Origin of the sequence: Photobacterium phosphoreum (assembly GCF_002954725.1) — a bacterium.
Classification (GTDB): domain Bacteria; phylum Pseudomonadota; class Gammaproteobacteria; order Enterobacterales; family Vibrionaceae; genus Photobacterium; species Photobacterium phosphoreum.
In genome coordinates, this window is record NZ_MSCQ01000002.1 from 320835 (window position 1) to 378505 (window position 57671).

Here is a 57671-nt window from a genome sequence, read left to right on the forward strand (position 1 = left end):
CAGTGTGTTGGTTAATAACAGCGGCCATGATGTACAGGCAACTGTTACAACTACAGATGTTGCGGGTAATACTGCAACTGCAGATGCTGATCATCCATACACAGTTGATACTGCAATTGCAGCCACGATTGCTATCGACAATATTACCTCTGATGATGTGATTAATGCTGCCGAAGCAAAAACAGATATTCCTGTCCACGGTACCGTTGGTGCAGACGTTCAAGTTGGCGATACAGTAACAGTGACTGTTGGCTCACAAACTTACACCACCACAGTACAAACAGGCAATACGTGGACCGTTGATGTTCCGGGTAAAGTTCTGGTTGATAACGGTGGTCATGAGGTTCAAGCAACCGTCACAACTACCGATGATGCGGGCAATACAGTAACTGCAGATGCTGAGCATCCATACACCGTTGATACTACGATTGCAGCAACAATCACAATCGATAATATCACTGCTGATGATGTGATTAATGCTGCCGAAGCCAAAACGGATATTCCTGTCCACGGTACAGTGGGGGCAGATGTTCAAGTTGGCGATATCGTCACGGTTAAAGTTGGCGATAATATATTTCATACAATAGTAAAAGAAGGCAATGTTTGGAGTGTATCCATATCTGGTTCAATTTTAGTTAATGCAGATTTAGATACTGTTTTTGCAAGTGTTACCGCTCATGATAATGCAGGCAATATTGTTGTTGCTGATACTTCTCATGATTATAATGTGAGTCACATTAATGCTGTTATTACTATAGATCCAATTACTGGTGATAATATTATTGATGCTAAAGAATCAAGTCAGACAGAACCATTTCTTATTACGGGCTCTGTTAGCGGTGATGCTAAAGTTGGTGATATTGTAGAAATAAAAGTTGGTGATCAAACTATATCTACGCATGTTATTTCAACTGCAGATGGTCTGGGCTATTCAACATCTATTGATGTTACAACGCTTGATGATTTAATTAATCAAAGTAATAATCAACATTTAGATATTTCAGCAACAGTACATGTTTCTAACCAGTATGGTGACACTGCTAGTGCGGAGATTAGCGAAGTTGTTACCGGTAGTGGCCTTGTTGAAGAATATGGAAGTGAATCAAATACTATCACTGGTTCTGCTTTTAATGATGTTTTGTTTGCTGATGATTCATTACCCGTGGCAGTTAATCAAAATGTCGCTATTGTTTTAGATTCTTCGGGCTCAATGAGAGATTATATAATCTCAAGAACTGATTTAGGATTAAGCTCTGATATAAAAGAGATTCAAATTACAGTAAATGGATACAATGATCATTTACCACCAACTATCTATAATGTTACAGCTTCAGAGTTAGAGGCGGGGTATCATTTTTCCTATAATGATTTTTTATTCGCTAAAAATATTACTTACTCTGTGGATGGTGGTGATGTAAAACCTCTTGATTTTACTAATATGCCAGATCGTGCTTTTTATGCAAAAGAAGCGATTGAAACATTAGTTAATGAAATGATCACTGATCAAATTCTGCATCCAGAAAGACACTTAGGCGACGATGGGATTAATTTAATTGCATTTGCTACTGAAATTAAAATAAATGCTAATTTTTTATGGGACGATAAAGAAAAAACATTTCTAAATAGCGAACATCAAACAGTCAAAGATGTATTAGATAAGATTGATTTTTCAGGTGAGAATAATTTTGAACAACCATTAATTGATGCGCTTAGCGGTTTCAAAGAAGGTAGCAAAAATGCCATGTTTTTTATTAGTGATGCTGATCGCTATGACCCATTAAATTTGAATAAAATTATTGCTGAAGTTGGAGAGCAGCATTTAAAAAATACACATCCACAAATTGTGACTGTTGGTGTTTCTACTGATTATACTGGTGATATTTTACAAAATATTGCTTCCTTAGGTGAAGATTATAAAGCAAATAATACTGGAGATAGCCACTTCATTAAAGTGGTTAACCTTAGTGATTTAAATGATATTTTCTTAGCTGAGGCAGATAAAATCACTGCAGGTAATGATACGGTTAATAGTGGTGACGGTAATGATATTATAATTTCAGATATTATTGATTATGATTGGTTAGACACTCAAATAGATCATCCTGTTGATAATCATAATAATATTATTGGATTAATTATTGATGCAGCGTCACAAAAGCTTGGACATGAAATAACAAAAACGAGCACTGAATTTTATGATTATGTAAAGGATAATATTGATCAGCTTACCGGAGGAGATCAAGATTTTTATGGTAATGATATTATTAATGCTGGAACTGGTGATGATTTAATTTACAGTGGTGGTGGCGATGATATTGTCAATGGACAAGAAGGTAATGATATAATTAATTCAGGAATAGGTAATGATATTATTTATACTGGACAAGGTAATGATACAATAAATACTGGTTTAGGTGATGATATAATTATAATTTCCAAAGCAGGTCAAGATGAAAGCTTTTCTACAACAATAGAAGATTTTTCTAAAGATGATCGAATTGATTTATCAGAATTCCTTAATAATGATACTAGTATGGATAATATATTAAATAATATAACATCAGCATCAATAGAAAATGACTCATTAACTATTGATTTTAAAGGTAATGATAAGTCAATGACTATTGAAAACATTAGTCAAAGTTATAATGATTTAGGTCATTCTACAACAGATATCGTAACAAGCTTATTTAATCATAATGTATTTACGCCTGACATACATTAATAAATAACAGTAACAATAACAATAACAATAACAATAACAATAACAATAATAACAACGTTCCTTTTTATTAAAGGAACGTGTTTTATCAACTATAAGAATAATTAAATATGATATTAAAAAAGACATTATTGTCGTCGCTAATCTTGCTCACTCTTTCTGGCTGTCATGATGGTGATAGTGATAACGAATTTACATCTCAAATACCGGATCCTGAAACACCGAGTACTAAACCGAAAGATCCTATTATTGATTTAAAACCAGAAAAACCTATTTTTAATACATCTGGTATTATTAACGGTATGACTGGCCAACCTATTAATGGCCAGATTACAGCATCTGATAAACAAGGGACTGTAATTACATATACGTTGTCAAATAATCCTAATTGGTTAACGATTAATGCTCAAACGGGTAAATTATCAGGTGTACCATCAAGAAATGATAATGGCCGTTATTCTGTTACAGTAACGGCTTCTAATGGTAATGTTTCTAGTCATGTTCAAATTAATGTAATTATTAGTGATAGTAATCACGTACCTATTATTAAATCACCTGTGACTCAGACAATTATTGTAAATACTCCTTTTTCTGTCGGAATAGTGGCAAAGGACAATGATGGCGATCGATTAACTTATCGTCTTACTAATGCACCTTCTTGGGCTAAAATTGATGCTAATAACGGTTTGATTTCAGGTCAACCAACAGTGTTAGGTAAACACCCACTAAATATTCAAGTTTCTGATGGTAAAGCAAAAGCTTTTGCATCAGTTATTATTGATGTTGTGGTAAATCCAACACCAATGATCTTGATGCCATCATCAGTGACAGCTCAAACTCGGCATCTTTTTAGTAAAAAAATAGCCGCTAAAGATCCTAATGGTAAACAACTTCGTTATTCAATGTCAGGTCAACCGAGTTGGTTACACTTAAATCCTAATACCGGTGTTATTTCTGGTACGCCAGGTCGTGATGATGATGGTGAGTCGATAATTACAGTGACGGTGTCAAATGGAGAGCAACAAGCAACATCTGTCATTAAATTTGTCATTGAAGATGCGAATAAAGCACCAGTATTAACGCCAATTGCTGATCAAACAATGACTGCTGGCAAGGCGATAGACCTTCAAGTTATAGCAACTGATGAAGATCAAGACCCACTAATTTATACTGTTGTTAATGCTCCTACATGGTTAAATATTAACAGTAAAACAGGTGTTATTACAGTCGCACCAGAACTTGATGTAACCGGTGATTTTATTATTACTGTTACAGCAACAGACAGTAAATTATCAAGTAGTACAACGCTGAATCTTCATATCAAGCAAGGTCAATTTGATATCACGACGGTTGTTTTAGGTGGCGGAAAAATCACACCGACTCAGATGACAGTAGTTGCAGGTGATAGTGCGACATTTACCATTAGTCTTGATGGTAAAAATAAAGTCAAAAGCATTACAGGGTGTAATGGTGTCCTTACCGATAATAAATATGTCATTACTGATGTACAGGCAAACTGTCAGATTAATGCTGATTTTGATGATGTAGGCTATATTCCACCAGAAGCGTTTAATACTAATAATTTCCCAAGTGATTTAAGTGGAAGTTTAGAGGCGTCACTATTATTTGCTCAGAATCATGTTATTCCAGCAAAATCGCATATTGATGGTGATGTTCATCAGCACCTCATTGGTGAGCGTAAAACCTTAGTAATGCTAAAACCCAAAGATCCTAATTTTGATGAAGCCATTCCATTAACAATGACAGGTTATGATATTGATGGTAATAAGTTAGGTACATTAACACTAGAGCGCCCTTATAAATTGCCGCCAATTTCAGGTGTTATAGACCCTAAAATTAGAGCCCAAGTTAAATTTGATCCAACGATAACATTTGATTCATTACCTCAAGTTAATACTAATCAGTTAAGATCTAATGGTGATTATCTTGCTGAACAAATAGCGAAATCTACTCAAGGAGTATCAATAAAATTATCTGATGGTTATTGGACTGGCACAATTACCTTAAAGGCAGATAAAGCGTTAAATGGTAAGGTTGTGATTATATCTTCTAGCGCTGGTTATAATTCAACGGTTAATGCACGAAGCGCAGTAACAATCAGTAATGGGCAAACATTATATTTTATAAATGTAAACGGTGTTTGGTACACGAAATCAGATGTTGAAGGTAGCATTAATAAGGTAGCTTACGGCCATGGTTATTGGACTACAACCATGCCTGCAGAATGGTTATATTATGGCTTACGTCTGACTTTTAATCATGATAATAATGAAGGTCAATTTAGCGATACTAATGTCGGAGCACCGACCGTTATTTATATGAATACGATTGATATTGGTATGCTAACCCAACGTCATGATAGCTTTGAATTTGCTAAAGACTCTGAGTTACCACGTGAATTCTATCAAACATTACCAACAAGTCGTTTAGTGGTTAGTCGATACCAAGGCATGAATTTTGATGAAATTATGATGCCAAATGGTGATCTTTATACTGATCATGCACCTGATGACGGTGGGTGGCAAGCGGGGAGTATGCGTAGTAATATTGCTAAGTCATTGATCTCTATTGGTATCGACTCTGCTAACTATGGTTTTAATTCTTCAGCTGGACCAGAACAAAATGGTCATGATAGCTACTTAGCTCGAATGATGACAGCACATACCTCTATCGGTAAATATAATAATGGTGATATAGACCATGGTGGTTCTGGCGGTGGTGGTATTGTTACCTTAACTGGTACGGTTGGTAATGAAATGAGCCATGAAGCAGGGCATGCGCTTGGACTTGGGCATTCTGAAGGTGGAGTTTTGAGTATTCAACATCCAGCAGATCAGGTTGATTCAACGTGGGGCTGGGACAGTAAAAAGAATCTGTTTGTTCCGAACTTTGAACAAGGGCAATCGAATCAACCTGTCTGTTTTGGAAGTGATGAAAATAAACAATGTATCGAACCTTGGCATAAGCATAGATTTGGCCAGGATGCTATGTACGGTGGTTGGGGAAGTATGTACCCTGATAACCGCTATACAATGTATACCCCATATTCAAGTGCAAAAATTCAACGAAATTTAGAAGCAAATATGGTGTTTTCAGAGTCATCACCAACAGGTGCTTTAAAATGGAATTCAATCACGCATAAAATGGAGCCATTTAGCTATAAGATCACTATAGCAGATATGTTGACAATTGGTGGTAGTACATTAGAAGCAGAAAGTGATGATGCTGCTTTTATTGCTAAAAAGTTTGCAACGATTAATGCTATTTACGTGGTGTCTGGAAACCAGAATTGGACGGGTGATATTATACTTCCTGCTGCGGAAAATGTTCCCGTTGGTAGCATACTACGTATAAATCATGATGCGCTTTGGGCTTCGAATTTCCATATAAATGGTAAAACAATTACAAATCCGCATAATCTAACGTATCGTTCAAATGGTACTATATGGGTTGAAGATAATAGTTTCAGCACAGAAATCTCAAAGAAAGCAACACACTTTGGTGTTCCCGTGTCAACACTTCTTGGATATTACGATCCAGAACAAAAGTTGCAGAGCTATATTTATCCAACATTCCATGGCTCTCGAGGCTATACCTATGCTGATGATAAAGAGTATATAACGCCTAGAAGTTGTCACCTTGATGTCGATTTAGCAAATGGTGAGACATTAAAATATTGGTTACCAGCGACAAGGTTAAATAGCAGTGTGATGAATAAATTTCATATTAATATTGCAGAGTCCGATAACCCTATTAATGCGACCGTTATTTGTGATGGGACAACATTAGCAACGAAAGCGGTCTCTAAGCCAGAAGTCGGGTTGATTCAAACCGTCGATGGTGCACCATTAACAAAGAAAATTAGTTAATAGCAATAAAATAACAAGTAAATCTATTTTAAGGGGAATAGCATCATTGATGCTATTCCCCTTTCATTATTTTAGGCTTTATATATTACATTTCACTGTAACATTCACTACCGCAGTACGATTAACGCAATTGGTACACTTGGCCTTCTTTATCCGCTTTAACTGCAGCAAAGCTTAATACAAATGGACCTTGGGCTTGAACCGTTGCTGGTAATGTTTGAATTGCTTGCTTTGCTTCTTCACGGGTTGCGAAATTACCGTAAGTAACCGCATACCAGTTACGGCCTAATGCATGTTTCCAGTTAACCCAAATTGGTTGATTGCCAGTGATAGGTTGAAGATAACCACGTAGGTTACGTTCTTCACTGAGAGCCAAAATCTGAACGGTAAAGTGTGAAGGATTGATATCACCAAATGCTTGGTCGTTCGTCATTGATTCTTCATCAGCAAGATGAGCATCGTTATTATCGATGTAGTCACTATCAATAACAGGTTCGCTGGTTACTGTTGTGTCTGGTGTAACAGTTGCTACAGGCTCTTGCTGACATTGAAGGTTTTCATTATCAAGTTTTGATGGTAATAGGTAACCTGTATCACAAGGACTGCTAGATGATGCACAACCAGATAATGCAAATAAACCTAAGACAACTGCTGCCTTTAGCGTACGAGATGTCATTGTTTTCTCCGAAGAATATTTAATGATTTGTTAATCAATGTGGTATCAGTATCAATAAGTTTTATGGCCTGAATATCACTATTAACAAATGTCTTTATACTTGGAGTGTATTGTAGCTAAAAACGGCAGAATATTGACATGATAATTACGCTTTAATGATCAGATGTATGTTTTTTGCTCAGGTCAACTATGTTAAATGAGAATCAAGTTATATTGCCTTGAACAATTAACGAGATAATGCCGTTATATGCATTTTTACTCTTTCATAGAGGTAAATGGTATTTTTAAAATACAGATGATTGGTTAACATATTACTAACAACTGTATTTAAAAAGGAATGCTTATGAAAGCGTGGTTACTGAAAGTGAATGATCGTCAACGACAGATAGTAGCTGCAGTTATTGCAATATTATTAGTTGCAGTGTCATTGGTCACAACAGGGCTGACTAGTGCATTATGTGACTTAAGTGCATTTGTTATTTTAGTGGGCGTTTTATGGCTAAAAATGAAGGGACAGCAACTAAAGAATATCTCTCATGAAGAATTAAAACCTTCGGTAAAAATGGAAATTGAACCTTAAGAATATATTTATTCTTATAATGGATAAGATTATCTGTTAAGGAATAAATATTCAAAGTAAAAACAAAGTCATCACAATAAACAAAACTAAACGTAACATAATCATGGGTAATTGTTTATATTAATATTTTTATTGATATAAATTTTAATAAAGTGTGATTAAGTGCTAATTATTGCTTCTACATAAACTTTATTATCAGCACGAATTTTTACTGGATATGATTCAGTAATGTAAGCGCTGTTATTAGGGAGTATTGATGTGTTTATTGTAGAATTTTTGATTGTACTTGTGTGTATCTTGGTGGGTGCTCGAATCGGCGGTATTGGTTTGGGTGTTATGGGTGGTATTGGTCTTGCTATTCTAAGTTTTGTTTTTGGTTTGCAACCGACTAGCCCACCGATTGATGTAATGTTAATGATCATGGCAGTTGTTGCAGCAGCAGCAGCAATGCAAGCGGCAGGTGGTCTTGAATATCTAATTAAAATTGCGTCAAATATTCTGCGTAAAAATCCTCGTCATATTACCTTTATTGCGCCGTTAGTTACTTATATGTTTACCTTCTTAGCGGGTACAGGCCATGTTGCTTATTCAGTGCTACCTGTTATTGCAGAAGTAAGTCGTCGTAGCGGTATTCGTCCTGAGCGTCCATTAGGTATGGCCGTTATTGCTTCACAGTTCGCGATAGTTGCAAGTCCTATTGCTGCTGCGGTTGTGGCATTAGTTGCTTTCTTAGAACCACAAGGTATTACATTAGCTGACGTGTTAATGGTTACTATTCCAGGTACTTTCTGTGGTTTAGCCTTAGCGTGTGTTGTCGTTAATAAAATGGGTAAAGATCTAAAAGACGATCCTGAATATCAACGTCGTATGCAAGATCCTGCTTTCCGTAAAGAAATGGAACAAGAAGTAAAAGTAGAAGAAATCGTTATTAAGCCGGGAGCAAAGAAAGCAGTTGGCTTATTTTTATTTGGTGCATTAGCTGTTGTTATCATGGGTGCGTTCCCCGCGTTACGCCCTAACTTCAATGGTTCTGCTATGGGAATGGCACATACGATTGAGATCGTTATGTTAGCTGTTGCTGCTTTGATTATTTTGATCTGTAAGCCAGATGGCAATGCGATCACTCAAGGTTCAGTATTCCATGCAGGTATGCGTGCAATTGTGGCTATCTTTGGTATTGCATGGTTAGGTGATACCTTTATTGCTGGTCACAGTGAAATGGTTAAAGATGCGGTGTCTGGCTTAGTTGAAGTTGCGCCATGGACATTTGCTTTTGCTCTGTTTGCGTTATCAGTAATGGTTAATAGCCAAGGTGCAACAACAGCAGTGCTTGTGCCGGTTGGTATTACATTAGGTCTACCACCTGAAGTGATTATTGCAACGTTCGTTGCGGTTAACGGTTACTTCTTTATTCCTAACTATGGTCCAATCATTGCTTCAATTGATTTCGACCGTACAGGAACCACAAAAATTGGTAGTTACATCTTTAACCACAGCTTTATGATCCCTGGTTTATTAAGCATGGTATTTAGTATTATCTTTGGTTTTATTTTTGCTAGCTTTGTTTTATAAGCCTGGTTTAAATAACACGTAACACGATTATTTTATTATATAAAAGCCTCTATACCTTTTGAATGTACATCGAAGGTTGGGGGCTTTTTTTTGTTTGCGTTTTCTACACTATAACCAATTATAACCAACTATAAAGACACCAACCATAAAGACTATCGTCATGCGTCATGGTGAGCGATAGTCTTTATGATAAAAAAATCAGCATTAGCGTTGATAGTTGAACGCTAATGCTGTGATAGACAATATAAATTATTTCGCAGAGTAAATGGTATTACCTTCTTTTATTGTTTCGACAATCTTTATATCTTTAATTTTTGTGGGTTCAACGGTTAAAGGATTGTTGTCGAGGATAACCAGATCTGCCAGTTTTCCTACTTCAAGCGAGCCTTTGTTCATTTCTTCGTTATATTGCTCTGCTGCCCAAAGTGTCATGGTCTTTAGGCCTTCAAGTGGCGTAATTTGTTGCGCTTCACCAATGACTTCATTATTGCGTGATAATCGATTAACTGCCGATGAAAGCATCATCATTTGGTCTAATGGCGCTACCACAAAGTCAGTATGATTGGTTGGACGAATACCCATATCTATCGCATCACGCATTGGGCTAATATAATCAGTTTGCTTTTTACCGCGGTTTTTAAGGTGTGCGTCTGCAAAATAATAGGTATGTAAGGTATAGAAAGAAGGACGGATCTTATATTCTATAAATTTACTCAACTGATCTTTACGTGCAAATTGCGCATGGATCATTGTAATGTCACGATCTTTGTTTAGATCGCCTTCAGCTGCCGACTTATGAGCATCAAAAAATGCATCAATCGCACCATCGCCATTTGCATGTAAATTTAAAGGAACATTTAAGTCATAAACTTTTTTTACCATTTTATTAATTGTGTCTTGGGGGAACGTTAATTCACCTATCCACTGTTTTTCTCCTGCTGGGCCGCCCGTTAAATATGGGGTTGTAAATCGGGCTGTACGACCTTGAGGTGAACCATCAATAGTGACTTTAATCCCACCGACTTTAAAACGATTATTGTATTTTCCCCATTGATCTATTGGGTACTTCGCTAAAATAGCATCAACATCGGTAATAAAAGGATAAACGATAACATCAATAATATTTGCATTGGCATCAGATGCCCGCTGAATAGTTTCAAACTGATTTAAATGGGTTGCGCCTTCATGGGCAGTTGTAATCCCATTTTGAGCATATAATAGTTGTCCAGCTTTCGTTGCTGCAATTTCTTGTTCAGGTGACATCACTTCTGCTTGGGCAAGAACGGGCAGATAAGCAGTTTCCATGATCAAACCAAAAGGTTCGTTGGTACCTTCTTTTCGAACGATAACGCCACCAGCTGGGGTAACAGTTTTATCATTGTAACCGTATTTTTTTAAAGCAAGGCTGTTCAGTACCGTACCGTGCATAGAGACATGATCGATACGAACCGGGTTATCAGGGAAAATCTTATCAATATCATCACGGTTAAGTAAGCGACCATTTGGCATGACGGTATCATCGTAACCGTAAGCAATAATCAATTCACCTTTAGGGATCTTATTTGTGTCAGCATATTGCTTAATAGCCGCAAGAATGCTGTCAACATCTTTACCCGTACCTGATGGTGGCGCATAAACTTGAGCTTGGTTAGCAACTTGCAATGAGTTGAAATAATGGCTGTGTGCATCAATAAAACCGGGTAATAAGCTTTTTCCGTTCAAGTTGATAAGTTCGGTATTTTTTGATTTAAATGTTTCGTTAATTTTAGCAGTATTACCGACACCAATGATTTTGCCATCTTTAATTGCAATGGCTTGAACTGACGGCTGAGCATCATTCATGGTAATAATATTACCGCCACTATAAATAGTGTCTGCACTCACTGCTGGTTCTTTTGCATGACAATTCATCGCTAGTAATGACGAGATTAAAGCTGACATCAGTTTCAATTGTGAAGTTTTCATTGATTACATCCGTGTTAAAAAAACAAAAATACTGCTAACTACTATACATATTGATAGCACTAAATGATGAAAATACTTAAATTTATCAAGGAAACCATACCAAAGAGGATTAATAACTGTAGCAATGAAAGATTTGTGACAGTAGGGATACAAAAAAGCCAGACACTATATCTGGCTTAAAAGCATGTTATGAGTTCAATCTTAGTTTATTAAAGAAATAACTCGATATAGGTTAATGAAGCAGCACCAATCGCTAACCAAAGTACCACCCCTAATAATAATGGCTTGTGTCCTGCATTACGTAATTTACTTACGGTGATACCAGAGCCAATTAAAAATAAGCACACCACTAATAAACGTTTTGAGGCATCAAAGATAAGAATATAGGTTGAATGAAATTGTGGCACGAAGTGAGCAACTAAAATAGCGAGGCAATAAAAAACGATAAAGTACGGTATGCCAATTTTCTTACTATCGCCTTTAAACATTAATGCGCTACCGAAAGCGACAGGAATAATCCACAGCGCACGGGCGAGCTTTAAGGTGGTGGCGGTTTTTAATGCTTCATCGCCATATGATCCCGCAGCACCAACAACGGATGATGTATCATGAATCGCAATCGCCGCCCAAGTACCAAAGGCATGTTGGCTCATTTCTAATAAATGACCGATTGCAGGGAAAAGAAATAAAGCCACCGCATTAAGTACAAACACAGTAGCTAAAGCCAAGGATGTTTGATCATCGCGTGCATTTATAGCGGGTGATACTGCGGCAATGGCACTACCACCACAAATCGCTGTACCTGCTGCAATTAAATGACCGGTTTTCTTATCCAATTTTAAAACGTGGGTTGCGACCCAACCTAAAAATAAGGTAAAGAAAATCGAAGATATAATCAGTCCAAGCCCTTGGCGACTGGCTTCAATCGCTTCATTTAAATTAATTCCAAACCCTAAACCAATAATGGAGTATGACAAAAGTTTTTTGGTTAAAGCGGCAAGATTAAATTGAGTAGGAACTAAACCAAAGCTGGCTAAAGTAAAGCCAAGAATTAATGCAATCGGTGAGCTAATAATAGGGGCTAAACATATAATAGCGGCAAGTATAAAGACAATATCTGTTGGCCTGAGGTTTCTAATCTTTTGATTTAAAGTCATTTATGGTTGATGTCGGTTTGAGGATAAGGCCTCAAATTATACGCACATCATTCTATTTATTTTAGTTAAATATTTTTAAATGAGGGTTCAATATAATTTAACGTGTGATCATTACTTTTTTTCTATCGCAGGGTCATCAAAATCCTCCAGTAGTGGTTCTATTTCTTTATCGATCTTTATTCTAATCTCATGCTCAATTTTTACGTTAAGGTTAACTTCAATAGGTTTATCAGATGTTGCTACCTGTATCGTAGGTGTACATCCATTGAGTAGAAATACCATCATGATGATCTGTATGTGATAGATGTTCGAGAGGGATAATATGTTTTGTATATTATTCATGATGATCCCTTTAAATGTTAGTGGCGATTAAAATGCGTACTGATTGCCTGTTCGATTTTTGAAGCATTGATCATGTTAATTGTTTTCATTAATTCAAGTATATTATCTTTAACAACTAAGTTGATATTAATCGGGCGACCATATTGAAAATCAGGATTATAGCCTTTGAAATGAGACTGTGCTGTTAGTAACCCATTGTTAGCATAGTTAAATTTTATGGCTAAAGTACGGTAATGATAATTTTTAAGGGTTTCACTGACGATTAATGGACTATGGTGACCCGCTGCTTTTACTTTATCATCAATTACTGAGCCATCAAGATAACGTAATACGCCACCGGGGTGACGAGATTGCAATATGGCGGCTTGAATCTCAGGCTTACTTTTAATAATAGTAACAGGAAGAGTGCCATCAAGGATCCCTGTGAATTCTATGCCGTCATGATCAATAACATCTGTTATCTGATTAATATCAAGCCCTAAAACGGTGATAGGTATTAAGGGAGAGTGGCGTAAATCAGTGATATGGATCCCCTGCGTTGTTAAACTTCCACCGAAGATATTGGCTGACACGCGATGTAATATATATTGGTTAGTGTGTGTGTTCGCATCAATAATGAGGCTCGGCTTAGTCAATGTTATCCCAGCTTTTAGTTGTTGAGCAAAGAAAGCCATCGGACGAAGTGTACGGATACCATTAGGCGTGAAAGTCGCATAAAGACTGCTATTAAGCTGAGTAACATCAATCTCACGGTAACTGCCAGAAAGTTGGTTGCTAGTAATGTTAGTCGTACCAGTTAACTTATTATGACCATTAATCGTGAATGTTGCGCTGGTGGTGATACTGCCACCCGTAAGATCAAGCGGTAAAGATAGCGCAGGGAAGTAATGGTTTTTTAAGCTTTTCTGTCGAGTAAACGTGATTGTTTTACGATGTAATTTGACCTTGGTTTTATTGGTTTTTAAATCAGTATTAACATCCACTTGCGCTAAGATATCATTATGGTTATTCGCTACAATTGTCTCAAGCTGTAGGGTATTATCTGCTAAACGGAAATGACCATGAAGATGGGTGGCGGGCAGTAATTGTTTATGGTTACGTTGAACCGCAGCTATCGAAAGGTTGAAATCACTAGAGAGTGTGAGTGGAAGTGCTTTAGGTGGCGGTATTGTTACAGTGGCTGTGTTAGCGGTTTCTGCTTCTGTTTCTGCTTCAGAGGTAGAATTAAATAACAGCTCATAGCGTAATAAGAACTTGCTGACATCAATATTCAACTGCGCTTTATAGTCTGCTGATGACGCTTCTTTCGTTGCTTGATAGCGCGCATTTAATTGAGTGTTTAATTGTGCTTGTGTGTTTTTAGGCTGATACAGCAATAATTCGAGCCGATCTTCTTTCTTTTCAAACAGACCAATCAATTGATTTAAGCTGAAATCAACATGTTGACTGTTACTGTTTGCTAACGTTGGAATCCCTTCTAATTCTAGCTTCTGTATTTGAAAGCGCGTTTGCTGAAGTTGCGAGATCAAATAATTATTAGCCCATGTCGCTTTTACTTTGGAGCTAAAAAGAACGTTATCAATTTTACTATTAATAATGGGCTCTAAGGTCTTAATGCTGGCATTGATATTAGCGTCAATATGGCATTGTAAGTTGGGATATAGGCAATTGAGATCATCAATAAAGAAATCTAATTCAAACTTTGTTTTGGTATTTTTAAAATTAATGGTCTCGTTCTTATCACTTAACGCAACGCGAAATAACTTATTTTGATAACTGGCCGTGAAGTTTATTTTGCCGTCACTGTTCATTTGAATCTTAGCGACATGTTTCGAGTCATTATTTCGACGGGGATGTTGTTGTTTAGCGTGTAAGAATGGTGCAGTAAAAGCGTATTTATTAAGTTCAATGGTAAACGATGACGGTAATTCAATACCAAAAAGATAATGCGCATCAACAATTTTATTATTAATCACCATCGGTTGAGGTGTCTTTGATAAGCGATTAGCAACTTGTTTAGCATAAAAGCGTAAGGGGCCATTTATTTGGGCATCAGGCACATCATCTAACCCTAAGCGGTCAGTAAATTCTTTGGTATTTTTAAAGTTGGCATTGCAATTTAAATATTGTGGTAACGGCTGTTTGAAAATTATTTTGGCATCACAGTTAAGGTTATTACCATCACTGCGGGTCATGATGGTATGTACACGCGCATCTGTTTTTGACAAATGATAGATATTAACATCAAGCTGGTATGGATCTGGGGCTAAGGCTTTTCCTCGCACAATAAAATGGGCTTTAGTTTTATTTTCAGCCGTAATATTTAACTCTTTTGCTTGTTGTGCCATTTTTTTTCGTGCTTGCTCTTTCTGCTTATGTTGTTGTGTCTTTTGTGATTTTTCTGCCTCTTTTTTCTGCTGCTCTGCTTTTATTACAGTAGTTATGGTATTCGCGGCGGGTGAATTTGATACTGGTAATGATGTTGATGTTAGCGGAGTTTCTAAAATAATTTTGGCATCAATTAATAAATCCCCATAAGTAAATGACTTTATTTTAAATTTATTCAGCGGTAAACGTGCAAGGTTCGCAATAGTTTGCCCAAGATGAAAGCCTTTGCTGTCGATATCAGTACGATTGACAAATTCAGGAAGATATTTAGGTTGCTCCAGTTTTACTGTTTTAGCGATTAACTTCATCGTTGGCAAACTACGATTGAGATCAAATGTTAATGATAATTGAGAGATAATTTGTTCAGGTAAGGTGTTATTAAGGGTTTCCCATTCTGGATGGAGTGATGCAACTGTAACGGAAACTGGGGTTTGATCTTCTTGCCAAGCAATAGAGAACTGACTATCGCTGAATCGTAATGGGTAATGAGGAGAAGGTTGATAATACGGGATGAACAGATTTAACCGTCCTTTATTTGAATGACCAGAGATCACCAGGTGAGGGCTACTGCTGATAGTCACATCAACGTGCTCTAAAATTTGTGTCGCGGCAGGCTCTTTACCATCACTGTGCGCTGCAGAGGCTGTTACTTTACGGGCGTGGGCATTAATGGCGAGGGGAGATGAGAAATCAACAAATTTAAACGTGGCATCAAAAAAGTGAATATAACGTAGGTAAATCCCTTGGTTTTTTAATAGTGCTGTCGCAGTAGGAGAAAGCTCAATCTCATATTTTTTAGCAAAAAGCTGATAGTGCCCCTCATCGATAGGGTTATTAGGATCTATACGATGCTGCAAAGAGAGATCATGTAAAGTGACATTGTAATTAAAAACCCGTAAAGAAATTAGCTTGGCACGTATATTACCCTCATCATAATGAAGTCCTTTAAACGCGGTCATTGTGATGCCATTGAAATTGAGCCAGATAAAACCAAGCATCGGTATAAGCAGTATGATCACCAATAGTGACAAACCAACTTTGGTGCGTGTACGCAACCGCGACGACTGAGAACCTGCTTGTGATGGCTCAGAATTTGGCGGGCAAGATTTCACTGCGATAGTTCACCTATTTATAAAATGATGATCCAATAGAAATAACCAGCAAGCTTGAATATTAACTATCAGCTGCATAGTTAAACATATAACTAATTTCATCATGGTGCAGTGTTGTCGATGAAAATAATGTCATAAGAGTAAATTTAAAAATGATTAAATATGCTCGTTGTTAGAAAATATACGGGGTTACATATTTAATTTTGAATTAATATTCACTATTGTTATCTAAATAATAAAGCCAGCTTTGGTGCGTTGTTGAAAATGTAGCTTTGCATTGACGCTGTTGTTGCTGACGTTGTGCTAAGGATAATGAATCGAATAAACGTTGATAACGGGCAGGATTACTGCCATAGACTAAACATAAAATATGCTGATAACGTTGTTGGTTTAGCCCATGTTGTTGAATAAAAGGGTTAGCGCTCAATGTAGAGTGGCTAAGTTCACGAGTACTGAAGAATTGCCCTGAGTTAATTGCAATTTCATCACCGCGTTCGACATCATTAAGCAAGAGGATCGTGACAAAATTATCCACGGTATTCTCAGTGTTACCTAATACGGGAATAGCGCGGTCAAGAATAAACGCATGACCTATTTCATGCAGTAACGTAACGAGTAGCGCGTCAGTGGTTGCCTGATAACGTTGCTGTTGAGTCGGATAAAGGTCGGTATCACGAATATGCTGTAGTAGTTGAGTGATATATTGATAAGGGATCTGAATTTGATGTTGAGTCGAGTCATAATTAGGCCCTTTTGCACTCCCAAAAACAATGTCTACACTCGGCGCAAAAATATAACGGGTTTGGCTGAGGTGTTTAATGGTTGCCAGAATAGAAGAGTGTTGAACAATATCTTTGGCTTGCTGCTGTTGTGGGTTAGCTGGTGTAATAAAAACAAAATTCACGGTAGCAACAGGATCTAACGCTAATCCATATTGTCCCCCTGTAGGTTGTTCTGTGCCGGCATGACTTAAATGAGACATTGTTAGCGCCAGCAAGCCATATAGAAGCATAACAAAAGGCGATACAGCGAGAGAGATTAAACGTGAAGATAGTGTATCCGTCGTTTGAGTAAAAGTGAGATCATGCCTATTCACGTTACCACCTCATTATTGCTATAGATGTGTCATAAGTGATAATTATAGCGGATGAGGCAAAATGTAACGCTGTAAAAGCATTAAAACGCACTATTAATAACTATCAATAGTGCAGTGCGTATTGTTTTATATTGGTGGTTATTTTAGCCGTAAGATCATATCAACGACGCCATCAGCCAATTGAACATCAATCTCAAACCCCATCTTTTGCGCTAAGGTGATCATGCCGCGATTACTTGGCATTGTCATACCTGTTAGCGTATATAATCCACGTTGTTTGGCGTAATCAATCAACTTAGTCATCAAAATACCGCCTAACCCGATTCCTTTCATGTCTGAACGGACTAAAATCGCAAATTCAGCCTCTTTATTATCAGAATCTGATAAGGCACGTGCTACTCCGATGATCATTTCCTTATCGACAGCAACAAAGGCCATTTCACGGTCGTAATCTATTTGGGTAAACTTTGCTAGTGCCTCATGGTTTAATTCACCGATCTCAGAGAAGAAACGTTTATATAAGTCGTCTTCAGACACTTGGCTGATAAAGGTTTTATGAGCCGGTTCATCTTCAGGCAGAATGGGACGAAGCAATATTTGTTTACCGTCTTTGAGCTGGCACTGTTGTTCATATTCTTTAGGGTAAGGGCGTATCGCTAATCGTTGCTGAATATTACCGTTAAAGCTGGCAATATCCATCGAGGCATCAATGATCGTCAGTTCATTTCCTGAGATAAGTAACGGGTGAATATCAAAGGTGCTAATTTCAGGGCAATCAATAATCATTTGTGAAATAGTGACTAATAATTGGCATAAAGCAGGAATGGATATCTTATCTAAGCTACTTCGTTGTTTGATTTTTTGACGCTTTAAAGCATTGATCACCATATAACGGGCTAATGCCATATTTAATGGAGGTAACGCTGCGACCGCATCATGGTTAATATCCCAGTGGATCGTCTCTTCACCCAGCATGATCACTGGGCCAAATATTGGATCGCTATGTACGCCAATACGCAATTCTTGTGCACCTGAGCGATCAGCCATACGTTGGATCAATAACCCGTCAATATGCGCGCTAGGATAGTGCAAGGCGACACGTGACAGAATAGCATCAGCCGCATTCGCTACTTCATTAGCATCGCGCAGGTATAACACTACACCATGAATATCAGATTTATGACGAATATCAGGCGAGCGTAACTTCACTGCAACGGGATAACCTATTTGTTCTGCAATATGCACCGCTTCAGCCGCATCAGAAGCAATCCATGTAGGGAGAGTCGTAAAACCATAGCTTTCAAGAATGGGGCGTATCTCATGTGTTTCAAGATGATAAATTTTTTGTTGGAGTAACCGCTGTATTTCATGGCGCACATACTGATGATCGGCGGCAATTTCACCGATAGATTGTGGCATTTCCATTAATTGGCGTTGGTTACGGCGGTATTCGACTAAATGCATGAAAGCCGAGATTGCACTTTCAGGGGTACGGTAGGTAGGCAAACGCGCTTGTGTAAAAATAGTTCTAGCATCCGCCGCTTCATTTTCGCCTGACCAATTGGTTAGAATATTAAACCGTTGACTCCGTGAATGCTGGTGGAGAGTATCAACGACTATCTTGGCTGTGTGAGTACTATTGGTGAGAGCAGAAGGACTGTGCATGATAAGCAGTGCATCAAAGTCATCGCTATCGAGTAAGATATTAATCACTTGCTGATAACAGTCAGTACTGGCATCCCCCATAATATCGATAGGGTTAGTTTGCGTCCAATAAGCGGGTAAGACGTGAGATAATCTTGCAATAGTTTCTGGGCTTAATGCTGCTAATTTACCTCCGCGATCAGCCAATGCATCGACCGCCATAATCGCAGGTCCACCACCATTGGTAAGAATAACCAACCGTTCGCCACGTAAGGGAACCGAATACGCTAATGTTTCAACCGCAGCAAATAAGTCATGAGTTGTATGAACGCGTAACATCCCTGAACGACGAATCGCGGCATCGTAAACTTCATCAAGTCCGTTTTCATTTTGGCTTTGTAATAATGCCGCTGAGCGTCCTGCTGATGTGCGACCACTTTTTAAAACTAATATACGTCGATTACGCGCAGCTGCACGGGCTGCCGACATAAATTGTCGAGCATCTTTAATACTGTCTATATACAGCAAAATCGCATCTGTTTTTGTATCTTGGCTTAAAAAATCAAGTAGCTCTGCAAAGTTAATATCACACGCATCCCCTAAAGAGATAAACGTAGAGAAACCTATTTGCTTATGTTTAGCCCAATCTAAAATCGTGGTACACACTGCCGTTGATTGTGAAATAAAAGCGATATTCCCTTTGTTGGCAGGGATAGGAGACACTGACGCATTAAGGTTAAGCCAAGGCAGAATAATGCCCATACTATTAGGGCCGACAATACGCATATTATAACGTTGAGCATTAGCTAACATTTGTTGTTGATAGTTTACGTATTTATTCTTCGTCGCTGCCATCATCCCTGCGGCAATAACAATCACCGCTTTAACGCCTTTTTCTCCTAGTAGAGTAATAATGTCAGGGTTAAGCGCTGCACGGGTACAAACAATCGCAATATCAGGGGTAATTGGCATTGCTTCTATACTGCGATAAGCCAGGATCCCAGCTACCGCGGCATACTTAGGTGTCACAGGGATGATAGGGCCATTAAAACAGCCAGAGAGCAGATTCCGAATCACAATATAGCCAACTCGCTGTGGATTATTTGAAGCGCCAATAACTGCAATACTGGTTGGTTTTAAAAAAGCCGAAATCTTATTCATAAACTAATCCCTTAATCGTCTTACTCATACTTTATCGTTAAATATTGGAAAGACGTTTTATTTATCAGGAAAGTGTGACCTTTATAAAAAAGGAAGCTTAAATAGGACTTTTAAACATTCGGTCAGCATTCATTTGTTTATTCTTAAGGGGAATAATTAATTGTAAATGTTTAATTCCAATTAGGATTAAATGTAATAATTTAATAATAAGAGATAAATTCTATTAGGGATTAATGACATTTTCGATTATTCTCCAAAAAAATTATAAAAAAGAATAATCTAATGCTATCTGACTTACATTTCCAATTTCAACCTCGATATTATAATGGCGAAATATCTTCCTATGAAGCGTTATTAAGAACTCCTACATCTGATATTGAAAGTTTTATTGAGACAATAGATGATCATGTGACATTTGATTTGTCTATTATTGAATCTGTCATTAATAAACGTGCATGTTTAGCTAATGCGGAAAAGATACAAGTATCGATTAATATTTCTATGGCTAGTTTGCTTGATGATCATTTTGTTCAAGCATGTGCAAACATATTTAAACATGAAAAAAATATCATTTTAGAGCTTACTCGACATGATGCAAGTGATGATTTTTCTCGTCTACAAACCGCAATTAAGACATTGAAAGCTTTAGATATAGAGTTTGCATTGGATGATTATGGCAAAGGTTATGCTAATAGTGAATTATTTCTGCATCTTGATGTTGACTATATTAAGTTAGATAGAAAAATCATTAAGAATATTGATCAAAGTTATATTGCTTATTCATTAGTAAAGACGACTTATGAAAAAATAGCGAATGTACTGGGTAAAAAGGTTATTGTCGAAGGTGTGGAAACATTTGAGCAATTAAATTTACTCAAACAATTTGGTTGTATGATTTATCAAGGTTTTTATTTTTCTAAACCGATTAATTTTGACCAAATAAAACCAACAAAGTTGACGATAGATAGCCAGAAACAAGATTTACAAACATTCTGTAATTTACTAGATCAAGCTATTTATGAAATGAATCGAGCGCCTAATCCTAAAGCGATTAAAATAGCGATTAATAATCTAATTAAGATTGATAAATATAATATTATTGGTATTAGTCCTGATTTTTTTGATGTTTATAATGAACAACGTCGAATTAATAAAAACTATAACGAATTACTTGAACGTAAAAGTAGTCCCCATTTTTTATTGGTTTCATCATTAATAAGTACGTGTGATGCACTCGTTATTATTCGTGATTGTGATGGTAATGCTATTTATAATAACGATAAACATATTGATTATTTAGGCGTTGATCTTGTTGATTATACAGCAGAACAAGCGTGTGAATTATTTCCTGATTATCGAACTTGTATTAAATTAGATAAAGAATTACTCAATAGTGAAACTTGTTTTATTGTATCAAATGAAACCGTAGAAACTGAAAATGGTAAGCAATTTTTTCATACCTATAGACAGAAGATAACCCATTTTAATCAAGCATTTATCATTTGTAGTGTTTATGAAGCAAATGATAGTATCATTATTGATGATTTGACGGGCTGTTATCAAAAAAGTTATCTAGAATCGACTTATGCTTGCGCTTATCAAACATTAGTCTTTATTGATTTAGACGGTTTTAAATTAATTAATGATATATATGGGCATAATAAAGGCGATGAGGTTTTACGTGATTTTGCACAAACAGTTAAGAGTATGCTGCGAGAACATGATGCTATAGTACGATTTGGTGGCGATGAGTTTATATTATTACTGGATAGTTCTTTATATCATGCTGTACAGCAACGGATTGAAGTTATTCGTTGTAATATTGAAGCCTATTTTTTAGCTAAACAGCAACATCTTAGCTTTTCTTATGGCATCGTTAAAGTAGAAGAAAATATAGCGAGTGCTTTGAATCAAGCTGATGAAGCGATGTATAAACAAAAATTCTTACGTAAACAAAAACACTCAGCTAAATAATAAAAAAAAGAGATCATCTGATCTCTTTTTTGCTGGTGGATCATAAGCTGGTGGCTTAGATAATAATAAGTTAATTACACTTGGTAGCGGCTTTTATCACCGATATCAAAATGCAAAGGCATACGCCATTTACTAAAGGCAGCAAATGCAAGTAGTGCTGCACCTGCCACAGCAAACCCAATTGCAATATTTAGTACATTAAAGATCATACAGAACCAAAATCCCGCTAAAACAATCGGAGTCAGTAATAATGCTTTTACTTTGAAACAAAAGTATTCTTTTATTGAAAGTGCACTAAAGACAAATAAAGCCGCCCCTAACGCTAATGGTTGCCATAATCCAGCCATAAACCAAATAGCAGCAAATAATCCAGCCCCTTGAATTAACCAACGAAAACGTTTGTCATAAATATGGACTGTTGTTGATGCTAATAGAGCAACCATAACAAGAAAAGGGGTTGCAGCATTGGTTTCACTGCCAATAACTGCCATGATAATAGCAGCGAGAGTGAATGCAGAGCGATATAAGATAACCGTTAGTTTATCCAGAATATCCAGTTCGCATTTAATGTGTGGATCAGCCATTGAAATTCCTAGGTAGTGCAGAAAAAGAATGAGAGTCATATTATTGTTAGCAAAACAATATTTATTGTGATCAGAGTAACATAAATACCTTTCAGTTGATCTATCGTTATGAACTGTTTGATCGTAATCAAAAGCTACGGCAAACTATTGCTAACTATTTGTCATTTAATTGTTTTTATGATGAGTTCGGCTGTAAATAAGAGGAAATAGAATGAAAAAAATTATCGCATTAAGCCTGCTATCCAGCTTAGTGGGGTGTGCGCAATTGATGCCACCTAAAACACCATTACAAGTGCCGATTGAAACTATTAATACGACAAAAGCAACGGATACATTTGTTGAGCCTACTATTGTGGCTGAATTAGACGCATCAGTTAAAACAGATCCCCTTTATGAATCGAGTGACTCAATCGCCGTTAGTGAGCAAGCGATCACTGAACCAGAACCCGCAGCAATCAGCACTGAAGCTAATACTGTAACTAATACAGCAGCTAGTGCAGCAGCTGAAATCACAGAGCCAGCTGTTACTGAATCTCAAGCGGTTGAGCCTCAAGCTGTTACAGCCGAAGCCGCGGTTAATAGCGCTGAGATAACAGAGCCGACACCTGAGGCAGTGTCAGAAGTCGCAGCAACCAGCACTGAAGCGAATACTGTAACTAATACAGCAGCTAGTGTCCCAGCTGAAACCACAGAGTCAGCTGTTACTGAACCTCAAGCGGTTGAGCCTCAAGCAGTTACAGCCGAGGCCGCGGTTAATAGCGCTGAGATAACAGAGCCGACACCAAAGGCTGTATCAGAAGTCGCAGCAACCAGCACTGAAGCGAATACTGTAACTAATACAGCAGCTAGTGCTCCAGCTAGTGTCCCAGCTGAAACCACAGAGCCAGCTGTTACTGAACCTCAAGCGGTTGAGCCTCAAGCTGTTACAGCCGAAGCTGTGGTTAATAGCGCTGAGATAACAGAGCCGACACCTGAGGCTGTGTCAGAAGTCGTACCTGTAGCTGAAACGCCTACAGTAGAAGACGACACTTCGCAAACAATCGATGACAGCTACAAAACAGTAGACATGCATGGTTATAGCCTTCAGATAACGGCATCAAGAGATGAGCAATCATTAGTCACGTTGTTATCGACATTAGAGAGCCAACAACCGGCGTGGGTCAATAAAAAAATGCTTAATGGTAGTCAAGCTTACACATTATTAGTGGGTCATTATGCTGATTACGATCAAGCCAAATCAGCGTTAGCGTTATTGCCTCAAGCTGTGCAACAAAACGGTGCATTTGTACGTAACTTCTATGATATTGAGCATACAGGCTCACCACAATTGAAGCAGTTACAATAATTCAGTAGCTGGCAGCATATAAGCGGTGATTAAATCACCATCTACAGCATAAACTTCGCCTGATTTGAAAATAAATCACGATATGATGAGGTTGAGGGTACATTCACATTACTTTTTTGATTACTATATTCAGCAGTGAATGCCTTGCTATTTTGGCCTTGGTAGTCTCCAAGGTCTTTGTGAACCGCATTGTATTGTGATTGGTATAATTAAGGAACAATAATGAGTTCTATCCATGTTTTATTATTATGCGGTGGCGGTAGCGCTGAGCATGAAGTTTCTCTTGTGTCAGCAAATTTTATTGAACAGCAATTAAAAGCGATTGATGGCGTTAGCTATACACGTGTAGAAATGACTAAAAATGAAGGTTGGTTAAATGCAAACCAACATTCTTGTGAATTGAACTTAGATAAAACATTATCTGCTGTCGGTGAGCAATCTATCACGATTGATTACGTGATCCCTTGTGTGCATGGTTTTCCTGGTGAAACTGGCGATTTGCAATCATTGTTTGATTTAGCGGGTTTGCCTTATTTGGGCTGTGGTGCTGAAGCGAGCACAAATTGTTTTAACAAAATCACCACCAAGTTATGGTTTGATGCATTAAATATCCCAAATACGCCGTATGTTTTCCTGAGTGAGAACAATGAAGACGCTCACCAACAAGCCCAAACAGCATTAAACCAATGGGGTAAGGTGTTCGTTAAAGCAGCATGCCAAGGTTCTTCTGTTGGCTGTTACAGTGTGGTCGATACAGAGCAATTACGTGTTGCTGTTAACAATGCGTTTGGTTATTCAAACCAAGTGTTAATTGAAAAAACCATTAAGCCGCGTGAGCTTGAAGTCGCTGCTTATCAATTTGGTGATCAACTTATTATTACCAAACCCGGTGAAGTATCGTGTCCTGATGATAAGTTTTATAGCTACGAAGAAAAATACAGCACTGATAGTTTATCAACAACTCAAGTTGAAGCCCGTAATTTAACGCCAGAGCAAGTTGAAGCAATTCAACATTATGCACGTAAAGCGTTTGAACAAATGAAGCTTAAAGACTTATCTCGAATTGATTTCTTCTTGAGTGAAGATAACGAGATCTTATTAAATGAAATCAATACCTTCCCTGGAATGACGCCAATTTCAATGTTCCCTAAAATGTTAGAGAACTATGGCCATAGTTTTACTGACTTTATTGAACTTGCGATTAAAAACGCAGTGAAATAAACCTGATTAAGACAGTTATTATAAAGCCAACCGTTATAGGTTGGCTTTTTTAGATCTCTTCTTTTTATATCAATCCCAATCAGTTTCTGACTTAATTCAATGTCCTCTTTCGTCATTTCCTACCGTGAATACCCGCGAGGGCAATAGGGAGTCTAATGCTTTTGAAAGATGACCACTTAATTAATGGAATTGATATTATTTATTGTTGCTATTTTTTTCAGCGAATTTCTTTAATGTGTTATCACGTTTAGCGCGTTGACCAACATATTGTGCAGGCATAGCAGGGCTGCGCCAGCGACCTTGATGTTGGATTTGGTGAATAGAAAGCCCAGCATCGGCTAAATCTTGGCTAGCACCTACTCGTGGGGATTGTCCTGAAAAAATCACATCTGTTGGGAGTTCAAGTTCTTGGCTTGCGCGTCTGAAAATACGGTAGATAGAAGAGTGATCGAGAGGGTTATCACCGATATTGTTATGTCTATCTATACGGCGAAAAACAAACCCGCTATCGATCATCGCTAAGGTTAACCATCGATTTACCGCATCAGAAGCGACATCACTTAATGCGATTAAATTATCATTGACCGAAAGGGTAATTAACCCATCTGCTGTGACTTCAACATCATTGATCGTTAATGCTGTTACTTCAGAACGTTTTAGCATTGCTTCAAAGGTCATCGCCCAAATCGCCATGTCACGTACATCTTTTGCTTTGGTTGAGCGCATAAATGAATCGAGTAGTTCATGTAAGTGGTTATCACGAAAGCCATAAGCATTGGTGTAATCATCATGTTTATCAAGACGTTGCTTATGCATAGCAAGTTTTATTTCATTGCTTAAACAGGGATTAGGTAGAGCATGACAGCGATGAACCAAACCAATAGTGACAATGTAACGTTTAAGGCTGGCTAGTTTACGTGTTAGGGCCATTTTTTCAATATAGCGATGCACGATTTCCGCGGAGGCGGGTAACGGGGAGCTATTATGCTGAGCACAAAAAAGTAAAAAACTATTCCAGTCATTTTTAAAGGCGACCAGTGTGTTTTTAGCATACTGTTGGTGGGTTAATCGTTGCCAAATAGTAATGTTTTCAGCAACCGATGAAAAATCAGCAATGCTTGCGCCACAAATCGTTTCGTTCTCAATAACAGGGATTTTCTTTGCCATCACAACACCTAATGCACTATAACTTTATATTGTTGAATACTAGCAACGATCATCAAAAAACGAAAGAATAATTACAAAAAACTGGCTTAGCTGTGTAAGTGTTATTATTATGTAGTCAGTTAAGGTAATGATTATTAAAGAATGTAACGCTTTAATAGGGAAGGGAATAGACAATGAAAAAACGCCTTTTTCACCGTGGTTATATCATTGAAAATAGCACTGGATTAAAGTCTGACTGGAAGACTGTCATTAATGGACGATCTATTCAAGGGATGCTAACCAATATTAAAAAAAGTGTGGATTGGTGGTGTGATACTAAAGCTTTTATGCCACCAGAAAGGTTTAATGCCATACAACAAGCTGATGCAATACCATCACTTTTAACAACTGAACATTATCGCGGTATTGTACTTAAAAATGATAGTGGTAAAGGTAATGAATGGTATGCCATTGTAAGAGGTCAATTGCTTAAAGGTGATGTGATTTCGATTAAAAAGTACCTAGATAAAATTAGTACAAATTAAAAAGTAGTGCCTATGTGTTACAGGCACTACCTCCAATAATTAATTGATGGTGTTATTAATCATCATTATCTTTTTTGGACACATCAACGAGATATTTACCATCAAGCCAGTTACGACCGATTAGCAATTTATATTCTAATTTTTTACGATCGCGGAGATTAACTGGAATAGCATGACTTTTACCGTTCCAAATCAAATCCATGACTACAGCATAGCGGCGTTCAACACCCTGAGCGTTACGTATCTTACTGATTTTAATTATTTTACCAGTATGTGTTTCTTCTTTTCCTTCAGCGTTTGCTGTCGTGAAACGAATCATTTTACCTAGATTTTCATGCCAGCTTTGTTTGCTATTTGCTGGTTTATTATTGCCGTCAATGACATGTAAATCATAAGCATTAATAGACGTTGTGTTAGCTCCCGTATCGATACGTGCTTTAAAATCCATATTAAGATCTTTAATATGAATAGTCTCAACAGGACCAACAATGTATTTCCCACTACATTCGTTAGCCGCATAGCTCATTGTTGATACTGTTGCAGCGACAATAAACATGGCAGAAATAAAAACTCTTTTCACATAAACTCCTGATATTATTAAACCTTCAATGTAGATAATAGACTTAGTAATTATCTTTATGTTCAATTTTATGTAAAAACTATAAAAAAAGGATATTTAATGCATAAAAAGTTGTTTTTCAATGGACTGAAAACAGTTTTGGGTTTGATTAAATTGAATAGTGTTAAAACCTAGCCCTGATGCAATTTGGATATTTTCGTAATTATCATCAATAAAAAGGCTTTCTTGTGGGGTTAATTGATAACGCTCACACAGACGTAAGAAAATTTCTTGTTCTGGTTTCATCACCAATTCTTTACCTGAGACTAAACCACCATCAAAAAATGAAATAAAATGATGTTTTTCATAAAGCGTATCAAAAAAAGCACTACACATATTCGTCAGATAATAAAGAGAATAGGGCTGTTGAGTTAATTGATAAAATAAAGCTTCAGTTTGTTGTATTTTTGTCAGGCTGTGCTGAATATGATTGATAAACTCTTCTATGCGCAGGGAAGGGATTTGTGTACGCGCAGAAAATTTAGGGATCACTTCGGCAAGTAGCATCGTTCCACGATCAAGGGACAACCAATCAGAATGTTGAAGGACATCATGCAGTAAGATATCGCGTTCAGGTTGTGACACCGTAAAACTATTCACAATTTGAAGTGGATTCCACTCAAATAGGACTGCACCAAAATCAAAAATCACATTACGAATCATAAGATGTTCCGTTAGAGTACCATTTATTGATAGTATTGGTTCATGAGTATTTCGCAAGATTGATGTGCTAACTTCTAGTGCTATTCACACAATCAAGCAACCAAATGAGATAGATTGCACAATGAGTGATAATAATCGTTTAGTTTTCTCAACTGAGACTGGTCGAATCAAAGAAGAAAAAGTACAACCAGTACGCCCACAAGGTGATGGTATTGTTCGTATTCAGCGTGAAACCAAAGGTCGTAAAGGCAAAGGTGTGTGTATTGTTTCGGGTCTTGATGTAGAAGATACCCAATTAAAACTGATTGCCGCTGAGTTAAAAAAAGTGTGTGGCTGTGGTGGTTCAGTAAAAGATGGAAAAATTGAAATTCAAGGTGATAAGCGCGATGTAATCAAAGCGCACCTTGAAAAGAAAGGCCATACAGTCAAATTAGCTGGCGGTTGATTGCTAAAACAGAATCTTAGTGATTCATTATCATAGAACAGTATAATCAGGCAGTAACGTTAAAGTTACTGCCTGATTTTTATAATTTTATTCTGGGCAACGTTCCTCGATCATTGCTTGAATATGTGTACCATAGAAGGTTCCATCACCAACCCAATTCGCAGGGTCGGCACTACTTGGCATCGTTTGATTCGCTGCACTTTTCAATAGCACATTGCAATAATTGAATGACAGTTCACCAATTTCATGGCAACCCGCACAAGCACCATCCCCACGTTCCGCATAAGCAGGAGGGTTTGTCCATCCCTGAGAAGAAACTGGCTGATAGCGTACATTGGGATCTATATCGTGATCTGCCGAGATATCAATAGCTGTACCTGGATGAATTAAGAAAACATTTTTACCTCTATGGCAATCAGTACAGTCTTCTGCAAGTGTATTACCATTCTGAATATCAGTAAGATTAAAGGCTAAATCATCACCGCCCGTTATTCTTGTTCCTGTTTCATTACTTATGTTATCCCAAAAACAGGCTTTACCGGTGGTTTTACTTTGACAAATAATACCAAGAAATTGGATATATTCAGCACCTGTTGTGTCGTTGACGACCCAACGAGGTAACGCCATACAAGCACCAGGTACAGTGGGATTTTTATAGGCATAAACTTCAGTTCTATCACTGTCTAAAAAATCTATTGTGGCGGTTCCTTGGTGAATCCATAGATCTGATCCCCAAGCGGGTGGAATAGGCACATTATTTTCACGGCACGTTTTAATATAATCATCAGTTTCTAGTGGAGGAATTAACACTAAATGGTCAAGTAACGATCGTTGTTTAAGTAAATCAAGGATCCATTGGTAATCAGTTAAGCGAGGAATAGGGAATAGGCGATGTGTATGATGACGAAATAAACGAAAAGAGGGGAAATATTTATCTTTTAGTTGTGGTTTTAGATTACTGATCATGCCATCTAGCAATACATTTTGGAAAAGCACTTTTTCAACATCAGAGGATTGTTTTACATCGAGAAAATCTGATTTTAGCTCTTTGAACTGTGCTTGTTGTTCCTCACTTAAATTGGTGTTTAGTTCCTTTATTAATGTATCTTGCATTAACAGAACCTGATCTTTGTCTATTTTTAGTTCCTTGCCACCAGCATCATAAAGTGATTCATAGTAACCGTTTGAAATATCGTTAATTTTCAATTTTAGATCTGGTTGAGGTTCGGGGAGTTGTTCTGATTGAGGTTGTTCAGATATTTCTTTGGGGTCATCGGCGCTATCACCACCACACCCTAGAAATAACACTGAAGATACTACAATCATGAGATAGTTTATTTTCATTATTTGACTCTGGTGACTTAACAATCGTAGTCAAATTATAGTTATCTCATATTTTATCGTTTTTCATCTGTAAGAATGAGTACTATTTAGCTATTATTAAGTAGTAATGAAAAACGGATAGGGAATAGCCTATCCGTATGTTTATAAATAAGATAATACATTAATACGTTGACCTTATTTATCTCCAACTCACATGTTCATTATGATGTGATAAAAAACGCGATGGTATATTCAAGACTAAAGTCTGTCAGCGAAAAATTAAGCAGCACGAGCATTAACTGGAAGATCTGTACCAATTTTAGTTAACGCTATTTGCCATAAGCTAATATCCCGACAGCGGAATGCACCGGCACAGCTTAATAAGTAGAAACGCCACATTCTATAGAACGTAGCATCATAATTTTTATATATTTTGAACCAGTTCTTTTCAAATTTTTCACACCATGCCATCAGTGTTAAATCATAATCAGGACCAAAGTTATGTACATCTTCAATATTAAATTGATTCTCAACTGAGCCACTTAATTGTGAGAGTGATGGAATAACACCATTTGGGAAAATATATTTATTAATCCATGGATCAGTACCATTTTTAGACGTTGGGCTACCGATAGTATGCAGTAAAAACACACCTTCATCCGTTAAAAAGCTGTTAGCACATTTGAAATATTCATCATAATTAGATGGGCCTACATGCTCAATCATACCTATTGATACTACACGGTCATAAGGTTGTTCTGGCGTAAATTCACGATAGTCTTGCAAAATGATTTTAACGGGAAGTTTCTTTTTATTTGCAATCTCTTGGCCTAATGCCATTTGCTCTTTTGATAGCGTTAAACCGTCACAGATTACACCATATTTAGCCGCTGCATAGTTCATAAAACTTGCCCAACCACAGCCGATATCAAGTAAACGCATGCCTGGTTGTAAATTTAATTTACGACAGATTAGATCCATTTTATGTTCTTGAGCTTGATCCAGTGTTTTTGCATCTTTCCAGTATGCACAGGTATATGCCATTCGTTCATCAAGCATATTTACAAATAAATCGTTACCGATATCGTAGTGGAAAGGTACATCTTCTTTTACACGGTTCACTGCTTGATGGTTAATGAAGCTTTTTAGTTTAGTTACACCATAATTAGCTGCAAACTTAACTTTATCAATCCCTGATAGTTTATCTTCTATATTACTACGTAGTAATTTACTAATTAGGATATCAATACGTTCACAATCCCACAAGCGTGTCATATAACCTTCGCCAAAAGCGATAGTGCCATCTAATAGAATGTTATCAAAAAGTTTGTCATCATTAACAATAATATCCCATGGACGAGTGCCATTAATCTCAATATCAGCTTGCTTTAATAGGTCACGAAATAATTCTTTATTTTTAGGCATAATATACTCGATTATTTGTCTGGAGAACTAGCAGAATGAAATTTATACCGACTAAATTAATAATGAAATACAACAATTAGATGTAGTATATAAAAGTAATATATCAATCCTGTTTTCACTATATTTTAATACTAATAAATTTAGTCTGTTAAATATATTTCATTCTTCTTAATTACTTATTTAGTTATTCTTAATGATGGCAATAAATTACATTGCCTCATTGTGTTAATAACCTTTTAAATGTTTATTTAAGTGCTTCCTTTTCTTGGTAAATATTATATCGCTACATCAGTTAGCTTAATTTAGATTATTTGACAAAAAACACTTTAAAACGGACATTTTTAATGTGCACTCGAAAAACGAGCATATTTTAGTAAAAAGTAACTATCTCAACAGCATGGTATTCGCACATAGAATTTACAGAAAGGGGATTTGGTTATATGAGATTGCATTGAGTTTTGAATAAGTCTCATTAGTCGATATTGAAATATAACGACTACTATTAAAGCAATTGCGCCTGATTAAGGAAGACTGTATGTCCGATGTAAATGTATTTAAGCAACCTAAACCGTTTTATCTCATATTCTCGATAGAGTTTTGGGAACGGTTTGGCTTCTACGGTATGCAGGCGATTCTCACTGTATACCTTGTTAACATTCTCGGTATGTCTGAATCAGAGTCGTTTACATTATTTGGTGCTTTTTCAGCATTGATTTTTGGTTCAGTGGCAATTGGTGGTTGGGTTGGGGATAAAATACTTGGCACTAAGCGTACTATTACGCTTGGCGCATTCATTTTAACGATTGGTTATTCGCTATTAGGGATCTCAGCGGCAGGTGAGTTTGGCGGCAAAGAGCTGCTTTATATAGCAATGGGATTTATTACCATGGGTAATGGCTTATTTAAAGCTAACCCTTCAAGTTTACTTGCTAAAGTCTATGAAGAAAATGATCCTCGCCTTGATGGTGCATTTACCATGTATTATATGGCGATCAATCTAGGATCATTCTTTTCAATGCTATTAAGCCCTTGGATAGCAGAGAAAATGGGGTATGGGATGGCTTTTGGTGTGAGTGCAATTGGCTTATTAATCACCATGGTTAACTTTATGATAATGGGGCGTATCGTTAAGAACGTTGGCTCTAAACCCGACATGGTGCCAGTGAATAAACTTTACTATGCGACGGTTGTGGTTATAACCATTCTATTGAGTCTCCTAAGTGCGGTGTTATTGCAACATCTATTTTATGCGCATGCGATTTTAGTGGTGGTTGGCATTATCATTGTGTTTGTATATTTCAAAGAGGCGTTTAAATCTAAAGGACTTGAAAGGGCAAAGATGTTTGTTGCTTTTGTCTTAATGTTACAGGGCGTGGTGTTCTTTGCATTATATTTTCAAATGCCAACTTCGCTTAACTTCTTTGCCATTCATAATGTCAGTCATGATTTATTTGGCTTTAAAGTTGAACCCGAGCAATTTCAAGCGTTAAACCCATTTTGGATCATGGTTGCCAGTCCATTATTGGCCATTCTTTATAATAAACTTGGTGAACGATTTGCGATGCCATTTAAGTTTGCGTTTGGGATGGTGCTATGTAGCCTCGCGTTTTTGATCTTAAAGTACTCAACGAGCTTTGCTAATACCCAAGGGATCATCAACTCAAATTGGTTAGTGGTGAGTTATCTATTGCAGTCAGTGGGAGAGTTATTAGTTTCAGGCTTAGGGCTGGCGATGATTGCACAGTTAGTACCACAGCGAATGATGGGGTTTGCGATGGGAATGTGGTTTTTAACCTCGGCAACAGCCGCTATTTTAGCAGGTTGGATTGCAAGTTTAACCGCCGCGCCGAAAGGGGTTGTTGATGCTAATCAAACGCTTGTTCTCTATGCAGAAGTCTTTGGTGATATAGGGTATGTGACTGCGGCTATTGCTGTGTTTACTTTACTTATTGCACCTAAACTTACTCGTATTATTCAAGGCAAAGAGTAACGCGATATCAATAACATCACTGCAATTAATAACGACAATCATGGTAAGTGATTGCCGTTATTCTTTTACTACTTACTACTTACTACTTATCACTAGCTGCTAATACATCGATAAAGGCATCAATATCTTCTGCTTTAGTTGCAAAATTGGTGACCAAACGTGCGACACCATCACCCCAGCGATTGGCTAAGAACTCAAACCCATGCTCATGCAAGGTTGCTATTGTGATCGGTGACATTTTACAAAACACAATATTGGTTTTTGATGGGTGGAGTAGTTCAACACCATCAATACTTGCAATACCATTGCGTAATTTTGTAGCCATCGCATTCGCGTGTTGTGCATTGTTCAGCCACAAATCATTACTGATATAAGCATCTATTTGTGTGGACAGAAAACGCATTTTAGACATTAAGTGACCCGCACGTTTACGGCGGTATTCAATCTCATTCTTTAAGCCAGTATCAAATAAGACAATCACTTCAACACCAAAAGCACCATTTTTAGTGGCACCAAAGGAAAGGGCATCAACACCTGCTTTCCACGTCATTTCTGCCGGCGTACAACCAAGCGCATCAACCGCATTAGCAAAGCGTGCGCCATCCATGTGATATTTTAAGTTATGGCTTTTACATACATCACCAATTGCGCGCAGTTCATCGAGAGTATAAACGCTGCCTGTCTCAGTTGCTTGCGTCACGCTAACAACAGCAGGTTGCACTGTGTGAACATCACCAATTTTTAATGTGGCGCGTTGGATTAATTTTTCGGGATCGATCTTACAATCATCGCCATCAATCGTTAGTAGCTTAACCCCGTTACTGAAAAATTCCGGCGCACCACATTCATCATTATTAATATGGCTATTTGGATGACAAAGTACCGCCCCCCAAGCTGGAGACATTGCAGCTAAACATAAGCTATTAGCAGCAGTACCTGTTGGAACCAAAACCACTGCGACATCGGTTTCAAACAATGCACTCATTTTACGATCAAGTTCTAATGATAATTCATCGTTACCGTATGGTGTTGCATCGCCAGCGCTAAATTCAATTAAATGCTGCAATATTTGCGGCGAAACACCCGCAATGTTGTCACTGGTTAAACCAATGGTTTTCTTTGTAGCTAAAGGCGAATTTGTCATTGTTATCTCCATACAGATTGAATTATCAATATACCCAATTTAATGCTGAAGATACGATTTTTTATTGTAACGGGAGGTGTAATTCTAAGGTTATTGCAGTCAAAATTACTTGTTTGATCCAAGCTTAAGATTAAATAGTAATGAGAGATATAAAAAGGCATGTTTTTTGATGAAAATACGCCCATACAATTATTCAGAGTAACAACAATGAAAAGGATCGCTGCATTAGATAGCATTCGAGGTTTATTACTATTATTAATGACAATTAACCACTTAATATGGATAAGCGGTGGGTACTCAGTCATTCAAACAGTGACTTTACAGCCTTTAGGGCAATTTGGTGCCGCTGAGTGTTTTGTCTTTATTTCAGGTTTACTTGCAGGGGCTATATACAGTCGAGAATCATTAACCAATACTCAGACTATCACCAAAGCATGGCATCGAGCATTCAGTATCTACCGTTATCATATTGCGTGTTTATTGATTATTTTTGGGTGGGTTTTTATTGCGTCACACTTGTTACCGTCTGCGGTGCCAATACTTCAGCAGAGTGCGAATAATGTCTTAGCTGCACCGATTAAAACATTCATAGCAAGCGCTGCTCTGGTTAACCAGCCGAACTATTTTGATATTCTTCCTCTTTATATTATCTTCATGTTGTTATTACCTTTATTAGTCGTAGCATACCGCAAAGGGCTAGGGTGGTTGGTGATTAGTGTCAGTATTGGTGCGTGGGTTTTTAGTCATGCCATTAACACAGCCACATTGATCCCGTTATTTAGATTCATATTTTCAGATTCTACGATCCAATTTGGCTATTTTAATCTCTTTGCTTGGCAGTTGTTGTTTGTAAGCGGATCTGCACTTGGCTATATGCTACAAAATAAAACATTACGTTGGCGTCATCCTGCATTGACGATTATAGCTACCATCATTGCTACAGGGCTCTTTGCCGCGCACAACGGTGCATTCTCTAGTTTTGGCATTCATCGTTGGGTATTGTCTACGTATGCTGATAAACCAGAACTAGGTTGGTTACGCACCTTAAACATCACCGTTTGGGTTTATCTAATTGCAGTGATCATTCAACGCTATCCGAACGCGCTCCATATTAAGGCATTAAGTTATATTGGCCGTCATTCATTAAGGGTGTTCAGTTGGCAAGTTGTTATTGTCTATTTAAGCGCGCCGCTACTACATAATCTTCGTTTAGAGCCTTATTACATACTGCTCATCATCGCTATTGCTGCGACATTATGGTTAGCGGCATTACTGTCGGAAAAACTAAATACGCATACGGTAAGCCGATTACATTGGATCAGTGGTTTTAGTGTAATGTTGAGTTTTATCATGCTTGGTAATATTGTCAGCGCAGAAGGTGTTTCCCCGCTAACGATAAAAGTTACCAATATTAATGATCCCAAAACGTCAGTATTAGTGTTGGTTTACGATGAAAAAGATGATTTAACCCAATATCCCTCGGTACATTTAAATGCCTATTCGCCACAAAAATTAGCACAAGGAGTCACAATAGCTGCATTACCCTTAGGGAATTATGCTGTACTTGTATTTCAAGATAACGACGGTGATTATAATTTAACAATAGGTAACAATGGCATGCCTATCGAACGTTTTGGCTATTCAAATAACCCGCCATTACATACACCAGTATCAATGGAGCAAGCGAAATTTGCTCATAAAGGGCCACAAACCCAAACCATTAATTTCTAAGATGGTTTAAAAAAAGCACTCAGTTAAACAAAACTGAGTGCTGTTATTTGCTTCAGAATTGATCAAAAGGGCGTTTACAATCGATAGTCACGGCTTTGATTATTTAAGCTCAACCTCACATTTATAAAATCCATACTCTCTTCTTGCTGTTTTTTTCTTTGAGCAAACGATCATATTGCATTGATATTAACTAATTGCATATTGCGGCTTTTAATTTGTGATGATAAATAAGTTATCAAGTAATTAAAACATTGTTACAGAAGGTGCGATATTCATAGTTAATGGATAATATTTTTAGCTAATAACAACTAAGATTAGATTTTTGATCTCTTTAAGTGCACAAATATAGAAGGAATTAAATTGTGAGAAAAATAAATAAAATAACAATAGCGATATTCAGTACTGTGCTTAGTGGTTATGTGTGTGCATCTGATACTAGTCAGATATCAAGTGTTGCGCCTTTTGTTTCTGCTGGCTTGTGTGATGAGTTCAATGTTTATCCCGAATGGACACGAGGAGATCATGCTGGTACTGGCGATATAATGGTTAACAAAAATATTGCTTATTCTGCCGTTTATTGGACTCAATCTGTTCCTGGTAGTGATAGTTCATGGAAGCTGCATCTTAATTGTGATGGATCTGATCCTGGTACTGCTGCTGTACTTTCATTACCTAATCCAATGGATCCTGTGCGCCTCGAAGTGGCAGGGTGGCCAAATGATTTTGTTGTTGCAAGTCCATCATTAATAGCACCAACAACAATAACCGTTGCAACTAGCGCCACTGAAGAATTAGCAGATGTTAATAAGTTAACTGCTAAGTTTGTTTCTATCATTGAAGTGGCGACACAAGCGGGAAGTTCATCTGTCATCATTAGTAGTGATGTACTTGATAAAGCAACACCAGATAAAGGTCAGTCGCTGGGCGTTATTGCCGTTAAAGAGGCATTACTCAAAGCCGTTGATACAACTGCGAGTAAAATTGATATTGATAAAATCAATGCACTCAGTAATGATTTGAAAGGATGGGCTCAAGCTCACAACCTCATTTTAACGACACTTGCTCCTGAAGCGAGTTTTGGCTGGTCTTTCAGCATTGGTGATTTTGCGTTTGATACCCATTCTGGTCGACAATCAGTATGGAATGCTGCATCAAGTGCTACCGCAGATCTATTAAATACTCTCGATGTTTACAAAGCAGAGTCATTAACCAAAGCTGACTTTATTAGCTTTACCAAATCAACAACAACCGCTGCATTATCAAGTGATCAATGGCACAACGCACTTGAATATGTCAAACAAATCACTGATTATGTAAAAATTCCTGCAATGCTTGCCAATATTCCAACTGAGCAAGCGGCTAATTACTTCATGGGTAAAACAACGCGTGATCAGCAAATTCGTAAAGCAGCACAAAGCAACGTATTTGCGATTTTATTTGATAAAGATAGTGCAGATTTAACCAGTAAAATTGAAGCTTACCAAGGCGCGAAAGTGCCACTATATTACGTCGGTGAAGAACTTGAAAAAGGCTCATTAACCCGAATTGAAGCACTGAATATCGCGTTAACCAATGCCGCAGACGTGATGGATAATGAAGCCTTCCTTTATGAAACCCCACAATCACAGTGGGTACCGTCTACCGTTTATAAATGGAATGACTTCCTCGATGGTCTTAATGCGATGCACAATATCGGTGTCGCGGGTAATAAGTTCTGGTTACTGACTGATGAAGCAGATGATGCAACCAATATCATTTACGCTAAAGTCGCCATTGCTGCTTTCTTAGCCCAAAGTATGCAAGAGACAATTCGTTATAACGCATGTGATGAAAATAACTGGTCTGAAATTAAATATGGCGCACCTGCCGATTATCCGATGTCAGCGAGTTGTGGTCAGTTAGGTCAAAAATACGCAGACTACGGTGTTAATCCAGTATCAGGCTTAGATTATGCGTATTCTTGTCCTCGTGATAATAAAATGGAAGTCAGCGCATTAACCCATGCTAAATGGTATGGCGCACCAGCACCTGTATTTGCCGCCCCTGATGCAGTATTAGAAGAGCAAGGCTTACTGGTTAATGGTCATGTGGGACGCTGGACTAACAATGGTCACTGTAATGCGGTGCCTGATAAAATCGATACTTCGAAGCAAGTATGGGAACGTGATGAATGTAAAATCTACGTTGGGCAAAAAGCCGGTACGTTCTTATGGGATGGCAGCAGTCAAGAAAGTGTTGAAGGCTGTGGTTGGTGGGGACGTGGCGTTATTCAAACCACAGGCCGTCAAAACTTTGGTACGTTAAACCATTATTTAGGCCGTTCACATGTTGATCCTGCAACAATTGGTCAAACCATTGATGGTGTAACGGTTGAAGCGCCACCTGTAAATCCGTTATATTCCGATCTCGATTTCTGTTCAAACCCAGGTTTAATCTGTAGCTCTGAGAAGAATAAAGAGATCAAATGGATTGCAGGCTTATTCTACTGGGTAACATCAGTACAGGCATACTCAAATGAAGGTGGTGACTATGCTGATTGGAACTATTACAACGAACTGAAAAAGTATGTAAATAGTGGCCTGACAGGAACTGAATTTATTGATGATGTTTCTGGTATTGTGAACCGTGGCTGTCCTGATTCAACATGTTCGACAGGTGATGTTCATAACATTAAAGAGCGTCAAGCCAACTTTAAGCTAGTGCTACAAAAACTAGGGCTTAACCCACAGTAAGCAAAATAGCTGATGAATTAAGTTTGTAATAAATTTAAACCCTGTTTTTCGAAACAGGGTTATTTTTTGCGTTTAAATTATTAAGTAAAACAATCAATATATGTAATAAAAATTAATTTATTTGCTTTTAACATGAATGAGGATAATATAATCTCAATCAAAAATATTGGCTATTTATTATTCTCTTAGTAAGTAATGTTTTATTATTTAAGATAAGAGACTTGTATAGTGTTCAGTTTTCTAAGGTGTAATAAATGCTTATACCGTTTGGACTTAAAGATAACGTAATTTACCATATAAATGATGTACCAAATGGTCGATCATGTAATTGTTTATGTCCTAGCTGCAATAAACCATTAGTGGCAAAAAATAGAGGAGAATACAAACGTCATCATTTTGCCCATTTGATAGAAACCGACTGTGTCAATTATCAAGCAATGACTTACCTACATCAATATGCCCAGCAGGTTATTGAATTAGAAAAACGAATTATTATTCCTAAATTCACATATAGCCCTGAAATTATACTTATTGATGGTTCAGTTTTAGTTGGGCAGCTTATACATTTTAATGAGTCAGAAGTATATTTTGACACTATTGAAAATGAGTATTTATGGAATAAATATAGAATAGATAGTCTTGGTTTGTTGAAGCAACGATCATTATTTATTGAGATAACAGTAACACATAAAAATGATATAAATAAAATAATAGCGATCAAAAAATCTAACAAACCAGCTATTGAAATTGTTTTAACTAGCCTACATAACTCTGATCGGTTGTATTCTGATATTGAAATTAAAAAAGCGATTTTTGACTCAAGTAACATTAATTGGATTTGTCATCCTAAAGCAATGGAAAAAGTTGAAATAGCTTTATCACAATTAAGAATTGAAGCAGAAAATAAAAATCGTTTAATCCAGATTAAATTAGAAAAATATAAACAAAAACAAATGTTAGAAAAAAAACAAGAGGAAGAACGTTTAAGAAATATAGTATTAGCTAAACAGCGATACAGAAATGAAATAAAAGATGAATTAATATGGTTATCCACAATAACCGAGTCTTGGATTGAAAATTATGAAATAGAAAAACAATCTATATCACCTTCATTTTTAAAGTGGGTTGAAATAGATAAATATCAAGCCTTCATCGGTGTAGAATACCAAAATGATTGGATATTCGAATGTTGTCGCGAACATTGGCAAGCATTGATTATTGATTTTTTATATCGGATTGGGGTAGGAGTGAACATACAAGTTTATGATATTAATAGATATATTAACAATCATATAAAACAAAATATCCATATGGCGCGTTTAAATATTGCTCAATATCAAGCAAAGAAAAAAGCAGCCGCTAATGGATCTCAAAGTAAGTCTCGTTTTGCTTGGTATTTATCTAGGGAAGAAAATAATAAAATAATTTCTCCATTTGTCGTTGTTTTTAAATACCTTCAATACTTGGTTAATCAAGATATCTTATCTAATAACAACTTGGTTTTTCAGATTAAAGATAAGGATATTGATTCCTTTAAAAAAAGAATCATACAGCAAAAAAAAATAACAATAATGGTAAATAAAAAATTGGAACAAGAGAAAAAAGAACGTGAGTCTCAAGAATTATTAGAAAAATATCAAGCTCAACAATTATTAGCACGCCGTAAGACTATTTCTATAGAAAAAAGGGAAAAGCGTATAGAAGAGTTAATTATTTTTGATACAGTGATTTTTGATAGTTGTGGTGGAATTGGCTATCGATGCTGTAATTGTCATTTTAATTTACCTAAAAAAACTATATCAACAGAGTTTTTTTGTCCTATTTGTGGAGTGATTTCTGAGTTTACATCAGAAATTATAACTCAAGATTACCTTGATACAGCTAAAGATAGATACAGGTGCAATAATAAACCTTTAGATTCTTTAATTTCATATCCTAACGAGTAGCATTAAATGACGTTTAATAATCACATGTTACCGAATACAGAATGTCAGAGGGAGCCACTTAGAATAAGTGTTGATTATGTACTTTATGGTAAATAGCGAATACTGTTAAATACACAAGTCAAAATTTTGGGCGAGTGTGTTTATCTATTATTAATCAATATGCTATGTGTAACTGTATGATAGTATCAATACTTGATATCCTATTTAACATAAGGTACATAATGCGCACTGAGCTTGTAGGTCCCAAGGTAAAGTGTCTCTTTTCTGCAAAGCTAAAATGTCCTGTTTTTCTATAGTGATCAGTATCTGCTGATCAATTTGAGTTAAACAAAATATGTTGGTTACCATGAATGACAAAGAGATATTTCGCTTAGGTACAATTCGTGATGTTTGTGAAAAGCGAATCAAACGTAAAGATGCTGCACAGCTTCTTAATGTTAGCGTTCGTCAGGTTCAACGATTAATAACACGCTATCGAGATCTCGGTGCTGTTGGTTTGGTTCATCAGCGGCGCGGACAATCACCAGGCAATAAAATTAATGCTGATATACGTTCTCAATGTTTACATCTCATCCACGAATATTACTCAGACTTCGGGCCGACATTGGCGCGTGAAAAACTGATTGAGCAACACGGTATTAAAATTGGGTTAGAAACCTTACGCCAATGGATGATCGCTGATGGCCTTTGGGTACCACATTTCAAACGTAAGCCTTGCGTTTATCAACCTCGTTATCGTCGCGATTGTTATGGTGAGTTAATTCAGATAGATGGTTCACATCATGATTGGTTTGAAGGCCGCAGCGACAAATGTTGTTTGTTGGTTTTCATTGATGATGCTACCGGAAAACTGATGAACTTGCGGTTTAGTGAAACAGAATCTGCGTTTGATTACATGGTCGCCACGCGTGAATATGTTGAACACCATGGCAAACCCACTGCTTTTTATAGTGATCGGCATGCGGTATTTCATGTCAGTAAACGGGATGCAAAAACCAACCGCATCACTCAGTTTGGTCGTGTATTGCATGACTTAAACATTGAATTGATTTGCGCAAACAGCTCTCAAGCTAAAGGCCGTGTTGAGCGTGCCAACAAAACCTTACAAGATCGCTTAGTCAAAGAAATGCGTTTACAACACATTGATAATATTGAACAAGCTAATGCGTGGCTCCCCGACTTTATCACTGATTTTAACCAACGTTTTGCTAAAGCCGCTCAATATCCTAAAGACATGCATCGGCCATTACGTGAATCGACTGATGAATTACACGATATTTTTGCATGGCAAGAGCCAAGGAAATTATCAAAGTCACTGACATTTCAATACGACAAAGTTATCTATTTAATTGATCCAACTGAAGAAAATCAACGACTTGTACATCAAGTTGTTAACGTTCTAGATCGCCCAGATGGCACCATCGCCATTCAATACGGTCATCGAAAATTAGAATTTAAAGTATTTGATAAGCTCAAAGATGTTGACCAAGGTCAGGTGGTCGATAATAAACGTTTGGGCGCAGTATTGAAATTTGCCCAGGCGAAACAGCAACAATATGACCAACAACAAACACGTAGTCGCAGTAAAAAAGCCCCCAAACGAACCGCCCAACAACGGGCAATCCGTCAACTTGAAGAAATAAATCCGGTGTTAGTTCACCCTGAACAATTTAAACCCAGCACCAAGAAAAAGCCCTGACTTCCCTACTCTATAACCCTTTTTTACCACAATGAACTACTTTAAAAGGAGACATTTTAATCGGGGAATAATGAGGACATTTTAAAATAGAGAAAACAAAGTCTTATAAGAAATGGCAACTACTCAAACAACTCATCATCAGACATATCTTTATACTTTTCATAATCACTAGCACTTTTACGCTGAATCCCATTTAGCGCTTTTTGGGCTCGGATTATTTTAGATTCAAGATCAGGACTTAATTGTTTTTTGATTGATGTAATATCATCCAAAATATTCATCATCGACTCAAAAGTTTCAGCGTTAACTATGTAGCCTGTTACTTTATTATTGTTTAAAAGTGCTGTTGTACCGTTATCTAAACACTCTTTTATATGACTTCCAGCGTAAGTGACACTAACAACCTTTTGAGAATATATCTTTTGTATCGTCATATTTTTACCTTATAACGTAGATTATCCATTCATGATAAAAACGTTTTATTGGTTATTGTACCACCAAAGACCAAGTTTTATGATTTGCTGTATATCGATAATAAGAGTGTCAGTCCTATTATTCAGACCTTATTGGATAGCTACAGTACCAATACTGGTGAAACTCAAACGGCATATAGCATTATCATATTGCCTCATGCTAATAGTTTGATTGTAACGGGTTCACCCTCTCAAATAGTGCAGATAGATAACTTGATAAAGCGTATTGATGTACGTCGAAAGCAGATATTCATTCAAGCGGTGGTCGTTGAATCACAGATAAATGATGGACAAGAAGTTGGCGTAAATCTTAACGCGATGTTGGGTGACTTTGGCTTTTCAGTGATCACCAAGCAAACTGAGGGCGTTCTTACTGGCGGAAGTATCATTTTTAAAGGTGGTAACATAGACGGCCTGATTAATGCCATATCAACTAACAGTAAAACCAAGCTGTTGAGTAAACCACATTTGCTAATTACTGATCGTGAGCAAGGTTATATCACTGTTGGTCAGAACGTACCGTTTTTGGTATCAAGTGAAGTTACCGATGGTGGTAATACGATCCAAAAAATTGAGTGTCAGTAATAGTGATATAGCAAGCGATATCATCACCAATAACCGCCAAATACAAACGGTTATTCAAGCTAAAGATGGTCAATCAATCATACTTGGTGGCTTGGTTGGTGAGGAATCAAGAAACAATGATACGGGAGTGCCGATTCTAAAAGATATACCACTAATAGGCTCGCTCTTTGGCTCTACATCAGACAGAGAGATCAATAATCAGTTATCGGTATTGATAAAGGTCAGCATCATCTAGCTTTTTCTTTAAAAAACTAAAAGCGCGTTCCCCACTCCATTAGGATTGTGGATAACGCGCTTTTTTGTTATCCACATTACGAGGGTAATGATCATTGATGTTGAATCACATTTATTTAAACATATAAATATAGTTGCATTAATTAGCTAGCAAATATTGATATATGGTGATAAATTCGCGGATCTCTTACAAGGCTGATTATGTTTAGTTTTTGGTACCTATGATGGTAGTACTGCATAAATTAAGTTATGAGTTGTGTTTATTAGCGAGATAAAGATGTAGTGCTATTGAATAGGATTCAGTATTAAGACGTTATATGAAAATGCATCAATACTTATTATTTAAAGGAAAGTTATTGGCGCTATCATACTTATAGTGTATATCGATTAAGTGTGGTTTGTTGTTTTAGCAATTAATTTAGGTTAATGATGAATAATAAAAAAACAGTTCAGATGTATATTAATAGCTTTAGAAGTGAATTTTCACAGTATTTAAAGAATAATATTGGTCTAATTACCTCTGTCTATTTTGCTAAAACAGGGGGAGCTATTATTGAAATTGAGTTAAGTGTGGGTGGTAAGAATAAAGATAAGTATAAAGGAACAAGTCAGAATCTTGGAAATGCATTGAAAAATGTAAAACAAAGTACATTTGGTGGAAACCTTAACGGCTTCTCATTTGTAGGGACAAATATAATTCTTGAGCCAAGTAAGATTATTTTAATTAAAAGTGATTCACCTAATGAATGGAGTTCTACTTCAGCCAAAAACGATATCGATAAGATTATTTTTAATGGTGGGATGTAATGAAGGTTGGTCAGTTAGAAGGAACTCCTGAAGAAATAAAAAACTTGGTAGAAAATCATGGTTTAAATCTCAATGATTATTTGATTAAACCAGATAAGCCAATTTGTTTAAAATGGGTAATTGCTCCCTCAATTGGTTTTTCAATTTCATTAATATGTACATATATATTTGGTACTTCTTCTGAAGATGAGTTTATTGGTAACTTGTTCTTCTTATTAACAATGGGGTTAGCTCTCTGGCTTACTGTTGTTATTCAAATTAGGCATAAAAATATATGGGCATCAAGTTTGTCAATCTTTGTACTACTACTGTTATCTCTTGTATCTCTTGGTGTAATGCAACCTTATGACTTAATAATTTATATTGAAAAATTAAGAAATGAACAAGGCTAGCAGGAAATAACAAATCACTATTATATAAATTAGAATTTTATTTGTTATGAGTATGCTTTAATTACATCAACAATATGTAACTCGTTTTAAAAATTGTTAATATTATTTAATTAGATGAATATATATTATATTATAGACCTGCCGTCAGAGGCAGGTCCTATGATTTATCTATTGTTTTTTAGCATACGAGCGATTCGTAACACTTCTCGTTGAAAACGTAACTCATCAGTAGCCCCTATTTCTATAAGAGCATTACCCATCATTATTCTGTTTGATGTTAACGGCCAACCATCAGGAGTAATCAGCTTTCCTTTGGATATCTTCCAGTCTTTCCAATCATCATCAAGCGGTGATAATTCACGATAAGCGTACATTCTCATTAAACGTTTACATATCGGTGGTATTGTCTTGCCTTTATCCCACTGTAAGACGGTCTTTTTACGAATATATATTTCTGAATAAGGCTGGCATACTACCCTAACCTACCCACAAATCGCGCTATCAAGAAATCAATAAACAGTCGTAGCCGTTTTGGTTGGTATTGGCGGCTTTGGTAAATCACATTTAAGTCAGCACTGGCTGATAATGTTGATGCATTGAAGTTCTTCATATATCCATCAAGTACGGTGACCAGTCGCTGTTGTTTAATGTCTTGCTCAATATCTAATATAACGCTATACCTGCGTTATCTAATGCCCATTGACGAATCACTCTGCCACCAAATACAAAAATACCGCCCAAATGGACGGTATTAGATTGGCTCTAGTTATTTAGACTTAGCAGTATTTTTCGCTAAACCATCAAACATTGTGGGTGGCATGTCTTTTAAAATTAATGACCACGCATTACCGACACCATCACCGCTAAAATTGTTCTTCTCGGTGTCTTTAAACCAATAGTAAGTCGGCAGCCCTGAGTACGTTAGTTGTAATTTGTTAAGCTCATTATTGTATACCGCACCAAATTTTGGATCTTGTAAGATCAACTGTTTCATTTCTTTGATAGTGACGATTGCGGCTGGCCATCTTGCTAAGCATGAGCCTAGAGGACCTTTGTCTTTCATGCTGGTACATTTAGGTGGAATGGGAGAATTAACGTCTTTTTTAAACGTGTAAAGCGCCAGATCGTCTTTACCAACCAGAAGGTTTCCTTTTGGTGTCATTTTAAACGTCGGTTCAGTTGGGTACTCTAAATTATGAGCAAAGGCACTAGAAGATATTGATAATAAAAGTAATGATGTATGAATTAATGTTTTCTTCATGATGGTTACCATTGTTAGGTCTAATTTGATGTCGCGTCTTGTGATAGTGTGTTCAATACGTTTGAGATTTTATTCGCAACGTCATCACAGCTCTTTATGTGATGACGGTTTATTAGATAATGAGGATCGTTGTATGAAAGCCAGACCTTATCAGTCGCATCTTTACTGATTAATACCTTTTGCGGTAAATCGATAGCACTATTCTGGCTACACTGCATTAAACGAGTACCAATTTTAGGGTTACCGAAGATAATCACTTCTGTTGGTCGCAATTCTAAATTTATATTACTGGCATTTTGTGAGTGGTCGATCCTTGTAAAGATGGTCATTCCTTTCTTGATCGCTAGTTGTTCAAAACGATTAGCGGTTTCCTCTACCGAGAATTTACTTTGATGTTTGATTACCCCATCAGATGCATGTGCAAAAAATGATGTAAATAGTGAAATCGCACCAATAATGATAATTTTCTTCATTTTTATACCTATCAAAATCATGTGGTTATAAAGTATTGTCTGATTTGGTTGCTTTATAAAAAAAGAACGATGAGCATCCTCCCCATGCAACAATATTTACCATCAACGCTTTTATGATATTAATTGGCGTGACAGGAATCGTTTGAAAGACAAAGAAAGTACATAAACTTGCGACAAAGCCCACAGCAATACCTTTGATAAACCATCTCTGTTTTAAAAAAGGCAAACAATAAAGCAATGCCCATAACCCGCCCCAAAAGACTTGCTTATAGATAAAAATATGATCAGGTTGAGGCAATCCTTGCAATGGGTTAATAAGATAAATAGCGAGTACATTGGCGATACTGCCAATAAACCCTGCCCCTAAAGCTATTGTGATATTTCTAAGCATAATGATCCCTATGTGCCAATTCTTGAAGTAATAGAACATCGAAGTAATAGAAAAATTTCACTGTTATGAGAATAATTTTTTAGAGGCGTGATTTTGCATTGGGTTTTTTGGCTTTTCCCAATGGTGATGGTTTCTTAGTTACAGAGTCACTATCGGCACAGTGCTGAAATGATTATACGAGAGATGCTATTTTAAGTAACATGACAAGGTCTATATTGGTTTTATGAAGGGAATCACAGTGCTTAGAGTTATTCAGCGTCGTCGAATTAAAAAGGTCATCAAGTTACTTTCAGCAAAGTTGATAAAAGGCTATGGCAGCCGTGAATTTTTCTCTTTAGGCCAAATTAAGGCAAGTACCAGTACGTTTAGTGCGCGGCAATATCAAGTTGCTGTGGCTTTGTATGCCGATCCGCAAGATATGAATATCGAACAAACCCCCACCTTGAAATTATTACGTAATGATGTGTCACACGATTTCTTTGATGGCAATGATTACACCGGACAAGATGTGCTTAACCTTCTCGCGTTAGGTGGATGGAAAGGCGGCCGCATAGATGATGACATGTCAAACCGCTTTGGAATGGGAAGCCGCTATTAGCGTTCCCTGTCGTTACTTTACATTTATTGCGTCTTAATTGTTTCTATCGTCGCAATATTAACCAAGTTTCATTCTCTACGATTCAATACAATGCAATAATGCGCCTTGAATTTACTATCAATTGCACCTCATTAATTCAAGGATGAATATGAAGTATAACCAACTGTTTTTAATTGGCTTAGTGCTTATTAGTTGCCCCCTATTTGCGTCAGAAATCTACAAGTGTTCTGTTGATGAGCAGGTGACGTTTCAAGATTTTCCCTGTGAAGATGCTTATGATTATGGAATGAGTGGGTTTAATACTTTTGATGGTTGGAAGTATGGCATGAATATTTTAGCTTTCAAAAAACAAGCCAAAGCAAGGCAGCTTGCTGTCAATATCGACACTTCATTTATATATAACAAATATAATGAAAAACACATTAATAGTAACCCTGATGCGCGAACCTATTCTTACAGAGCCACCGTTGCAGGAGAAAGTGCAAACATCAGTTTGTTTTTTACTCGTCAATCACAAGCACTTTATCAAGTAAATGTTACTTTTATCGTTAGTGGTCTACCTCTAGAAGAAAAGACGTATTTTTATACCAGTTTGGTCAATCATCTTACGTCTAAGTATGGTCAATACATTGAAGCAAAAGATTATCCTATTAACGTTGATCCACTTTCGAAGATATTTTTAAATAGTTTGGTTGGAATAGAAAAAGTATGGGGATTTAATTCTGATAGTGTGATTTCTCTTACGGGAAATGCACCTTCTATTATCGCTTATAAGCTCGATTACAAGTTTATTCCTCTTTTAAATCAAAGCATAAAAGAAACCACCCAGGAAATAATGGGAAATACAGATAAAAACTTCTCAATGGGTGCAGCGATACTGTAGTTTTTTTGGTGTTAGGCGGGATTACTGAGTTGCAACGTAACGCTGGGATTTTCACTTAAAAAAGCAGTAGCTAACCTACTACTATTGTAGAAATAGTAGTAGGCCAAACGTTAGAGATAGAAAAATTCTATTCTTCAGTTTCTTTAAGCTTACTAAGCTCTATTTCAATTTTTTCAATATCAGCAGTGTAACGTGCTTTACTTGCACCATCTCTAGTAGACTTAGACATAGCTTGTAACTTAGAAAGTTTCTTTGTAAGTGTCGCTAATTGATTCTGGGTTCTACGATTGCTGCTCATTAATAAATGGTACTCCGATAGATGCTGTTATTAACAGCGATACTTCGATTAAATTATATATCATTACAACAGTTTAACTAGTCTAATTGTTAATCCCATTGCCATGCTACTCGTTACTTTTATAGCGTAGCATATAAAACTATAAATAATGAAATTATAATATAACTTCGTTTACTTTTAATACGTAAAATGCGTTAACAATGCATTTAAAAGCTCAATAGCTCGAAAAGATGTGGCATTAATGTTATTTTTTATACCGATAATAGTTAACTAAGGAGTATGAATGCGTAAATCGGATAAGAAGCTTGATAATGCGATTCGTAATGCATTAATCGATGTGTGTGAACAGGCACAGCGTTCATTTGAGGGTTTTCAGTGGCTGACGCACAGTGTTAATTATGACAATTTCCCCAATAGCCTCAAGATTATCTGTGTATTTAACACTGATGAACACCTTGCTAACTTACAGCAAGGTGATTGTGGTGGAGAATTACGGCAATTAATTAAGCACCACTTGGCAGAGAGTAATGTGGTACTCAAAGATGTTAATAAGCAGGTGCTGCTTGATAGCGAACAGGCTTGTACCACAACTCATAATGGTAAATGGGCGCATAAATTAGCACAGTATTAACGTTTCTCTTTTACTGCGCTGATCACAAAACCATTGTTGGTGAGTGCGGTTGTGATTTCAGTCAGTGAACGGCGATAGAATTGGACGGTGATATAAGGCGAAATTGTGATAGCAGTTCAACGCTGCTACACTTGTTATTACTCCGTAACGATAACCAAGTGCGGAGGTAAAAACTCATTTTCAAACTGTCTGACCAAAAAGATCACACATAGCTAAATTGCAGATTGTGGAAAGGGAACCGCTATGGTTCAGCAGTTTAAAATATTACCAACGCGGATGGATTGACCGTGTCTGCTTGTGGAGGCTGCGTTAGACTCGATACTTTCGAGCATTGGCTAACGAAACAAGAAGCATCTCCATTTATGGCGGTGAGCAATCACTCATGAAATAAAGTGTAAAAAAACCCACATCGTTAGATCTGGGTTTTTATGTTTATGCTTATGTTTATAGCCGATACTAGCCGATATTAGCCAATGTTTTTACAGCGTGAGGCTAAGATAGGATCTACATTGCCTTGAATTTTTTGAATCTTAGCAGCACGTTCACATTCCCATTTAGATACTGGGTATTGCTTATCCCATGCTGTCATTAATTGACGCTGTTGGCGGCTCATTTTGTAACTTGGATATACCGCTTCGAAATACATGTAAGTACGTGCGATAACACCGCGAGCGCGTTCTGGTGGCTGTGCATCGTGATCCTTTTTATCAATGATCATGTCGCAACTACCAAATGAACGGTAATCTTTGCTGGCTGTTTTCGGCAACATCACATAGTTGTAGTTTTGACGTGCTGCGTTAACCGCACCCACTGCTGGGTAAAGATTATAAAGATCTGATTGCATTAAGCGGTATTCAGGGTTGGCTTTTTCAGCACACTTACGACCCTTAAAGGATTTGCCTTTGCTATCCACACACACTTTTGCCCCTTCACGCCATTCGGTAAATGAACGACCAAAGTTCTCCGCAGGAACAACATGTTCAGCTTCCCAACGTTTCACGCGTTTTTTATAGACATCAGTACTGAAACCTGACGGTAATGTGACATATTTTTGATTATTGAAATCAGCACCACAGTAGATCGTTTTCATATCAACAGGATTAGTATAGATCTGCTTTTGCATGATCTTTTTTGCTTTGCTGAATGATTGGTTGGTGGTGTTGCCTTGTGGGGTTTGTGCAAATGCCAGCGTCGGCAATAGTGCGACACTAAGTAGGATAATGTTAGTTCTGTTCACGATGTTCTCTTTTAGGTTACGCGGTCAATTGATTAATGGACTGACGCGTTAATGTGGCAAAGCTGTATGAGCCTTGCCTAATTGTTTGAAAATGAAGTTTTTTTATCGTGACTTATTCAGAAACGATCACTTTTACGCGCCCTACATCGCCCGTTGTTAAACGAACTTTGATGCCATGAGGGTGTGTTGGTGAGTTAGTGAGGATCTTCTCTACTGTACCCGAGGTAAGTTTGCCGCTACGTTGATCTTGTTTTAATACAATTTGTACATCTAAACCAACGTGGATATTTGAACGGTTATTGCCTGACATATTGACTCTTTTATTTATTAATTTTTCAAACTGTATTATTGAGTTTTTACAGTAAAACGCAACTTAATATTAAAATAAGCTAATGTAATAGAATTGATCGAATAAATCCTTACAGGTATAGCGCTCAGGCAAGATTATTTGATAGGCTTATAGAAGAATATACGAAATAAGGATAGTGGCATGAAAATAATGAAAAAGATGGTACTGACAACAGTATTAGGATGCATGAGTATGAGTGTATTTGCAGCTCAATCTAGCGAAACGGCATCACAACTCCATTGCGATGCTGGTTTTACGAGCATTGTTACTGGCGATTTTAGTAAAGCACCGCAACAGACTTGTTTGCCAACAGACGGTAAGCTACCGGTTAATATTAAGCTGGGTCAGACTTTTCAATTAAATTTACCTGCTAACCCTTCTACTGGATCGTCATGGGCTTTACGGTCAATGCCTAACTCATTAATGTTATTAGATATGAGTTACCATAATTCGGCGCAATGCAAAAAAGGCATGGTGGGGTGTGGCGGTTTAAGATCATATACATTTGAAGCTGTTGCTAATGGTGTCGGTGAGTTAAAACTAAACTATGGTCGAGCATGGGAAAAAGATGGCTGGGAAAGCAAAAATATTGCCATTTCAGTTAAGCCTTAGTTGATTAACGCTGCCATTATTACTTGCGTTGATATAGAACAATAGAACAAAGCCCTTATTAGTAGGGCTTTCGTATCATAGTGTTAGTGTTGAAGCGCTGGGCAATCTTTAGGAAGTAATTGCTCTGGTATGGCTGGCCCGATCCCCATATCTGCCGTCCAACCTTTTAATCCCCCTGTTTTAGGGTCAAAATCACTGCATTTATACGGGGTATCTTTGATTTGTCCCGTTGGTGCTGAATCGGTGTTTACTTGTTTCGGTAACGCTGATGCGGGTAATTCAACCGCCTTATTTTGCGTCTGTTCAATCACAGTATTGCTATTTGAGGTTTGCTCACTTTTGATGATTGTAAACGCTAAACTGCATACTACTATTCCGGCAAGTACTGCCAGTGCTGATTTTGTTGACTTTTTCATGGGCAATCCCTTCTTAAAACATGCGTTGGTTATCTATAAATTATCTATAAATTATCTAAGCCCATTTAATCACTTTTGATGTAATGATACTAATAGTGACGTTACAGTTTGATATCGCACAGGTAAATAACGATGTCGCTTTTGAATAATAAACAACGCTTCAGTTACTGTTATTAATGGTGGTGCTATATATAATTTATCTTTATCGGCAAAATGTGCGATGGCACTTTGAGGTAAAACGGTAAAACCTATTCCTTCAGCGACAGCGATTAAAATTTGACTCAGTTGGTTGATATAGCTCGTTATCGGCAATTGTTCAATTTCAATCGTCGCTAAATCAGTATGGCCACAAGAGTGGAAGTATTTGGTTAAATAATACTGTGCATCAGGATGGTTAATTAGTCCACACGTTGTTAATAAATCAATGTTAATGTCACTATTTTTATATCGTAGCGGTAAGACTAAACATAAGGGTTCTTGCCCTATCATTGTTGCTTGCAGCTGATTGTTTACGGGTTCTTGAGTGACAATGCCCATATCAATCGTGTTATTTTCAATATCATCTAAAATTTTGTGATTAGGGGCTGCCTCTAAATGAAAGTGTAATTTAGGATGCTGCTGCTGTAGGCGAAGTAACTGAGGATATAGCGATAAAGCAAATGATCCCGAGCAAGCTAATCGACAAATACCATCATAAGGGCTGTCGATCTGTAAGCTATGCAGTAATGTTTGATATTGTTGTGTTTGCTGCTGCGCATATTGATATACCAGTAACCCTTGTTCAGTGATCTCAAATTGTTTGTTATAACGAGTAATGAGTTGATACCCACAAGCTTGTTCTAATTTTTTGATATGTTGGCTTACACCTGGTTGTGTCATGTGCAAAATATCTGCGGTTTGAGTGAAATGCCCTGTTTCTATTAATGTCTTAAATGTGGTTAGCCATTGGGGATTTATCATCATTCACTCACTTATCATTACAAAAAATTATGATAATGAGAATAAATGATAATTTAAAACTTATCAAATAGCACCGTATAGTTACCCTACTTAGCCGTTAACTGACGGTGTTTATAGAGGTAATACCGATGTCTGCAATCAATGTTACACCCTATCCTCGTGCATTTTCTCATATTGGAATTTCAGTGCCGGATCTTGATGCTGCAGTAAAATTTTATACTGAAGTGCTTGGCTGGTATCTCATAATGGAACCAACTGAAATTGTTGAAGATAATTCAGCGATAGGAGAAATGTGTACTGATGTTTTTGGTGAAAATTGGCAACGTTTTCGTATTGCTCATTTATCTACTGGTGATCGTGTGGGCATTGAACTGTTTGAGTTTAAGAACCAGCAAAATCCTGAAGATAATTTTGAATATTGGAAAACGGGCGTATTCCATTTTGCGGTTCAAGACCCAGATGTCGAAGGATTAACTGGAAAAATTGTGGCTGCCGGCGGTAAAAAAAGAATGAAAGCACCGCGCTATTATTATCCTGGGGAAAAGCCGTATCGTATGATCTATATGGAAGACCCTTTTGGCAATATTATAGAAATATATAGCCATAGTTATGAATTGCATTATTCAAGTGGTGCATATAAGAGTTAATTTTCTAGCGCGTTGAAATAGTATCATTCAGCGCGTTATTTTCATTAGCCAAGAGTCCGTTGATATTCTTTTAGCGATAATCCAAATTGCTTTTTAAAGCGTTGTGCAAAGCGCGTTTCTGACTGATAACCACACAGTTGTGCTAAATCTAGCTGCGTATAATGCTGTTGCTGCAATAAAGTTAATGCATACCCCATTCTTAATTCAGCTAAAACGTCTCTAAATTGGGTTGACTCTTCCCGTAAACGGCGAATCAATGTCGATTTACTTAATCCAAAATGCTGACAAGTCGATTCAATACTGTGATGCTCACTAGGTTGTTGTCTAAAGAGCGCAACTAATTTGTCTCGCCATGATAAATCTTGAGAGCCAAAGAGTTGATGCAACCGACCAATGTTGGCTAAATATTCAAATAATGCCGTTACCATACACTCCTGAACGTTACGTGGTAATGATTTTGGCATGTTAACCAAGTTCATAAACAAGTATTCACCAGCGTGATCAAACCGATAATCAGGCGCGATATGGTGACTAGCATGATGGCGAGAACGGTTAATGAGTTCAGTGGTTGGTTTCGTAAAAAAACATAATTGTAATGATGCAAATACGGTTTGTGATGGTTGATTAATAAAGGTTTGTTGTGAATGACCTGCGGTGAGTAACCAATTTTTAGGATCGATAGTGATCCAATCATTTTGCCATTGCAGCTTTTTTACACCAGTTTGTACCCAAACAATGGAAGGATAGATAAATGGCACATTGCGTAATTGCTGTGATTTTTGACCATTGTAATGAATACACTGAACAATCGCTGACATGCTATTTCCCTTTCCAGTCGAAGTAATGGTATGCATTCTACCAAAAAAGAAAGTCTCATAATAAATAACGATTATTAGTGAGACTTTTCTTTGAAACTGGCTTGAACATTATTAACGCTGATAATGCGCTGTAATAGACGATTTTGCTAAAGCCGTACCATTAAGCATAAAACTCACTAATGCGCATGATGCGTCATCAGGTACTTCCATTTTGTCACAAGGCAATGCCCAGACAGTAAATACATAACGGTGAACACCATGACCTTCAGGAGGACATGCACCACCGTAGCCATTAAAACCGTAATCGTTACGCATTTCTAAACCCGCAGCAAGGTTTGCCGACGCACCTTCAACAAGCTCATGCGTTGATGCTGGAATATTAATAACTTGCCAATGCCAAAAACCACAGTCAGTCGGTGCATCAGGATCAAAACAAGTCACGGCAAAACTCTTCGTACCTTGAGGTGCATTTTCCCAAGCAAGTTGAGGTGAAATGTTATCGCCATCGTTACCAAAGCTATTAAATGAAAAACGCTTTTCGTGATGTTGACCTTCAGTAATGCTGTTACTTGTCATTGTAAATGTTGACATGATTATATGCTCTTCTTTATTGTCGATAGCATTACTATACGGCTTTCTCTTTACTTAGTTTCACCTTTAAGTGTCAATTATTATTATTATTATCGCTATTATGACCCCTTTTGTCTTTTGTTAGATATTCTAACTTTTTTAGTTACAATATATGGTACAAATGCATTTAAAAAGACTGATATATTATTATAAGGATGATAAACAAATGAAATTAATGCCGTTACTCTTACTTACAGGTATATTCTCTCCTATTGTCATGGCTCAGCCTGCGTGCACTGTTACTCATTTTGAAACCATTAATATCGAACCTACAAGAGAAGCGGTTAAATATGATCAGCAAAGTCAAACAGCCGAAGTGCACCATCAACAACCTATGCGTTGCGCGAGTATTACCTTTCAAACGTCACATACATTAAACAAAGTTGCGAGAGCCATGCATAATGAATTTGAAGCTAAATATGCTGATATGACGACTGCACAATCACACCTCATAAAATTTTCTGATGATGCTCTTGATTCGGGCTATGTTCAATTACGCCGAAATAAACCTCAAACAGTCTATGCGTGTTTCTCAACCTCAAGTACGCCGATTACTTCTATTAAGTGTAAATTTGAATAATCGACACAGATAAGCATTGCTGCTGACGACCATAAATAGATTAAATTGTCCATCGCATATAACTGTATATATAATCAGTATTATTTTATCCAGTATAATAGATGGACTTATATGCGTATTGAATTGATGGTTAATAAAAATAACGTACTTCAAGACACTTTTTGTCAGGTTGAGCGCGAATTTTCTCGGCGTATGGCTATCTCTTGGCCTGATGCTCTAGTGCGAGTGCGTTTAGGTGGTGCTAACGAATTGAGTGTATTAGGTGGCTTGAAGGAAGATAAACAACAAGTTGAATTAGCATTAGAAGCAATGTTTGATGAAGCTGATGATTGGTTAGAGCAACCAAGTTACGATATGTAGTGCGCTATAATTGCATATTGAGCTTGCTAATTTAATACTGCTGGCATTACCGATAAGTGCTTATACTAATAACATTGTTATTTATTGGTAATCTTATTATGAGCACGTTTATTTCAAAAGATATTTGGTCTGATTTTACTGCCGATCCCGAATTTCCAGGCTTTAGTTTTCGAGATACTGATGAAAGTAATGCTAATTGCGTAACAGCATTACTTGAGCGTTGGGCGGCAGGTACTATAGAAGATCCCCACCACCATCCGCATGATGATATGTCTATTATAGTGACTGGTGAAATCGCAATTCAATTCCATTTGCGTGTTGATGGTGAATTGGTTAACGATGGTGAACCAATGATTTTAACTGCAGGTCAAACTGGTTACATCAAAGCTAATCGCATTCACAGTGTCGTCTATACCACTGATTGTGACATGGTATATATCCAAAATAAAACATTTGGCTTTGAAATTGATAAGTAATTATTAGTTAATATTGTTAGTTTCATACAAAACTCTCACCTTTTCGTGAGAGTTTTTTATGCATACTATGTATGTTGATGAACAATGTATTTTGGATGCAATAGCGATTATGTAATGAAAAAATGCATAACGCTTTTTTTTTTTGTGGTTTTTATCGCATGTTAATCGAAAGTAGTCTGATTCGATACTGTAATACTATACATTACCAATATGTTAAATTACTTGGTGTTTTTATGTTTACTTTAATGAATAAATTTGTCTGTCCAAAATGCGGAAAATCTGAATATCTTGAAGGAAAAAACATTATTTTGTGTATTTGTGGCTATCGTGTTGATTTCATTAAAGCGTAATAACATATTGATTAATATATCGATAGAATGTCATTTAATATACTAGTTGCTTCTATTTTGATGTTCTTCGGAACGCTATAAGCTTTACAATATTCAAACGCAATATTTTTTTGCGTTATACTTGGCAACGCATAATATTTTTGTTCTATTTCGTCTGGTAATGCTTGTATTGCATACGTTAAAGCATACATATTAGCAATTGTTTGTAGTTCATTGGTTGGTTTTTTTAGATCAAAAGGCGTGATCGAATGAATGTAACCTAAACGAAAAATAGCTAACTCATGTGCTGTTTTTACCTCAACATTTGCGTAGGCAAAGCAATTGTAAACTAAAGAAGTCCCAAGTATACCTACTGTAACTAATCGGTTCATTA

General features: G+C 37.0%; 52 protein-coding genes and 1 pseudogene. 26 read left to right on the plus strand and 27 right to left on the minus strand.

The genetic code is table 11. From position 1 onward, the window contains the following. Both BTO21_RS13550 and BTO21_RS13555 read left to right on the plus strand, forming a co-directional pair. Positions 1-2725: Ig-like domain-containing protein (locus BTO21_RS13550; protein ID WP_170064515.1), on the plus strand; the 2725-nt coding region annotated here is incomplete at its 5' end. A 107-nt stretch (positions 2726-2832) separates the two neighbouring features. After that, positions 2833-6612, plus strand: a complete 3780-nt coding sequence (locus tag BTO21_RS13555; RefSeq protein WP_052672614.1) for a M66 family metalloprotease — start codon at positions 2833-2835, stop codon at positions 6610-6612. Positions 6613-6733: 121 nt separating this feature from the next. Here the strand turns inward: BTO21_RS13555 and BTO21_RS13560 are convergent, their stop codons facing one another. Continuing rightward, positions 6734-7288, minus strand: a complete 555-nt coding sequence (locus BTO21_RS13560; protein ID WP_045028170.1) for an SPOR domain-containing protein — start codon at positions 7286-7288, stop codon at positions 6734-6736. Positions 7289-7631: 343 nt separating this feature from the next. On the opposite strand from BTO21_RS13560, the gene BTO21_RS13565 reads away from it, so the two are divergent. Continuing rightward, positions 7632-7868 carry a hypothetical protein gene (locus BTO21_RS13565; protein ID WP_045028168.1) on the plus strand — a complete coding sequence of 79 codons (237 nt, stop codon included), beginning with the start codon at positions 7632-7634 and terminating at the stop codon, positions 7866-7868. A 258-nt stretch (positions 7869-8126) separates the two neighbouring features. Then, positions 8127-9440, plus strand: coding sequence for an anaerobic C4-dicarboxylate transporter family protein (locus tag BTO21_RS13570; protein WP_045028166.1), 1314 nt, complete (start codon positions 8127-8129; stop codon positions 9438-9440). Positions 9441-9689: 249 nt separating this feature from the next. On the opposite strand, the gene BTO21_RS13575 is transcribed toward BTO21_RS13570, so the two are convergent. The 6 genes from BTO21_RS13575 to BTO21_RS13600 form a co-directional block, all read right to left on the minus strand. Further along, positions 9690-11405, minus strand: coding sequence for an amidohydrolase (locus tag BTO21_RS13575; RefSeq protein WP_205068126.1), 1716 nt, complete (start codon positions 11403-11405; stop codon positions 9690-9692). A 209-nt stretch (positions 11406-11614) separates the two neighbouring features. Continuing rightward, complete coding sequence (locus tag BTO21_RS13580; RefSeq protein ID WP_045028164.1) at positions 11615-12562, minus strand: YeiH family protein; 948 nt, start codon at positions 12560-12562, stop codon at positions 11615-11617. Between the two features lie 111 nt (positions 12563-12673). Next, on the minus strand, positions 12674-12904 hold the full coding sequence (locus BTO21_RS13585) for a YnbE family lipoprotein (RefSeq protein WP_045028162.1): 231 nt from the start codon (positions 12902-12904) through the stop codon (positions 12674-12676). A 17-nt stretch (positions 12905-12921) separates the two neighbouring features. Further along, on the minus strand, positions 12922-16404 hold the full coding sequence (locus BTO21_RS13590; RefSeq protein WP_105026860.1) for an intermembrane phospholipid transport protein YdbH family protein: 3483 nt from the start codon (positions 16402-16404) through the stop codon (positions 12922-12924). Positions 16405-16612: 208 nt separating this feature from the next. Next, positions 16613-17500 (minus strand): DUF4344 domain-containing metallopeptidase, encoded by an 888-nt coding sequence (locus BTO21_RS13595; RefSeq protein ID WP_105026861.1) that lies wholly within the window; start codon positions 17498-17500, stop codon positions 16613-16615. A 138-nt stretch (positions 17501-17638) separates the two neighbouring features. Then, complete coding sequence (locus tag BTO21_RS13600) at positions 17639-20305, minus strand: bifunctional acetate--CoA ligase family protein/GNAT family N-acetyltransferase (RefSeq protein WP_045028158.1); 2667 nt, start codon at positions 20303-20305, stop codon at positions 17639-17641. A gap of 282 nt (positions 20306-20587) precedes the next feature. Here BTO21_RS13600 and BTO21_RS13605 point away from each other — a divergent pair, with 282 nt between their 5' ends. Continuing rightward, positions 20588-22279, plus strand: coding sequence for a bifunctional diguanylate cyclase/phosphodiesterase (locus BTO21_RS13605; RefSeq protein WP_045028156.1), 1692 nt, complete (start codon positions 20588-20590; stop codon positions 22277-22279). Between the two features lie 74 nt (positions 22280-22353). Here the strand turns inward: BTO21_RS13605 and BTO21_RS13610 are convergent, their stop codons facing one another. Then, positions 22354-22863 carry a membrane protein gene (locus BTO21_RS13610; protein WP_045028155.1) on the minus strand — a complete coding sequence of 170 codons (510 nt, stop codon included), beginning with the start codon at positions 22861-22863 and terminating at the stop codon, positions 22354-22356. A 211-nt stretch (positions 22864-23074) separates the two neighbouring features. On the opposite strand from BTO21_RS13610, the gene BTO21_RS13615 reads away from it, so the two are divergent. Continuing rightward, positions 23075-24208, plus strand: a complete 1134-nt coding sequence (locus tag BTO21_RS13615; RefSeq protein ID WP_105026862.1) for an SPOR domain-containing protein — start codon at positions 23075-23077, stop codon at positions 24206-24208. 222 nt (positions 24209-24430) lie between these two features. Further along, complete coding sequence (locus BTO21_RS13620; protein WP_045028151.1) at positions 24431-25429, plus strand: D-alanine--D-alanine ligase; 999 nt, start codon at positions 24431-24433, stop codon at positions 25427-25429. Between the two features lie 195 nt (positions 25430-25624). Here the strand turns inward: BTO21_RS13620 and BTO21_RS13625 are convergent, their stop codons facing one another. After that, positions 25625-26596, minus strand: a complete 972-nt coding sequence (locus BTO21_RS13625) for a tyrosine-type recombinase/integrase (protein WP_045028150.1) — start codon at positions 26594-26596, stop codon at positions 25625-25627. A gap of 173 nt (positions 26597-26769) precedes the next feature. Between BTO21_RS13625 and BTO21_RS13630 the strand changes: the two genes are divergently transcribed. Next, complete coding sequence (locus BTO21_RS13630; RefSeq protein WP_045028148.1) at positions 26770-27120, plus strand: DUF3319 domain-containing protein; 351 nt, start codon at positions 26770-26772, stop codon at positions 27118-27120. A 55-nt stretch (positions 27121-27175) separates the two neighbouring features. On the opposite strand, the gene BTO21_RS13635 is transcribed toward BTO21_RS13630, so the two are convergent. Beyond that, positions 27176-27700 carry an ATP-dependent zinc protease family protein gene (locus tag BTO21_RS13635; RefSeq protein ID WP_045028146.1) on the minus strand — a complete coding sequence of 175 codons (525 nt, stop codon included), beginning with the start codon at positions 27698-27700 and terminating at the stop codon, positions 27176-27178. Between the two features lie 96 nt (positions 27701-27796). Further along, positions 27797-28402 carry an HAD family hydrolase gene (locus tag BTO21_RS13640; protein ID WP_045028145.1) on the minus strand — a complete coding sequence of 202 codons (606 nt, stop codon included), beginning with the start codon at positions 28400-28402 and terminating at the stop codon, positions 27797-27799. Between the two features lie 121 nt (positions 28403-28523). Here BTO21_RS13640 and yciH point away from each other — a divergent pair, with 121 nt between their 5' ends. After that, on the plus strand, positions 28524-28847 hold the full coding sequence (gene yciH / locus BTO21_RS13645) for a stress response translation initiation inhibitor YciH (protein ID WP_045028144.1): 324 nt from the start codon (positions 28524-28526) through the stop codon (positions 28845-28847). 87 nt (positions 28848-28934) lie between these two features. Here yciH and BTO21_RS13650 read toward each other — a convergent pair whose 3' ends face one another. After that, complete coding sequence (locus BTO21_RS13650; RefSeq protein WP_045028142.1) at positions 28935-30191, minus strand: hypothetical protein; 1257 nt, start codon at positions 30189-30191, stop codon at positions 28935-28937. A gap of 258 nt (positions 30192-30449) precedes the next feature. After that, positions 30450-31595 (minus strand): cyclopropane fatty acyl phospholipid synthase, encoded by a 1146-nt coding sequence (gene cfa, locus BTO21_RS13655; protein WP_045028141.1) that lies wholly within the window; start codon positions 31593-31595, stop codon positions 30450-30452. 535 nt (positions 31596-32130) lie between these two features. Here cfa and dtpA point away from each other — a divergent pair. Beyond that, the gene (gene dtpA, locus BTO21_RS13660) at positions 32131-33585 is read left to right on the plus strand and encodes a dipeptide/tripeptide permease DtpA (protein ID WP_105026863.1); all 1455 of its coding nucleotides are present in this window, start codon (positions 32131-32133) and stop codon (positions 33583-33585) included. 82 nt (positions 33586-33667) lie between these two features. On the opposite strand, the gene BTO21_RS13665 is transcribed toward dtpA, so the two are convergent. Next, the gene (locus BTO21_RS13665) at positions 33668-34729 is read right to left on the minus strand and encodes a threonine aldolase family protein (RefSeq protein ID WP_045028139.1); all 1062 of its coding nucleotides are present in this window, start codon (positions 34727-34729) and stop codon (positions 33668-33670) included. Positions 34730-34936: 207 nt separating this feature from the next. Here BTO21_RS13665 and opgC point away from each other — a divergent pair, with 207 nt between their 5' ends. From opgC to BTO21_RS13685, 4 genes are all read left to right on the plus strand, one after another. Next, on the plus strand, positions 34937-36460 hold the full coding sequence (gene opgC / locus BTO21_RS13670; RefSeq protein ID WP_045028137.1) for an OpgC domain-containing protein: 1524 nt from the start codon (positions 34937-34939) through the stop codon (positions 36458-36460). Positions 36461-36822: 362 nt separating this feature from the next. After that, positions 36823-39192 carry a cellulose-binding domain-containing protein gene (locus BTO21_RS13675; protein WP_045028136.1) on the plus strand — a complete coding sequence of 790 codons (2370 nt, stop codon included), beginning with the start codon at positions 36823-36825 and terminating at the stop codon, positions 39190-39192. 254 nt (positions 39193-39446) lie between these two features. Beyond that, complete coding sequence (locus tag BTO21_RS13680) at positions 39447-41138, plus strand: competence protein CoiA family protein (RefSeq protein ID WP_045028134.1); 1692 nt, start codon at positions 39447-39449, stop codon at positions 41136-41138. Positions 41139-41484: 346 nt separating this feature from the next. Next, positions 41485-42837: an ISNCY family transposase gene (locus tag BTO21_RS13685; RefSeq protein ID WP_105026946.1), complete on the plus strand. Its 1353-nt coding sequence runs from the start codon at positions 41485-41487 to the stop codon at positions 42835-42837. A gap of 119 nt (positions 42838-42956) precedes the next feature. Here BTO21_RS13685 and BTO21_RS13690 read toward each other — a convergent pair whose 3' ends face one another. Next, a complete protein-coding gene (locus tag BTO21_RS13690) occupies positions 42957-43271 on the minus strand; it encodes a type II toxin-antitoxin system Phd/YefM family antitoxin (RefSeq protein WP_045027165.1) in 315 nt (104 codons plus the stop codon). Positions 43272-43355: 84 nt separating this feature from the next. On the opposite strand from BTO21_RS13690, the gene BTO21_RS13695 reads away from it, so the two are divergent. The 4 genes from BTO21_RS13695 to BTO21_RS13710 all read left to right on the plus strand — a co-directional run bounded on the left by BTO21_RS13695 (position 43356) and on the right by BTO21_RS13710 (position 45328). Further along, positions 43356-43895 carry a secretin N-terminal domain-containing protein gene (locus tag BTO21_RS13695; RefSeq protein ID WP_128973064.1) on the plus strand — a complete coding sequence of 180 codons (540 nt, stop codon included), beginning with the start codon at positions 43356-43358 and terminating at the stop codon, positions 43893-43895. Continuing rightward, positions 43882-44130: a hypothetical protein gene (locus BTO21_RS13700; RefSeq protein WP_170064516.1), complete on the plus strand. Its 249-nt coding sequence runs from the start codon at positions 43882-43884 to the stop codon at positions 44128-44130. The genes BTO21_RS13695 and BTO21_RS13700 overlap by 14 nt, the downstream gene beginning before the upstream one ends. Before the next feature lie 428 nt (positions 44131-44558). Further along, the gene (locus BTO21_RS13705; protein ID WP_045027167.1) at positions 44559-44936 is read left to right on the plus strand and encodes a hypothetical protein; all 378 of its coding nucleotides are present in this window, start codon (positions 44559-44561) and stop codon (positions 44934-44936) included. After that, positions 44936-45328 carry a hypothetical protein gene (locus tag BTO21_RS13710; protein WP_105026864.1) on the plus strand — a complete coding sequence of 131 codons (393 nt, stop codon included), beginning with the start codon at positions 44936-44938 and terminating at the stop codon, positions 45326-45328. The genes BTO21_RS13705 and BTO21_RS13710 overlap by 1 nt, the downstream gene beginning before the upstream one ends. A 164-nt stretch (positions 45329-45492) precedes the next feature. On the opposite strand, the gene BTO21_RS13715 is transcribed toward BTO21_RS13710, so the two are convergent. From BTO21_RS13715 to BTO21_RS13735, 5 genes and pseudogenes are all read right to left on the minus strand, one after another. Further along, on the minus strand, positions 45493-45702 hold the full coding sequence (locus BTO21_RS13715) for a DUF3653 domain-containing protein (RefSeq protein ID WP_170064517.1): 210 nt from the start codon (positions 45700-45702) through the stop codon (positions 45493-45495). Positions 45703-45800: 98 nt separating this feature from the next. Beyond that, a pseudogene (locus tag BTO21_RS20270) lies at positions 45801-46045 on the minus strand (LysR family transcriptional regulator); the annotation flags it as partial. 49 nt (positions 46046-46094) lie between these two features. Beyond that, on the minus strand, positions 46095-46589 hold the full coding sequence (locus BTO21_RS13725; protein WP_045027171.1) for a COG4315 family predicted lipoprotein: 495 nt from the start codon (positions 46587-46589) through the stop codon (positions 46095-46097). A 20-nt stretch (positions 46590-46609) separates the two neighbouring features. Further along, the gene (locus BTO21_RS13730; protein ID WP_045027172.1) at positions 46610-47062 is read right to left on the minus strand and encodes a DUF302 domain-containing protein; all 453 of its coding nucleotides are present in this window, start codon (positions 47060-47062) and stop codon (positions 46610-46612) included. 25 nt (positions 47063-47087) lie between these two features. Continuing rightward, the gene (locus BTO21_RS13735) at positions 47088-47453 is read right to left on the minus strand and encodes a hypothetical protein (protein ID WP_105026866.1); all 366 of its coding nucleotides are present in this window, start codon (positions 47451-47453) and stop codon (positions 47088-47090) included. Between the two features lie 238 nt (positions 47454-47691). On the opposite strand from BTO21_RS13735, the gene BTO21_RS13740 reads away from it, so the two are divergent. From BTO21_RS13740 to BTO21_RS13750, 3 genes are all read left to right on the plus strand, one after another. Further along, positions 47692-48051, plus strand: a complete 360-nt coding sequence (locus tag BTO21_RS13740) for a DUF6559 family protein (RefSeq protein ID WP_045027174.1) — start codon at positions 47692-47694, stop codon at positions 48049-48051. Positions 48052-48199: 148 nt separating this feature from the next. Continuing rightward, the gene (locus tag BTO21_RS13745; protein WP_045027176.1) at positions 48200-48934 is read left to right on the plus strand and encodes a hypothetical protein; all 735 of its coding nucleotides are present in this window, start codon (positions 48200-48202) and stop codon (positions 48932-48934) included. Positions 48935-49515: 581 nt separating this feature from the next. Further along, on the plus strand, positions 49516-49863 hold the full coding sequence (locus BTO21_RS13750) for a hypothetical protein (protein ID WP_045027177.1): 348 nt from the start codon (positions 49516-49518) through the stop codon (positions 49861-49863). Between the two features lie 466 nt (positions 49864-50329). On the opposite strand, the gene BTO21_RS13755 is transcribed toward BTO21_RS13750, so the two are convergent. Next, positions 50330-51103, minus strand: coding sequence for an endonuclease (locus BTO21_RS13755; RefSeq protein WP_373455479.1), 774 nt, complete (start codon positions 51101-51103; stop codon positions 50330-50332). A 109-nt stretch (positions 51104-51212) separates the two neighbouring features. Further along, positions 51213-51410 (minus strand): YwbE family protein, encoded by a 198-nt coding sequence (locus BTO21_RS13760; RefSeq protein ID WP_045027179.1) that lies wholly within the window; start codon positions 51408-51410, stop codon positions 51213-51215. Positions 51411-51590: 180 nt separating this feature from the next. Here BTO21_RS13760 and BTO21_RS13765 point away from each other — a divergent pair, with 180 nt between their 5' ends. Then, positions 51591-52061 (plus strand): protease inhibitor I42 family protein, encoded by a 471-nt coding sequence (locus BTO21_RS13765; protein WP_082056777.1) that lies wholly within the window; start codon positions 51591-51593, stop codon positions 52059-52061. An 83-nt stretch (positions 52062-52144) separates the two neighbouring features. On the opposite strand, the gene BTO21_RS13770 is transcribed toward BTO21_RS13765, so the two are convergent. After that, positions 52145-52477 (minus strand): hypothetical protein, encoded by a 333-nt coding sequence (locus BTO21_RS13770; RefSeq protein WP_045027180.1) that lies wholly within the window; start codon positions 52475-52477, stop codon positions 52145-52147. Positions 52478-52546: 69 nt separating this feature from the next. Next, on the minus strand, positions 52547-53437 hold the full coding sequence (locus BTO21_RS13775; RefSeq protein WP_045027182.1) for a LysR family transcriptional regulator: 891 nt from the start codon (positions 53435-53437) through the stop codon (positions 52547-52549). Positions 53438-53565: 128 nt separating this feature from the next. On the opposite strand from BTO21_RS13775, the gene BTO21_RS13780 reads away from it, so the two are divergent. Continuing rightward, positions 53566-54084: a lactoylglutathione lyase family protein gene (locus BTO21_RS13780; protein WP_045027184.1), complete on the plus strand. Its 519-nt coding sequence runs from the start codon at positions 53566-53568 to the stop codon at positions 54082-54084. Between the two features lie 44 nt (positions 54085-54128). Here the strand turns inward: BTO21_RS13780 and BTO21_RS13785 are convergent, their stop codons facing one another. Further along, on the minus strand, positions 54129-54902 hold the full coding sequence (locus BTO21_RS13785; RefSeq protein ID WP_045027185.1) for a helix-turn-helix transcriptional regulator: 774 nt from the start codon (positions 54900-54902) through the stop codon (positions 54129-54131). Positions 54903-55013: 111 nt separating this feature from the next. Beyond that, a complete protein-coding gene (locus BTO21_RS13790; protein WP_045027187.1) occupies positions 55014-55493 on the minus strand; it encodes a YbhB/YbcL family Raf kinase inhibitor-like protein in 480 nt (159 codons plus the stop codon). Between the two features lie 205 nt (positions 55494-55698). Between BTO21_RS13790 and BTO21_RS13795 the strand changes: the two genes are divergently transcribed. The 3 genes from BTO21_RS13795 (at position 55699) to BTO21_RS13805 (ending at position 56948) form a co-directional block, all read left to right on the plus strand. Further along, on the plus strand, positions 55699-56112 hold the full coding sequence (locus BTO21_RS13795) for a hypothetical protein (RefSeq protein WP_045027188.1): 414 nt from the start codon (positions 55699-55701) through the stop codon (positions 56110-56112). A 111-nt stretch (positions 56113-56223) separates the two neighbouring features. Next, positions 56224-56472: a DinI-like family protein gene (locus BTO21_RS13800; RefSeq protein WP_045027189.1), complete on the plus strand. Its 249-nt coding sequence runs from the start codon at positions 56224-56226 to the stop codon at positions 56470-56472. 98 nt (positions 56473-56570) lie between these two features. Further along, positions 56571-56948, plus strand: coding sequence for a cupin domain-containing protein (locus BTO21_RS13805; RefSeq protein WP_045027191.1), 378 nt, complete (start codon positions 56571-56573; stop codon positions 56946-56948). Between the two features lie 361 nt (positions 56949-57309). On the opposite strand, the gene BTO21_RS13810 is transcribed toward BTO21_RS13805, so the two are convergent. Next, positions 57310-57669: a hypothetical protein gene (locus BTO21_RS13810; RefSeq protein ID WP_045027192.1), complete on the minus strand. Its 360-nt coding sequence runs from the start codon at positions 57667-57669 to the stop codon at positions 57310-57312. Positions 57670-57671: the final 2 nt, after the last annotated feature.

Bases quoted from the DNA above. Each gene is read 5' to 3' on its own strand.
- BTO21_RS13665 (WP_045028139.1), bottom strand. From the start codon at position 34,729: ATGACAAATTCGCCTTTAGCTACAAAGAAAACCATTGGTTTAACCAGT.
- BTO21_RS13715 (WP_170064517.1), bottom strand. From the start codon at position 45,702: ATGTACGCTTATCGTGAATTATCACCGCTTGATGATGATTGGAAAGAC.
- BTO21_RS13770 (WP_045027180.1), bottom strand. From the start codon at position 52,477: ATGAAAAAGTCAACAAAATCAGCACTGGCAGTACTTGCCGGAATAGTA.
- BTO21_RS13790 (WP_045027187.1), bottom strand. From the start codon at position 55,493: ATGTCAACATTTACAATGACAAGTAACAGCATTACTGAAGGTCAACAT.
- BTO21_RS13555 (WP_052672614.1), top strand. From the start codon at position 2,833: ATGATATTAAAAAAGACATTATTGTCGTCGCTAATCTTGCTCACTCTT.
- BTO21_RS13580 (WP_045028164.1), bottom strand. From the start codon at position 12,562: ATGACTTTAAATCAAAAGATTAGAAACCTCAGGCCAACAGATATTGTC.
- BTO21_RS13765 (WP_082056777.1), top strand. From the start codon at position 51,591: ATGAAAATAATGAAAAAGATGGTACTGACAACAGTATTAGGATGCATG.
- BTO21_RS13775 (WP_045027182.1), bottom strand. From the start codon at position 53,437: ATGATAAATCCCCAATGGCTAACCACATTTAAGACATTAATAGAAACA.
- BTO21_RS13610 (WP_045028155.1), bottom strand. From the start codon at position 22,863: ATGGCTGATCCACACATTAAATGCGAACTGGATATTCTGGATAAACTA.
- BTO21_RS13805 (WP_045027191.1), top strand. From the start codon at position 56,571: ATGAGCACGTTTATTTCAAAAGATATTTGGTCTGATTTTACTGCCGAT.
- cfa (WP_045028141.1), bottom strand. From the start codon at position 31,595: ATGCCTAAAAATAAAGAATTATTTCGTGACCTATTAAAGCAAGCTGAT.
- BTO21_RS13710 (WP_105026864.1), top strand. From the start codon at position 44,936: ATGAAGGTTGGTCAGTTAGAAGGAACTCCTGAAGAAATAAAAAACTTG.
- opgC (WP_045028137.1), top strand. From the start codon at position 34,937: ATGAAAAGGATCGCTGCATTAGATAGCATTCGAGGTTTATTACTATTA.
- BTO21_RS13795 (WP_045027188.1), top strand. From the start codon at position 55,699: ATGAAATTAATGCCGTTACTCTTACTTACAGGTATATTCTCTCCTATT.
- BTO21_RS13725 (WP_045027171.1), bottom strand. From the start codon at position 46,589: ATGAAGAAAACATTAATTCATACATCATTACTTTTATTATCAATATCT.
- BTO21_RS13620 (WP_045028151.1), top strand. From the start codon at position 24,431: ATGAGTTCTATCCATGTTTTATTATTATGCGGTGGCGGTAGCGCTGAG.
- BTO21_RS13625 (WP_045028150.1), bottom strand. From the start codon at position 26,596: ATGGCAAAGAAAATCCCTGTTATTGAGAACGAAACGATTTGTGGCGCA.
- BTO21_RS13680 (WP_045028134.1), top strand. From the start codon at position 39,447: ATGCTTATACCGTTTGGACTTAAAGATAACGTAATTTACCATATAAAT.
- BTO21_RS13585 (WP_045028162.1), bottom strand. From the start codon at position 12,904: ATGAATAATATACAAAACATATTATCCCTCTCGAACATCTATCACATA.
- BTO21_RS13705 (WP_045027167.1), top strand. From the start codon at position 44,559: ATGAATAATAAAAAAACAGTTCAGATGTATATTAATAGCTTTAGAAGT.
- BTO21_RS13650 (WP_045028142.1), bottom strand. From the start codon at position 30,191: ATGAAAATAAACTATCTCATGATTGTAGTATCTTCAGTGTTATTTCTA.
- BTO21_RS13785 (WP_045027185.1), bottom strand. From the start codon at position 54,902: ATGTCAGCGATTGTTCAGTGTATTCATTACAATGGTCAAAAATCACAG.
- BTO21_RS13685 (WP_105026946.1), top strand. From the start codon at position 41,485: ATGAATGACAAAGAGATATTTCGCTTAGGTACAATTCGTGATGTTTGT.
- BTO21_RS13780 (WP_045027184.1), top strand. From the start codon at position 53,566: ATGTCTGCAATCAATGTTACACCCTATCCTCGTGCATTTTCTCATATT.
- yciH (WP_045028144.1), top strand. From the start codon at position 28,524: ATGAGTGATAATAATCGTTTAGTTTTCTCAACTGAGACTGGTCGAATC.
- BTO21_RS13560 (WP_045028170.1), bottom strand. From the start codon at position 7,288: ATGACATCTCGTACGCTAAAGGCAGCAGTTGTCTTAGGTTTATTTGCA.
- BTO21_RS13745 (WP_045027176.1), top strand. From the start codon at position 48,200: ATGAAGTATAACCAACTGTTTTTAATTGGCTTAGTGCTTATTAGTTGC.
- BTO21_RS13615 (WP_105026862.1), top strand. From the start codon at position 23,075: ATGAAAAAAATTATCGCATTAAGCCTGCTATCCAGCTTAGTGGGGTGT.
- BTO21_RS13760 (WP_045027179.1), bottom strand. From the start codon at position 51,410: ATGTCAGGCAATAACCGTTCAAATATCCACGTTGGTTTAGATGTACAA.
- BTO21_RS13630 (WP_045028148.1), top strand. From the start codon at position 26,770: ATGAAAAAACGCCTTTTTCACCGTGGTTATATCATTGAAAATAGCACT.
- BTO21_RS13735 (WP_105026866.1), bottom strand. From the start codon at position 47,453: ATGCTTAGAAATATCACAATAGCTTTAGGGGCAGGGTTTATTGGCAGT.
- BTO21_RS13640 (WP_045028145.1), bottom strand. From the start codon at position 28,402: ATGATTCGTAATGTGATTTTTGATTTTGGTGCAGTCCTATTTGAGTGG.
- BTO21_RS13730 (WP_045027172.1), bottom strand. From the start codon at position 47,062: ATGAAGAAAATTATCATTATTGGTGCGATTTCACTATTTACATCATTT.
- BTO21_RS13810 (WP_045027192.1), bottom strand. From the start codon at position 57,669: ATGAACCGATTAGTTACAGTAGGTATACTTGGGACTTCTTTAGTTTAC.
- BTO21_RS13605 (WP_045028156.1), top strand. From the start codon at position 20,588: ATGCTATCTGACTTACATTTCCAATTTCAACCTCGATATTATAATGGC.
- BTO21_RS13750 (WP_045027177.1), top strand. From the start codon at position 49,516: ATGCGTAAATCGGATAAGAAGCTTGATAATGCGATTCGTAATGCATTA.
- BTO21_RS13800 (WP_045027189.1), top strand. From the start codon at position 56,224: ATGCGTATTGAATTGATGGTTAATAAAAATAACGTACTTCAAGACACT.
- BTO21_RS13600 (WP_045028158.1), bottom strand. From the start codon at position 20,305: ATGAATAAGATTTCGGCTTTTTTAAAACCAACCAGTATTGCAGTTATT.
- BTO21_RS13690 (WP_045027165.1), bottom strand. From the start codon at position 43,271: ATGACGATACAAAAGATATATTCTCAAAAGGTTGTTAGTGTCACTTAC.
- BTO21_RS13565 (WP_045028168.1), top strand. From the start codon at position 7,632: ATGAAAGCGTGGTTACTGAAAGTGAATGATCGTCAACGACAGATAGTA.
- BTO21_RS13575 (WP_205068126.1), bottom strand. From the start codon at position 11,405: ATGAAAACTTCACAATTGAAACTGATGTCAGCTTTAATCTCGTCATTA.
- dtpA (WP_105026863.1), top strand. From the start codon at position 32,131: ATGTCCGATGTAAATGTATTTAAGCAACCTAAACCGTTTTATCTCATA.